General features: G+C 62.0%; 55 protein-coding genes and 1 pseudogene (1 of these 56 running past the window's edge). 24 read left to right on the top strand and 32 right to left on the bottom strand.

The window, feature by feature from the left end; translation table 11 throughout:
• The 4 genes in view from AC0QUY_RS07040 to AC0QUY_RS07025 are tightly spaced (at most 12 nt apart) and all read left to right on the top strand, a layout consistent with a single transcriptional unit that may run on beyond the window.
• A protein-coding gene (locus AC0QUY_RS07040) for a LemA family protein (RefSeq protein ID WP_161852030.1) crosses the window boundary here: on the top strand, window positions 1–104 show its 3' end. The gene continues 505 nt to the left of window position 1, outside the view; the window shows 104 of its 609 coding nt (coding positions 506–609); its start codon lies off the left edge, out of view; its stop codon occupies window positions 102–104.
• 9 nt (window positions 105–113) lie between these two features.
• Window positions 114–1,013 (top strand): TPM domain-containing protein, encoded by a 900-nt coding sequence (locus AC0QUY_RS07035; RefSeq protein ID WP_475386291.1) that lies wholly within the window; start codon window positions 114–116, stop codon window positions 1,011–1,013.
• Window positions 1,014–1,015: 2 nt separating this feature from the next.
• A complete protein-coding gene (locus AC0QUY_RS07030; protein WP_475386290.1) occupies window positions 1,016–1,513 on the top strand; it encodes a TPM domain-containing protein in 498 nt (165 codons plus the stop codon).
• A gap of 12 nt (window positions 1,514–1,525) precedes the next feature.
• The gene (locus AC0QUY_RS07025; RefSeq protein ID WP_475386289.1) at window positions 1,526–2,143 is read left to right on the top strand and encodes a GyrI-like domain-containing protein; all 618 of its coding nucleotides are present in this window, start codon (window positions 1,526–1,528) and stop codon (window positions 2,141–2,143) included.
• Between the two features lie 327 nt (window positions 2,144–2,470).
• Here AC0QUY_RS07025 and AC0QUY_RS07020 read toward each other — a convergent pair whose 3' ends face one another.
• A complete protein-coding gene (locus AC0QUY_RS07020) occupies window positions 2,471–2,767 on the bottom strand; it encodes a glutathione binding-like protein (RefSeq protein ID WP_475386288.1) in 297 nt (98 codons plus the stop codon).
• Between the two features lie 23 nt (window positions 2,768–2,790).
• Here AC0QUY_RS07020 and AC0QUY_RS07015 point away from each other — a divergent pair.
• Window positions 2,791–2,955, top strand: a pseudogene (locus AC0QUY_RS07015) (IS481 family transposase); the annotation flags it as partial.
• A gap of 76 nt (window positions 2,956–3,031) precedes the next feature.
• Here the strand turns inward: AC0QUY_RS07015 and AC0QUY_RS07010 are convergent.
• Window positions 3,032–3,841 carry an MBL fold metallo-hydrolase gene (locus tag AC0QUY_RS07010; RefSeq protein ID WP_475386287.1) on the bottom strand — a complete coding sequence of 270 codons (810 nt, stop codon included), beginning with the start codon at window positions 3,839–3,841 and terminating at the stop codon, window positions 3,032–3,034.
• Window positions 3,838–4,212, bottom strand: coding sequence for a Crp/Fnr family transcriptional regulator (locus AC0QUY_RS07005; RefSeq protein WP_475386286.1), 375 nt, complete (start codon window positions 4,210–4,212; stop codon window positions 3,838–3,840). The genes AC0QUY_RS07010 and AC0QUY_RS07005 overlap by 4 nt, the downstream gene beginning before the upstream one ends.
• A 238-nt stretch (window positions 4,213–4,450) precedes the next feature.
• Here AC0QUY_RS07005 and AC0QUY_RS07000 point away from each other — a divergent pair, with 238 nt between their 5' ends.
• Together AC0QUY_RS07000 and AC0QUY_RS06995 are read left to right on the top strand one after the other, a co-directional pair.
• Window positions 4,451–5,464 carry a hypothetical protein gene (locus AC0QUY_RS07000; protein ID WP_475386285.1) on the top strand — a complete coding sequence of 338 codons (1,014 nt, stop codon included), beginning with the start codon at window positions 4,451–4,453 and terminating at the stop codon, window positions 5,462–5,464.
• Window positions 5,465–5,554: 90 nt separating this feature from the next.
• On the top strand, window positions 5,555–7,045 hold the full coding sequence (locus AC0QUY_RS06995) for a hypothetical protein (protein WP_475386284.1): 1,491 nt from the start codon (window positions 5,555–5,557) through the stop codon (window positions 7,043–7,045).
• A 24-nt stretch (window positions 7,046–7,069) separates the two neighbouring features.
• Here AC0QUY_RS06995 and AC0QUY_RS06990 read toward each other — a convergent pair whose 3' ends face one another.
• The 3 genes from AC0QUY_RS06990 to putA all read right to left on the bottom strand — a co-directional run bounded on the left by AC0QUY_RS06990 (window position 7,070) and on the right by putA (window position 12,056).
• Window positions 7,070–7,717, bottom strand: a complete 648-nt coding sequence (locus tag AC0QUY_RS06990) for a glutathione S-transferase family protein (protein ID WP_161852038.1) — start codon at window positions 7,715–7,717, stop codon at window positions 7,070–7,072.
• 11 nt (window positions 7,718–7,728) lie between these two features.
• The gene (locus AC0QUY_RS06985) at window positions 7,729–8,934 is read right to left on the bottom strand and encodes a CaiB/BaiF CoA transferase family protein (protein WP_475386283.1); all 1,206 of its coding nucleotides are present in this window, start codon (window positions 8,932–8,934) and stop codon (window positions 7,729–7,731) included.
• A 110-nt stretch (window positions 8,935–9,044) separates the two neighbouring features.
• Window positions 9,045–12,056, bottom strand: a complete 3,012-nt coding sequence (gene putA / locus AC0QUY_RS06980; RefSeq protein ID WP_475386282.1) for a bifunctional proline dehydrogenase/L-glutamate gamma-semialdehyde dehydrogenase PutA — start codon at window positions 12,054–12,056, stop codon at window positions 9,045–9,047.
• Between the two features lie 112 nt (window positions 12,057–12,168).
• Here putA and AC0QUY_RS06975 point away from each other — a divergent pair, with 112 nt between their 5' ends.
• Together AC0QUY_RS06975 and AC0QUY_RS06970 are read left to right on the top strand one after the other, a co-directional pair.
• A complete protein-coding gene (locus AC0QUY_RS06975; RefSeq protein ID WP_202639258.1) occupies window positions 12,169–12,633 on the top strand; it encodes an Lrp/AsnC ligand binding domain-containing protein in 465 nt (154 codons plus the stop codon).
• A 162-nt stretch (window positions 12,634–12,795) separates the two neighbouring features.
• Entirely contained in the window at window positions 12,796–13,455 is a 660-nt protein-coding gene (locus tag AC0QUY_RS06970) for a hypothetical protein (protein WP_475386281.1), read from the top strand.
• A gap of 146 nt (window positions 13,456–13,601) precedes the next feature.
• Here the strand turns inward: AC0QUY_RS06970 and AC0QUY_RS06965 are convergent, their stop codons facing one another.
• The 3 genes from AC0QUY_RS06965 to AC0QUY_RS06955 form a co-directional block, all read right to left on the bottom strand.
• Window positions 13,602–13,802 (bottom strand): cold-shock protein, encoded by a 201-nt coding sequence (locus tag AC0QUY_RS06965; protein ID WP_028351035.1) that lies wholly within the window; start codon window positions 13,800–13,802, stop codon window positions 13,602–13,604.
• Window positions 13,803–14,058: 256 nt separating this feature from the next.
• Window positions 14,059–14,310, bottom strand: coding sequence for a hypothetical protein (locus AC0QUY_RS06960; RefSeq protein ID WP_475386280.1), 252 nt, complete (start codon window positions 14,308–14,310; stop codon window positions 14,059–14,061).
• A 201-nt stretch (window positions 14,311–14,511) separates the two neighbouring features.
• Window positions 14,512–16,245 (bottom strand): adenylate/guanylate cyclase domain-containing protein, encoded by a 1,734-nt coding sequence (locus tag AC0QUY_RS06955; protein ID WP_475386279.1) that lies wholly within the window; start codon window positions 16,243–16,245, stop codon window positions 14,512–14,514.
• 348 nt (window positions 16,246–16,593) lie between these two features.
• On the opposite strand from AC0QUY_RS06955, the gene AC0QUY_RS06950 reads away from it, so the two are divergent.
• The gene (locus AC0QUY_RS06950; protein ID WP_475386452.1) at window positions 16,594–18,117 is read left to right on the top strand and encodes a glycosyltransferase family 39 protein; all 1,524 of its coding nucleotides are present in this window, start codon (window positions 16,594–16,596) and stop codon (window positions 18,115–18,117) included.
• A gap of 989 nt (window positions 18,118–19,106) precedes the next feature.
• Here AC0QUY_RS06950 and AC0QUY_RS06945 read toward each other — a convergent pair.
• Entirely contained in the window at window positions 19,107–19,448 is a 342-nt protein-coding gene (locus AC0QUY_RS06945; RefSeq protein ID WP_475386278.1) for a hypothetical protein, read from the bottom strand.
• A 128-nt stretch (window positions 19,449–19,576) separates the two neighbouring features.
• Between AC0QUY_RS06945 and AC0QUY_RS06940 the strand changes: the two genes are divergently transcribed.
• Entirely contained in the window at window positions 19,577–19,768 is a 192-nt protein-coding gene (locus AC0QUY_RS06940) for a hypothetical protein (RefSeq protein ID WP_161852043.1), read from the top strand.
• Between the two features lie 283 nt (window positions 19,769–20,051).
• Here AC0QUY_RS06940 and AC0QUY_RS06935 read toward each other — a convergent pair whose 3' ends face one another.
• From AC0QUY_RS06935 to AC0QUY_RS06925, 3 genes are all read right to left on the bottom strand, one after another.
• Window positions 20,052–20,651 (bottom strand): cysteine dioxygenase family protein, encoded by a 600-nt coding sequence (locus AC0QUY_RS06935; protein ID WP_475386277.1) that lies wholly within the window; start codon window positions 20,649–20,651, stop codon window positions 20,052–20,054.
• Between the two features lie 1,329 nt (window positions 20,652–21,980).
• Entirely contained in the window at window positions 21,981–22,436 is a 456-nt protein-coding gene (locus AC0QUY_RS06930; RefSeq protein WP_475386276.1) for a cache domain-containing protein, read from the bottom strand.
• 379 nt (window positions 22,437–22,815) lie between these two features.
• The gene (locus AC0QUY_RS06925; RefSeq protein WP_475386275.1) at window positions 22,816–23,391 is read right to left on the bottom strand and encodes a phasin family protein; all 576 of its coding nucleotides are present in this window, start codon (window positions 23,389–23,391) and stop codon (window positions 22,816–22,818) included.
• Window positions 23,392–24,137: 746 nt separating this feature from the next.
• Here AC0QUY_RS06925 and AC0QUY_RS06920 point away from each other — a divergent pair.
• Entirely contained in the window at window positions 24,138–24,374 is a 237-nt protein-coding gene (locus AC0QUY_RS06920; protein WP_475386274.1) for a hypothetical protein, read from the top strand.
• A 126-nt stretch (window positions 24,375–24,500) separates the two neighbouring features.
• Here AC0QUY_RS06920 and AC0QUY_RS06915 read toward each other — a convergent pair whose 3' ends face one another.
• Both AC0QUY_RS06915 and AC0QUY_RS06910 read right to left on the bottom strand, forming a co-directional pair.
• A complete protein-coding gene (locus tag AC0QUY_RS06915) occupies window positions 24,501–25,532 on the bottom strand; it encodes a YcjF family protein (protein ID WP_161852049.1) in 1,032 nt (343 codons plus the stop codon).
• Window positions 25,529–26,992 (bottom strand): YcjX family GTP-binding protein, encoded by a 1,464-nt coding sequence (locus AC0QUY_RS06910; RefSeq protein ID WP_475386273.1) that lies wholly within the window; start codon window positions 26,990–26,992, stop codon window positions 25,529–25,531. The genes AC0QUY_RS06915 and AC0QUY_RS06910 overlap by 4 nt, the downstream gene beginning before the upstream one ends.
• Window positions 26,993–27,301: 309 nt before the next feature.
• Here AC0QUY_RS06910 and trhA point away from each other — a divergent pair, with 309 nt between their 5' ends.
• A complete protein-coding gene (trhA, locus tag AC0QUY_RS06905) occupies window positions 27,302–28,000 on the top strand; it encodes a PAQR family membrane homeostasis protein TrhA (protein ID WP_161852051.1) in 699 nt (232 codons plus the stop codon).
• A gap of 27 nt (window positions 28,001–28,027) precedes the next feature.
• Entirely contained in the window at window positions 28,028–28,822 is a 795-nt protein-coding gene (locus AC0QUY_RS06900) for an SDR family oxidoreductase (RefSeq protein ID WP_475386272.1), read from the top strand.
• Window positions 28,823–28,869: 47 nt separating this feature from the next.
• Here AC0QUY_RS06900 and AC0QUY_RS06895 read toward each other — a convergent pair whose 3' ends face one another.
• Window positions 28,870–29,295 carry a hypothetical protein gene (locus AC0QUY_RS06895; protein ID WP_475386271.1) on the bottom strand — a complete coding sequence of 142 codons (426 nt, stop codon included), beginning with the start codon at window positions 29,293–29,295 and terminating at the stop codon, window positions 28,870–28,872.
• Between the two features lie 119 nt (window positions 29,296–29,414).
• Here AC0QUY_RS06895 and AC0QUY_RS06890 point away from each other — a divergent pair, with 119 nt between their 5' ends.
• Window positions 29,415–30,026, top strand: coding sequence for a hypothetical protein (locus tag AC0QUY_RS06890; RefSeq protein WP_475386270.1), 612 nt, complete (start codon window positions 29,415–29,417; stop codon window positions 30,024–30,026).
• Here AC0QUY_RS06890 and mdlC read toward each other — a convergent pair.
• The 4 genes from mdlC to AC0QUY_RS06870 all read right to left on the bottom strand — a co-directional run bounded on the left by mdlC (window position 30,023) and on the right by AC0QUY_RS06870 (window position 34,933).
• The gene (gene mdlC / locus AC0QUY_RS06885) at window positions 30,023–31,651 is read right to left on the bottom strand and encodes a benzoylformate decarboxylase (protein WP_161852054.1); all 1,629 of its coding nucleotides are present in this window, start codon (window positions 31,649–31,651) and stop codon (window positions 30,023–30,025) included. The genes AC0QUY_RS06890 and mdlC overlap by 4 nt on opposite strands.
• Before the next feature lie 118 nt (window positions 31,652–31,769).
• On the bottom strand, window positions 31,770–32,633 hold the full coding sequence (locus tag AC0QUY_RS06880; protein ID WP_475386269.1) for an HTD2 family dehydratase: 864 nt from the start codon (window positions 32,631–32,633) through the stop codon (window positions 31,770–31,772).
• Window positions 32,630–33,757, bottom strand: a complete 1,128-nt coding sequence (locus AC0QUY_RS06875; RefSeq protein ID WP_475386268.1) for a CaiB/BaiF CoA transferase family protein — start codon at window positions 33,755–33,757, stop codon at window positions 32,630–32,632. Before AC0QUY_RS06875 ends, AC0QUY_RS06880 begins: the two co-directional genes overlap by 4 nt.
• Window positions 33,758–33,766: 9 nt before the next feature.
• Window positions 33,767–34,933, bottom strand: a complete 1,167-nt coding sequence (locus AC0QUY_RS06870; RefSeq protein ID WP_161852057.1) for an acyl-CoA dehydrogenase family protein — start codon at window positions 34,931–34,933, stop codon at window positions 33,767–33,769.
• 127 nt (window positions 34,934–35,060) lie between these two features.
• Here AC0QUY_RS06870 and AC0QUY_RS06865 point away from each other — a divergent pair, with 127 nt between their 5' ends.
• A complete protein-coding gene (locus AC0QUY_RS06865; RefSeq protein WP_475386267.1) occupies window positions 35,061–35,984 on the top strand; it encodes a LysR family transcriptional regulator in 924 nt (307 codons plus the stop codon).
• A gap of 608 nt (window positions 35,985–36,592) precedes the next feature.
• Here the strand turns inward: AC0QUY_RS06865 and AC0QUY_RS06860 are convergent.
• A complete protein-coding gene (locus tag AC0QUY_RS06860; protein ID WP_161852059.1) occupies window positions 36,593–36,802 on the bottom strand; it encodes a cold-shock protein in 210 nt (69 codons plus the stop codon).
• A 438-nt stretch (window positions 36,803–37,240) separates the two neighbouring features.
• On the opposite strand from AC0QUY_RS06860, the gene rpsU reads away from it, so the two are divergent.
• The 3 genes from rpsU to AC0QUY_RS06845 all read left to right on the top strand — a co-directional run bounded on the left by rpsU (window position 37,241) and on the right by AC0QUY_RS06845 (window position 38,243).
• Window positions 37,241–37,507, top strand: a complete 267-nt coding sequence (gene rpsU, locus AC0QUY_RS06855; RefSeq protein WP_475386451.1) for a 30S ribosomal protein S21 — start codon at window positions 37,241–37,243, stop codon at window positions 37,505–37,507.
• 102 nt (window positions 37,508–37,609) lie between these two features.
• Window positions 37,610–37,828, top strand: a complete 219-nt coding sequence (locus AC0QUY_RS06850) for a DUF6894 family protein (protein ID WP_475386266.1) — start codon at window positions 37,610–37,612, stop codon at window positions 37,826–37,828.
• Window positions 37,829–37,877: 49 nt separating this feature from the next.
• Window positions 37,878–38,243, top strand: a complete 366-nt coding sequence (locus AC0QUY_RS06845) for a hypothetical protein (protein WP_475386265.1) — start codon at window positions 37,878–37,880, stop codon at window positions 38,241–38,243.
• A gap of 174 nt (window positions 38,244–38,417) precedes the next feature.
• Here the strand turns inward: AC0QUY_RS06845 and AC0QUY_RS06840 are convergent, their stop codons facing one another.
• The 4 genes from AC0QUY_RS06840 to AC0QUY_RS06825 all read right to left on the bottom strand — a co-directional run bounded on the left by AC0QUY_RS06840 (window position 38,418) and on the right by AC0QUY_RS06825 (window position 41,430).
• The gene (locus AC0QUY_RS06840; RefSeq protein ID WP_161852062.1) at window positions 38,418–38,621 is read right to left on the bottom strand and encodes a hypothetical protein; all 204 of its coding nucleotides are present in this window, start codon (window positions 38,619–38,621) and stop codon (window positions 38,418–38,420) included.
• 734 nt (window positions 38,622–39,355) lie between these two features.
• Window positions 39,356–40,072 carry a dihydrofolate reductase family protein gene (locus AC0QUY_RS06835; RefSeq protein ID WP_475386264.1) on the bottom strand — a complete coding sequence of 239 codons (717 nt, stop codon included), beginning with the start codon at window positions 40,070–40,072 and terminating at the stop codon, window positions 39,356–39,358.
• 22 nt (window positions 40,073–40,094) lie between these two features.
• Entirely contained in the window at window positions 40,095–40,985 is an 891-nt protein-coding gene (locus AC0QUY_RS06830) for a LysR family transcriptional regulator (RefSeq protein WP_475386263.1), read from the bottom strand.
• A gap of 91 nt (window positions 40,986–41,076) precedes the next feature.
• Window positions 41,077–41,430, bottom strand: a complete 354-nt coding sequence (locus AC0QUY_RS06825) for a cyclophilin-like fold protein (RefSeq protein WP_161852065.1) — start codon at window positions 41,428–41,430, stop codon at window positions 41,077–41,079.
• 602 nt (window positions 41,431–42,032) lie between these two features.
• On the opposite strand from AC0QUY_RS06825, the gene AC0QUY_RS06820 reads away from it, so the two are divergent.
• From AC0QUY_RS06820 to AC0QUY_RS06805, 4 genes are all read left to right on the top strand, one after another.
• Complete coding sequence (locus tag AC0QUY_RS06820) at window positions 42,033–42,275, top strand: hypothetical protein (RefSeq protein WP_161852066.1); 243 nt, start codon at window positions 42,033–42,035, stop codon at window positions 42,273–42,275.
• A 162-nt stretch (window positions 42,276–42,437) separates the two neighbouring features.
• Entirely contained in the window at window positions 42,438–43,658 is a 1,221-nt protein-coding gene (locus tag AC0QUY_RS06815) for a vanadium-dependent haloperoxidase (RefSeq protein WP_475386262.1), read from the top strand.
• 4 nt (window positions 43,659–43,662) lie between these two features.
• Window positions 43,663–44,688: a hypothetical protein gene (locus AC0QUY_RS06810; RefSeq protein WP_475386261.1), complete on the top strand. Its 1,026-nt coding sequence runs from the start codon at window positions 43,663–43,665 to the stop codon at window positions 44,686–44,688.
• A gap of 153 nt (window positions 44,689–44,841) precedes the next feature.
• Window positions 44,842–45,552 carry an alpha/beta fold hydrolase gene (locus tag AC0QUY_RS06805; protein WP_475386260.1) on the top strand — a complete coding sequence of 237 codons (711 nt, stop codon included), beginning with the start codon at window positions 44,842–44,844 and terminating at the stop codon, window positions 45,550–45,552.
• A gap of 54 nt (window positions 45,553–45,606) precedes the next feature.
• Here the strand turns inward: AC0QUY_RS06805 and AC0QUY_RS06800 are convergent, their stop codons facing one another.
• The 7 genes from AC0QUY_RS06800 to AC0QUY_RS06770 form a co-directional block, all read right to left on the bottom strand.
• Window positions 45,607–47,085, bottom strand: coding sequence for an FAD-dependent monooxygenase (locus tag AC0QUY_RS06800; RefSeq protein ID WP_475386259.1), 1,479 nt, complete (start codon window positions 47,083–47,085; stop codon window positions 45,607–45,609).
• Between the two features lie 327 nt (window positions 47,086–47,412).
• Window positions 47,413–48,612 carry an adenylate/guanylate cyclase domain-containing protein gene (locus tag AC0QUY_RS06795; protein ID WP_475386450.1) on the bottom strand — a complete coding sequence of 400 codons (1,200 nt, stop codon included), beginning with the start codon at window positions 48,610–48,612 and terminating at the stop codon, window positions 47,413–47,415.
• Between the two features lie 227 nt (window positions 48,613–48,839).
• A complete protein-coding gene (locus tag AC0QUY_RS06790) occupies window positions 48,840–49,985 on the bottom strand; it encodes an NAD(P)/FAD-dependent oxidoreductase (protein WP_475386258.1) in 1,146 nt (381 codons plus the stop codon).
• A gap of 178 nt (window positions 49,986–50,163) precedes the next feature.
• Window positions 50,164–51,093, bottom strand: a complete 930-nt coding sequence (locus tag AC0QUY_RS06785; protein ID WP_475386449.1) for a helix-turn-helix domain-containing protein — start codon at window positions 51,091–51,093, stop codon at window positions 50,164–50,166.
• 294 nt (window positions 51,094–51,387) lie between these two features.
• On the bottom strand, window positions 51,388–51,831 hold the full coding sequence (locus tag AC0QUY_RS06780; protein WP_161852072.1) for a PaaI family thioesterase: 444 nt from the start codon (window positions 51,829–51,831) through the stop codon (window positions 51,388–51,390).
• Window positions 51,828–53,102 (bottom strand): cytochrome P450, encoded by a 1,275-nt coding sequence (locus AC0QUY_RS06775; RefSeq protein ID WP_475386257.1) that lies wholly within the window; start codon window positions 53,100–53,102, stop codon window positions 51,828–51,830. Before AC0QUY_RS06775 ends, AC0QUY_RS06780 begins: the two co-directional genes overlap by 4 nt.
• Window positions 53,103–53,133: 31 nt before the next feature.
• Window positions 53,134–54,405, bottom strand: coding sequence for a cytochrome P450 (locus AC0QUY_RS06770; protein ID WP_475386256.1), 1,272 nt, complete (start codon window positions 54,403–54,405; stop codon window positions 53,134–53,136).
• A gap of 223 nt (window positions 54,406–54,628) precedes the next feature.
• On the opposite strand from AC0QUY_RS06770, the gene AC0QUY_RS06765 reads away from it, so the two are divergent.
• A partial coding sequence (locus AC0QUY_RS06765) for an acyl-CoA dehydrogenase family protein (RefSeq protein ID WP_475386255.1) occupies window positions 54,629–54,917 on the top strand: 289 nt, incomplete at its 3' end.

The raw sequence follows: 54,917 nt of genomic DNA, 5'->3' as shown, positions 1-54,917 counted from the left end.
CATTCGGCTACAAGGAGAAGCCGAATTTCACGGTCGAGAACGAGAAGGCGATCTCGACGGCGCCAAAGGTGGACTTCAACCCGACGCCGGCGCCCGCCAAGTAGCGGACGAAAATGAACGCCGCAAGGGCTTCTCTTCTTGCACTGCTGCTGTGCTGGGCCGCTTCCGCGCTGGCCCTCGTCGCGGTGCCGCCGCTGAGCGGTCGTGTCGTCGATCAGACCGGCACGCTTTCGGCCGGCGATATCGCCGCGCTGACGCAGACATTGCGGGATCTGGAGACGCGAAAGGGCAGCCAGATCGCGGTGCTGATCGTGCCGACGACGGACGGCGAGGCCATCGAGCAATTTTCGCTGCGCGTCGCGGAAGCCTGGAAGATCGGTCGCAAAAAGGTCGATGACGGCGCGCTGCTCGTCATCGCCAAGAACGATCGCCATCTGCGCATCGAAGTCGGCTACGGCCTCGAAGGCGCGCTGACCGATGCCACCACGAAGCGCATCATCGATGAAGACATCACGCCGAAATTCAAGGCCGGCGATTTCGCTGGTGGCGTTTCGGCGGGCGTCACCCGGATCGTCCGGATCGCCGACGGCGAGAAGTTGCCGGAGCCGGAGCCGCCGCATTGGCAGGGTCCAGGCCTGTCCAACTATATCGACCCGTTCAATCCCTTTATCCTCGTCTTCGCCTTCATTGTCGGCGGAGTGCTGAGGGCGTTGCTTGGCCGGTTCATCGGCGCGGCGGCAACCGGCGGCATCGTCGGGATCTTCGGCTGGTTCCTTGCCGGATCGCTTGCGGCTGCGATCCTCGTCGGTTTTATCGCTTTCGTCGTGACCTTCCTCGTCCAGAATATGGGCTCCATGGGGCCAAGCGTGGGACGCCGCGGCAGGGACAATGGATGGGTCATCGGCGGCAGCGGCGGCTCGTGGTCCGGCGGTAGCAGCTCCGGCGACAGCGACGGTGGATTTCGCGGTGGCGGCGGCAGCTTTGGCGGCGGCGGTGCATCGGGGAGCTGGTAGCCATGAGCATCGGACGTATCACCAGGCATCTTCTCCAGCATCACTGGCGCCGCCGACGTGATTTCCCGCCGGCCCTCTTGGCGAGGATCGAGCAGGCGATCAATGCGGGCGAGGCCACCCATTCCGGGCAGATTCGTTTTGTGGTCGAAGGCGCGCTCGACGGTGCGCCGCTGTTTCGCAACCAGTCCGCGCGGGAGCGGGCGCTGGACGTCTTTTCGCATTTGCGGATCTGGGACACCGCGCATAATAACGGCGTGCTGATCTATCTCCTGCTCGCCGACCGCGACGTCGAGATCGTCGCCGATCGCGGTATCGACGCCAAGGTCGGCGCGGAAGGCTGGGAGAAGATCTGCAGCGAGATGGAAACCGCCTTCAGGGCGGCAGACTTTGAGCGCGGTGTGATCAAGGGCATCGAGGCGGTGTCGCGCGAACTGGCCAGGCATTTTCCAAGGGTTGGCGGGGGAACGAATGAGCTACCCGATGCGCCGGTGGTGATTTAGCCAAAGACGAACATGGACAAGATCGATTTCAAGAAGAAGCTCTCAACGCTCTACAGCGCACCAAAAGGCAGTTTTGCTCTCCTCGACGTGCCGGTCATGAAATTCGTCAAGATCGACGGCAAAGGCGACCCCAATCGCGATCCGGCCTACAAGCGCGCCGTCGAGTGGCTGTATTCGGCGAGCTACGCGATGAAATTTGCCACCAGGGCCAAATCGGGAAAAGACTACGTCGTTCCGCCGCTCGAAGGCCTTTGGTGGGCTGACAATCCAGACGATTTTGTCGAACGCCGGAAGCATCTGTGGCAATGGACGATGATGATCATGGTGCCCGACTTCGTTGAGCGATCCCTATACGAGGCGGCCCTGGCAAAATCGCGGGACAAGCTCGGGGAGCCTCCGGTCTCGCTGCGCCTTGAGCCATTGGACGAAGGGCGATGCCTGCAGACGCTGCATATCGGCAGCTATGACGACGAAGGCCCGACGCTCGCCAGGCTCCACAACGAGATCATGCCTGCGAAGGGGATGACGTTTGCAGGGCCACATCACGAGATCTATCTGAGCGATCCACGCAGGACGTCACCGGAAAAGCTCAAGACGATTCTGCGGCAGCCGGTCAGAAGCGTTGGCTGAAGGCCACGCGAACTGGCGGCGCATTTTCTAAGGGCGGAGGGACGAACGAATGGCCGGTTGCGCCGGGGGTGCTGTAGTGCGCTACCACTGCCCTAAACCAAGGGATAGTCGGCTCCATCCGTCTGCACAGTGCCAGCCTACCTCAAGACGGTTTGGCCATACCTGCATGCAATGGAATCAGCCGACACCGGGTGTTACCAATCGCGGTAGATGTAGCAAGTGGAATGCAAAGCAACGGAACCGGACCCGTGAGCCGGCAGTTGCAAGATGAGGTCGGCGGCGTAACGCCCGCCGGCCTTTTTCTTGTGCGGTGATCGAACTGCTACCTTACGACTTCGCCGAAGGCCGCTCGCCCACCCGCGCCATCCACGCCACGATGTTGGCATTCGCCGTATCGAGCGGCTGGCCGACCTGGCCGGCGAAATCGAGCCAGCCATAGAGCAGGATATCCGCCAGCGTGAAGCGCTTGCCGCAGAGATAGCCGCGACCGTCGGCCATCTGGCCGTTGAGCCATTGCAGGCGATTGGCGGCGATCACCTTGAGGCCGGGCGAGGCTTCGGGCGCGCAGGGAATTCGCTTCTCGAAAAACTTCAGGCCTTCGCCAAAACGGAAGCCGTTGCCCATATGCTCGCAGATGTTGAGATCGACGCGCCGTCTCCACCACCAAGGCCTACGTCAGCTTCAAAGGCAGATTGTGGAAGGTCCCCCAGGCCTTTCGTGGCGAGCGGCTTGCGATCCGTCCACTCGATACTGACGGCAGGTTCGGAATATTCTTCGCCGCGCATCAGGTCGCGGCAATCGATTTGGGCTGATCCAAAAGTGTCAACCATGTCCCCGAACAGGTGTAAGCTATGTCGCCGGGCTGAACACTGCGCTCGCAATGACGGGTCAGTCGTCGAGCTTGTTGAGGTCGCGCACCGACTGCATGATCGGCTCGAAATTCGCCCGCGCATCGAGCGCATCGAACAATTGCGCGGTGTCCGACAGCAATCCGTGCGAACGCTGGATCGCAATCCGCACGTCGTCCTGCGGCGTATCGGACAGCCGGCCGTGGCCCGACAGCAGGATCTTTGAGTTCAGGCCCTTCAGCCGCTCCAGCGACTGGATGTAGTCGGCGATGCTGCCGGAGCCGAACACGCCGCCCATCACACCGCCGGGCATCAGCGTATCGGAGGCGAACAGCAGGCCCTTGTCCTGGTCGAACAGCGTGATGCAGGCCGAGGTGTGGCCTGGCGTGTACATCACGTTGAGGCGGAAATTGCCGAGGTCGATCAGATTGCCTTCTTCCAGCCAGAGATCGATGTTGATCGGCACGTTCGGCTCGTTGAACATCTTGCGCAGCATCGAGAAGTCATCGCGCAGCATGATCTTGTTGGCGGCCAGCCGATGCGCGGCGATGAACGCGCGGCCGTGGAACTGATAGGCCGCGCCGATATGGTCGAGATGCTCGTGGCTCAGCACCACCATGTCGATGTCGTCGGGCTTCACCCCAAGATGGTCGAGGCACGTCAGCAGGCGCGGAAAATTCGAGGATAGCCCGACATCGATCATGATGGTGCGCGAGCTGCCGCGCACCAGATAGGCGTTCGCCGCGCGGTTCTTGAAGCGGACCTGGTAGACGTCCTCGGCCGCCTCGATCAGCGTGCAGACGTCGCTGTCGAGCAGAGTCTTGAACGGGCTCGGCTTGCGGTCGCTCATGAACCGGCCGCGGTTCTGAAGGCGACCGAATTGGAGGCCCGCAAGCGCTTGCTGAGCGCATCCATGATCATCAGCGCAAAGGCCGGCTGCTGGCTGATCAGGTAAACGAAGCGGGCGTGATTGATCCGCATCACGCGGGTGTTGGGGGCGGCGGCAATGGCGGTTGCCGATCGGGACGAGCCGTCGATGACAGCCATCTCGCCGAAAAACTCGCCCTTGCCGAGGGTGACGATCACGGTCTTGCTGGCGCCGTTCATCTTGGCGATCTCGACCTTGCCGTCGAGCACGACGAAGAGTTCCCGCCCGGTCGAGCCTTCCTCAAAAATGACGTCATCTACATCAAACTCGTTGATGCATTTTTCGATGGTCATGGCGGCCACCTGCCTTTCTGGCTGGTCGGTCGCTCCATGTTAGTCGGGAAACAGACCGGCGCAAACGGAACACAGATGCCGCAGGGCAGCATGAAGAGCCCGGGGCGGGGACGGCCGGCAGGCGACGGCCCAGAGCCGAGCCGGATGAGTTCCTAAAATTTCGGTAAGGCCGATGCCGGTAACGATTTGGCAAGCAATAAAAGTTACCAAATGGTCAATCAATTCTGGAGAATCCAACGTGAGCGATCAGCAACCCCAGCCCACCAGCGATGAAACCGGAAATATCGGCGTCGGGCCGACAGCGCCCGACATGCCGACCCCGGGCGAGCCGGTAGCGGCTGAGGTCGAGGCGGCAAAACTCGCGCCCGAGCAGGAGAACTCGCCCAAGCCCGACGCCCCCAAGGTGGAGGCCGTCAAAATGGAAGTGCCAAAGGTCGAGGCGCCAAAGGCCGAAGCTCCCAAAATCGACGCTCCCAAGATCGACGCCGTGAAACCGGAGGCGCCGCGCTTCCCCGGCAACGTGACGATCATGTCGCCTGGCGATCGCGTCGGCTCCGAGGCGAAGGCTGCGCCGGCGGAAGCTTCGTCCGGTAAGCACAGGTTCGGCGCGATGGCCGCCGTGGTGGCGCTGGCGACCGTGGCGGGCGCGCTCGGTGGCGCGCTGGCAACCGCGGGGATCGGAAAGCTGATGGCCCAGGAAACGGCCGCGGCCCCAGTGAAGGACAGCGCGCTGGAAGCCTCGGTGGCGCGGATCGATGCCGAGATCGTCGCGCTGAAGGCGAGCCTCGAACATACCGCCAAGGCCGGCGTGACCCAGTTCAACAAGGCCAGCGACCGCCTTGACAAGGTTGAGAAGGCGCAGGCCGAGCCTGCCGCAAAACTCGCAAAGCTCAGCGAATCCGTCGACAAGCTCCGCGCTGCCCAGGCATCCGCAGCGACGGCTGCCGCTGCGCCGGCTCCCGCAAAGGATGTGACGGGCACGGTACCGCAACAGGTTGTTGCCGCCGCGCCTGCTTCGGCAGCCGCGCCCACACCCGCTCCGCCCAAGTCTGAAGTTGCCCGGCTGCCGACCGTCGAAGGCTGGGTGTTGCGGGACGTCGCCAACGGCAGCGCCCTGATCGAGAGCCGCCGCGGCATGTACGAGGTCTATGCCGGCGATCCCGTGCCGGGCCTTGGCCGGGTCGATGCCATTCGCAAGCAGGACGGCCGCTGGGTGGTTGTGACCAGCAAGGGCCTGATCGTCGCGCGCTGACGGCTCGATATCTAAACAGGATGGCGCTTCACGGTGACGTGAAGCGCCTTTTTTCTTGAATAGGCCTCTTTGCGCGGTGTTAGTTGGGACATGAGCCGCGCGCCACGATTTCTTGCCATCGTCCTGTTTCTGCTGTGCGGCGCTTCGTCGGCATATGCGGCACAGGATGCACCCCTGGAACGCGGCGCCGCTATCACCGATCCAGTAACGCTGCGCCAACTCGATGGCGGAAAATTCCGTCTCGATCGCATGCTGCTGCCGGAGCGGTCGGCGGATACGCCGCTCGCCAATAGCGAGCTGTTCGCTTTACCATCGATGGCGCCGGTCCGGCAGGCGATCGATGGCGAGTTCGATCGCTATATCGCGCGGCATCGTGCGAACCTGGCGAAGGAAACGATCGGCGTCGGAGAGGGCTTCGATTTCCAACTGTTCGACCGCGCGCTGCTCTATGCGATAGAGACGCGGTTCGTGCTGGCCGGCATCGTCAACCGCATGGACCGCACTTACGCCACGGAGGCAAGTTGCGGCGAGATCCGCCTGATCTACCGCCTGACGCGGATGAACAAAGCGGCCGGCGACAATGCGTCGCCGCCGCGACTGCCGATGACGCTGAACGTCGTGCTGAAGGCGAAGGGCGAGGGTGAGGCGATCACTTGTTCTGAAATTGCCGGTCGCTGGCTAGCCGCGCCGTTCGCTGGGACGGACCTGATCCGTCATGAAAATATCGATCGCATCGAGACCAATCTGCAGATCGCGCACGCGCCGAAGTCAGCCGTGCGCGATTTCCGTACCGACTATCTGTTGAAGGTGTTTCGCTACGATCGGAACGCGCGCGTGTTCGCGGAAGCGCCGATGGAAAACCAGATCGACCGCGCGCGCCTTCTGGCGGACGATGGCCTCAAGCGCGAGTTCAAGGCGTGGTTGCTCGATCCTGTCAACCTCGCCGCGTTCGACCGCGGCACCGTGCTGATCCCGGAAAAATTCCTCGCAAACGGCGCGATTGCGCCAACGCCGGTCGGGTTCGATCCGTCGGATCTGGAGCCAGAGTTTGGTCTGGTGCAAGGCGAGGGCGCCGTGTTCAGCGAGGCCGACGTCGTGGCTGCGCTAAGGAAGGTCGCGGAAGGTGGCGGAAAGCTGCAGAACATACGCTCGCTTGCCGGGTTCGAGCGACGGCTCAACGATGTGACCTGTTCCGGCTGCCACCAGACGCGCGGCATCGGCGGCTTTCATTTCCCCGGCGTCGACTGGATGGCGGACAAAACGTCGAACTCGACCGTGGTGCCGGGATCGCCGCATTTCTTCGGCGACCAGATCCGCCGCCGCGATATTCTTGCAAGCCTGCGCGACGGCAAACCGCCGGATTACTCCCGCGGCTTTGCCAGCCGTCCGCAGTTGCGCGGCAGCACCGAACTCGCCGGCACCAACCATTACGACGGCTGGGGCGCGCATTGCTATGTGCAGGCCAGGCAAGCCGCCAACAATGACGCGAGTTTCCGCGACTGGACCTGCGCCGAGGGGCTGAGCTGTCAGGCCGCCGGCAAGATCTCGCGTATCGGCATGTGCTTCGTTAAAGGCCGCTAGCGCTACACGGGCTCACTTGATCGGTCACTTGGCGTAGTGCGTGAGGCGCTTGCCGGGCAACAGGTCATAGGCCGATTTCCAGCCCGGCAATTGCGCCATCCGCCCGAGCCAGGCATTGATCGCGGGATGGCTCACAGCCCAATCATATCCGGTCTCGTCGGCGGGATAATGTAGATAGGCCATCATCGAAATGTCGGCTACCGTCGGCCGCTCGCCGATCGCAAATGCATTCTTCTGCAGATGCTGCTCGAGGATCGACAGGAAGTCATCAATCCGCCTGCGGAAATGCTTCAGCACATGCTCATCCGGCGACGGCGTGAAGGTCCGAAAATAGCGGTAGGTTGCCATGTAGCCGGTGAGCTTGTGGTTGTCCCAGAACAGCCAGCGCAGCAACTCGAACTGCTCCTGCTCGGTCTCGCCGCCGAACCGGCCGAATTGCTTGGCCAGCTTGAGCAGAATCGGCGCGGTCTGGGTGAGGCGCTCGCCGTCCTCTTCCAGCACCGGGATTTCGCCCATCGCGTTGACGTCACGCCGCCATTCCGGTGTGCGCGTGACGCCGCCGCCGAAATCGGTCCATACGGGCTCGAACTTCTGCCCGCACAATGTGAGCATCAGCGCGAGCTTGTAGCTGTTTCCCGACTCCGGGAAGTAATGCAGACGATAGCTGGGCATGGCTTGCTGCCTCACGCCACTGCGCCGGCCGCGCGCAGCTTGCCGATGGCCGCTTCGTCATAGCCCGCGGCGCGCAGGATTTCGTCGCTGTGCTCGCCGATGCCGGGTGGCTTGCGCGGCTGAACCTTCTTGCTGCCATCCACCCAGATCGGGCTGGAGATCGTCAGCATGGTGTCGTTCTCGAACGGCACCAGCACTTCGTTCTCGATCATCTGCTTGTCGTTCGGGATGTCGTCGAGAATGCCGACCACGCCGAATACCAGGCCGTTGCCGTCGAGGATCTTGCGCCATTCCGCAAGGTCCTTCGTTGCGAACGTCTCGTCGAAGATCTTGATCAGTTCGAGCGAGCGCGCATGGCGATCCTTCTTGGTCTCGAAGCGCGCATCGGTGATAAGATCCTCGCGGCCGAGACAGCGTGCCAGCGTCGGCCATTGCCGGTCCTCGTTGAGCAAAGAGAGGATCAGCCAGCGTCCGTCCTTGCATTGGTAGTGATTGGTGACTGCGTTGAGCGCGCGCTCGCGCGGGCGACGCTCGCCGAACTTCGCGCCGACCAGCTTGGCCTGCGCCAGCACCGAAGCCGCCCATATGCCGTTGGCCATCAGGTTGGAACTGACATGCGAGCCCTTGCCAGTGCGCTCGCGCTTGTAGAGCGCGGTGACGATCGCGCCGTAAAATGCCATGGCGCAGGGATGATCGCCCATGCCCGCTATCGAACGCGCTGGCGTGGTGTGTTCATCCGCGCGCACCAGGTCCATCAACCCCGAGCGCGCCCAATAGGCGTTGGAGTCGAAGCCGGGCTTGTTGGCTTCCTCACCCTTTTCGCCATAGCCGGTGAACGACGCGTAGATCAGGCGCTCATTGTGGGGCGCCAGATGCTCATGGGTGATACCGAGCCGCTCGCGCACCTGCGGCGGATAGTTGGTAATGAAGACGTCGACCTGGGCGGCGAGGCGATGCAGCACGGCCTGGCCCTCGGGCTTGGAGAGATCGAGCGCGAGGCTGCGCTTGTTGCGGGCTTCCAGCATCCACGCGAAATTATGCTCGCTATGCGGATAGCCGGGCAAATTCGGCAGGTTGCGATAGGGATCGCCGGCGCCGGGCGGCTCGATCTTGATCACGTCGGCGCCGAAATCCGACAGCACGGTAGCGGCCGCAGGCGCTGCGATGAAGCTCGCGCAGTCCAGAACCTTCAGGCCTTCGAAAATACCCTTATCCATCGTAGCGCCGCTCCGTGTGGCTTGCTTGATTTTTTTTCGTGGGTCGGAATTACCGCCAGCGAAAGCTAGCATTCGGACGCCATTTGACCCATCTCGGGTGGGCGATGCAACTACTCGCCGCCAGACATCAGCGCTGCATTTCCGCCGGCTGCGGCGGTATTGATGGTCACCGTCTGTTCGGTCGCAAAACGCGCCAGGTAATGCGGCCCGCCGGCCTTGGGCCCGGTGCCTGAAAGCCCGTGGCCGCCGAACGGTTGCACGCCGACGACGGCGCCGATCATGTTGCGGTTGACGTAGATGTTGCCGACCTGAAGCCTTTCAATTGTGTCTTCCACGGTATCGTCGATCCGGGAATGAATGCCGAGGGTGAGCCCATAGCCCGAGCGCTCGACCGCTTGCAGCACATGGTCGAACCGGTCGGCACGATAGCGCACCACGTGCAGCACCGGACCGAACACCTCTTCCGTGAGCCGGCCGGCATCGGACAATTCGAAAATATGCGGCGCGACGTAATTGCCTTGTGGTGCGCTACCCGCGAAGTGCACATGGGCTTCCTTCTTCATGCGTGCGATATGCGCATCCAGCCGCTGCTTGGCCTCGACATCGATCACTGGCCCGATATGCGTGGCGGGATCAGCGGGATCGCCGATGACGAGCTCGCGCGCCGCGCCTGCGATCATCTCGATCATGCGGTCGGCGACGTCATCCTGCAGGAACAACAGCCGCAGCGCCGAACAGCGCTGGCCGGCGGAGCGGAACGCCGAGGTCACGACGTCGTCCGCGACCTGTTCGGGCAGCGCGGTGGCGTCGACGATCATCGCATTGATACCGCCGGTCTCGGCGATCAGCGGCACGATCGGCCCGTCCTTGGCAGCGAGTGCGCGGTTGATCGTGCGCGCTACTTCAGTCGAACCCGTGAAGACGACACCGGCGATGTCGGGATGCGCCACCAGCGCGCTCCCGATCCGGCCATCGCCTGCCACCAGATGCAGCGCTGTGGCGGGCACGCCGGCTTCATGCAGCAGCCGTATCGCGGCACCCGCAATCAGCGGCGTCTGCTCGGCCGGCTTCGCAACGACCGCGTTGCCCGCCATCAGTGCCGCGGTGAGCTGGCCCAGGAAGATCGCCAGCGGAAAATTCCACGGTGAAATCGCGACGAAGACGCCGCGGCCGCGCAGGCAGAGAGTGTTGCTCTCGCCCGTCGGTCCCGGCATCGCCTTGCCTTCGCCGAACAGCTCACGCCCCTGCGCGGCATAGTAGCGGCAGAAGTCCACGGCCTCGCGCACTTCCGAAACCGAATCGTCCAATGTCTTGCCGCCCTCCCGTTGCAGCAGCGCGATGAAATGCGCTGTGCGCCGTTCCAGGAGATCGGCGGCCTTTTCCAAGATGGCGGCACGTGTCTCGGCTGCCGTTCTGGCCCAATGCTTGAAGCCGCCTCGCGCTGCCAGTATCGCCGCATTGGCTTCGGCCTCAGTTGCGTCTGCGACGCTTCCTGGTGTCGGCAATGGTACGGTGGCAATGGCCGAAACCAATTGCTCGAGCGCCGCGCGTTCACCGAATTCGATTCCGCGAGAGTTTTTCCGGTTGGCTCCGTAGAGATCGCGCGGCAGCGGAATGTTCGGATGTGTTGCATTGTCTGCACGACCGATGATATCGGCCGGACGCCGCAGCAATTGCGACACCGGCACCGCCGCGTCGGCGGCGAGCGCGACAAAGGACGAGTTGGCGCCATTCTCCAATAGCCGCCGCACCAGATAGGCAAGGAGGTCGCGATGACTGCCGACTGGCGCGTAGGTGCGATGGGCGATGTCGGAGCGGTCGTCGCCGAGCTTTGCATAGAGCGCCTCGCCCATGCCGTGCAGGCGCTGGAATTCGAACCCGCTTCGGTCCGTTGCCAGTTCGAGGATGGTCGCGACGGTGAGCGCATTATGGGTGGCGAATTGCGGAAAAATCCGTGGCCGCAGCGCCAGCAATTGTTTTGCGCAAGCGAGGTAGTTCAGATCCGTCATCGCCTTGCGGGTGAACACGGGGTAGCCGTCGAGTCCCCGTTCCTGCGCGCGCTTGATCTCGGTGTCCCAATAGGCGCCCTTGACCAGCCGCACCATCATTTTGCGGTCGAGGCTGCGTGCGAGGCGATCGACGTAATCGATCACTGCGCCGGCGCGCTTCTGATAGGCCTGGATCGCCAGCCCGAACCCGTCCCAGCCTGCCAGCGAGGGATCGGCGAACGCTGCCGATATCACGTCGAGCGACACTTCCAGCCGGTCCGCTTCTTCGGCATCGACGGTGAAGTTGAGGTTATGGGATTTGGCTTGCCTTGCGAGATTGATCAGCCGCGGCACCAGTTCGTTCATCACCCGGGCGCGGCTCACCGCCTCGAAGCGTGGATGCAATGCCGAGAGCTTGACCGAAATGCCGGGACGGTCGGGCAGGGGACGATCACCGGCCGTACGGCCGATCGCCTCGATTGCAATTGAATAGGAATTGAAATAGCGCGCGGCGTCATCGGCGGTGCGCGCGCCTTCGCCGAGCATATCGAAGGAGTAGCGTTGGTGGCGCGACGAATACGGCTGAGCGCGCGACAGCGCCGCGTCGATGGTCTCGCCGAGCACGAAATGATTGCCCATCAGCCGCATCGCCTGACGAGTCGCCGCCCGCACGGCCGGCGCGCCCAGCCGCTTGGTCAGTCGGCCGATGGTCCCCTGCGGGGTCTCGCCGGGCTGGATCACGCGGGCAGACATTCCGAGCGCCCAGGCCGAAGCATTGACCAGGAACGCGCTCGACCTCGTCTCGTGATGGACGAAGTCACCCTGGGCGAGCTTGTCCTCGATGAACTGGTCGGCGGTGCGTGCGTCGGGCACGCGCAACAGCGCTTCCGCCAGCACCATCAGCGCCAGCCCCTCCTTGGTAGACAGCGCGAACTCGCGCAGCATGTCCTCGACCCCGCCGAGCGGATCGTCATTGGCCCTGATCGCTTCGATCAGCCCTGTCGCCACGCGGTCGATGTTTTCCTCCTGCGCTGCGCCCAGCCGCGCGGCGCCGAGGAGCCCGGTGGCCATGGCACGATCGTCAGGCGCGTAGGGTGCGCTGAAGGACGGCAGGTCTGGCGGATCGGTTGACATGCAGTTCTCTTGGCTATTTGTGCAAGCTTACCGCCACTTCAGCCGTAGTTCGATAGACAAATTCGCAATTTTGCCTTAGATAGTCTGGACGATATTACATCTGGCCGGATAAATGATTGATATTGACAAGATAGACCGCAGAATCCTCTCAATTCTTCAGGCGGATGGCCGTATCGCCAACGTCGAGCTGGCCGAGCGGATCGGGCTCTCGCCGACGTCGATCGGCGAGCGGCTCAAACGGCTGCAGCGCGACGGCTTTGTCGAAGGCTACGGCGCCCGGCTCAATCCGCATCGACTGGGGTTGGGCTTGCTCGTGTTCGTCGAGGTGATGCTCGACAAGACCACGCCCGATGTCTTCGAGCGGTTTGCCAAGGCCGTGCAGACCGCGCCCGAAGTGCTGGAGTGCCACATGGTGGCGGGCGGCTTCGACTATCTGGTCAAGGCCCGGGTCGCCGACATGACGGCCTACCGCCGGTTCCTCGGCGAAAGTCTCCTGGCGCTGCCGGGCGTGCGCGAGACGCGGACTTACGCCGTGATGGAAGAGGTCAAGCGCGACGCCCCGCTGCCGGTCGGTTAGCGCCGTCGCTCCGAACCCCCCGGCGCGGAACAACTGGCGCACGGACAACACAGCAAGCGGAATTTCCGCGGCGCAGTCCCCAGATCGCAGCCTTGCTTGTTGGCAGTGCGCGGGAGCCGCGCTAATCGTCACGAACGCCGTCGCTTGGGAACTGCGGGAATGATGAGAGACGCCGCTCTGCCGATACGGGAAAGCCTCACGCGGAACGGCCTTGCGGCCGCGCTTGTCGCTTTTGTCGCTGCGCTGTTTGCAGCGCCGCCGGCGCGAGCGATCGAGATGAGTGCCGAGGTCGCCAACCTCTATAGCTCGGTTTCGATCTATCCGCCTTCCGCCACCTCCATGACCGTCTGCTACGGCTTCGTCTGCCGCCGCCGCGAGATTCTTGATTTCACGGCCGGCGACCGCAGCGCGCTGACCCAGATTATGGCGGCGGGCCGCGCCTCAGCCGCGGCCGAGCGCGCCGCGATTCAGAAGGCGGTGGTGTGGTTCGATCGCCGCATGGGGCCGATCCTCGGCACCAACAAGCGCGTGGCGAAAGCGGACTTTCGCTACTTCGACGACAAGCACAATTACGATTGCTGGGACACAACGCGCAACACCACCAGCCTGCTCCTGGTGCTGCGGGAGTGGGGCCTGCTGAAGCATCACGCGATCGGCGATCCGCGCTATCGCGGCAATACGCTGGTATTGCAGACGCCGCACAACACCGCGGTGCTGGTCGATCGCGTCACCAAGGTCGAATGGGTCGTCGACCTCTGGCCGCGCGGCTATCTGCAGCCACCGGACGTGATGACGGTCCAGAAGTGGGTTACGGAAGATTGAGCGGCCGGATTTGGCGCAACGACTTGCCATCGCGCGTGCAGAAGCGGTGCCCGCTCCGCCGAACGCTCACAGTTTTCGAGAAATTTTTTAAGCCCAACTCCCGGATCTAACTCCGAGAGCGTGCCGTTGCCGGTTGCGCCTGCGCGCTAAACCTTGAGGTTCTCGGCCGAAGTCTTGCCGCGGTTGGCGATCTCTTCGTACTCGACGGTCTGCCCTTCATTGAGGGTCGAAAGCCCGGCTTTCTCAACTGCCGAAATATGAACGAACACGTCCTTGCCGCCGCTCGAGGGCTGGATAAATCCGTAGCCCTTTGTCGGATTGAACCACTTCACCGTACCCTTAGCCATTCACGTCGTCTCCGCGGAATCAAAAAAATATACGAGCCGCCGGTCCCCGCACTAACCGGCATGCCCGCAGCATCAGGATACGCGGGTTAGGGCGGGCTGGGTAGCGCAAACGGATCGGCCGATTCGGCGAAAAAGCCCCCATTCGCCGCCGATTTCCGCCGTTTTGCCGATTTCCGCGCTCATTTGGGCCGATCGATGCGAAAACCCCGGCCGCGCGAGCGGCCGGGGCTTTGCGGACTGAACAGCTGCGGCCGGATCAGTAGCAGACGTTCACCGTGCGCCAGCGGAAGCCGAACGGCGTCATCACCCGGCGGGTCACGTAGCAGCCTCCATAGCCATAGCCGCCACCGATCAGGCCGATGCTGATGCCATGACCATGGCCGTGGCCAAAGTGATGGTGGTGATGGTGATGCGGCCAGAACCCGCCCGCCGAAGCGGTGTTGGGAGCCAGCGCGACGGCGCCGAGCGACGCGGCGGCAACAAGGGCGAGAGTCATTTTGCGAAGCATGGTCGTTCTCTTTCAAATGTGCGCGTTCGACGTTTCGTCTTGGCGCGGGTTTAAGTTTCAGTCTTACCCATCGCCAATCTGTCGTGTGCTTGAGAGAGCGGGTTCGAGGTTTCAGCGCCGCGCTCGCCGACAATTTTCTGAACGATTATTCAGGTGTGAAAAACATCACACACGCTTCGAACCTCTATAATTGAAGCGTTTTCACGCTACCGCGCTTTGCTGCTCGTTAACCAGCGCCGACAAGGTTCGCGCATCTTCCACGGTGCGTACGATCATCGGTTCGTTGCGTCCGCGAATCTCGACGTCATGCCGCGGCAGCGCATCGGCATCGAGTCCAGCCGTTGCGCGAACTTCATCGGAGATGACGGCTTCGCATGCAAGGCTCTTGGTCATGTCCTGCAGCCGCGCCGCGACATTGACGGGATCGCCGAGCGCGGTGAACACCATGTGATCGCGATAGCCGATGTCGCCGACGATCACCTCGCCGCCATTGATGCCGATGCCGAAGCGGATCGGCTCGCGCAGATCATGCTCGAGAAACTTGTTCAGGGCGTCGACATTGGCGGCGATCATCGCCGCCGCCTTCAGGGCCTGACGGCAGGCGTTCTGCCGGCTGGTCGAAAGCCCGAACAGCGCCAGCATGCCGTCGCCGACGAACTGGTTCGGCCTGCCCCCGCTCTCGATCACCGCCTGCGATACCGCGCCGAGGAAGCGGTTGACGATGAAGACGGTGTCGAACGGCAGGCGCTTTTCCGCCAGCTTAGTCGAGCCGCGCATGTCCACGAACAGGCTGACGAGATAGCGCTCCTGGCCGATCCGCGTCGGGTTCGAATCATGGTGGTCGGCGGATATCGTGTGCGGCAGGAACAGCTGGAAAAACGAGAGGTCGGCCGGCGGCCGCAACTGGCAGGCGAGACGGATCGATGGATCCGACGTGCCGACCCGGCCGAGCACGAAAGCCTCGCGCTGCGAAGGCTCCGGCAGCGCGCTGCAGTCGCCGATGATGCGGATGCGGCAGGTCGAGCAGCGGGCCCGGCCGCCGCAGACGCTGGCATGCGGCACGTTGTTGCGCAGGCTCGCCTCGAGCACGCTCAGGCCCTTCGGCACACGCACGGTGCGGCCGTTGCCGTAGGAGAGGTTGATCATGCCGCGGCGGCGTTCGTTGACGGCGCGGACGCCGCGCGCCACCAGCGCAATGCCGATCAGGCCGAAATAGCCGAACAGGAAATAGTCGGTGATGCGATCGAGCTTCTGCGCCTCCGCGCGCGTGCCGATCTGGCGCTCCGACTGGGTTTCCGCCCGCCACTCGGTGCTGTCATTGTCGATCACCATGCGCCCGCTCTGATAGAAGCCGAGCATGGAGAGCGTCGGGATCAGCACCGCCGCGGCGAGCAGGAACGGCGCGGCGCGCTTGTAGAACGCCCGCATCCGGAGCCAGAGATAGAGCCCGATGCAACCATGGACCCAGGCGATGGTCATCACTGCGAGCATCATCGGGATCCGCCATGGCGCCCAGATCCAGTACAGGAACAGTATCTGCGGATAGAGTTTCTCGTGCCCGTAGAGCGTCTGGCCGAGCCGGATGCCTATGATGTGTGCGATGATCATCATCGGGATGCTGAGGCCGAGCGCCAGTTGCAGCGGCTCGATCGCCTTCCAGCGAAATTGCCGGCGTTCATACAGCGCCCAGATGCCGAGCGCGGTGTGCACCAGGCATGCCGCGTAGAACAGGATCGTGACCGGCAGGAATTGCCAGAATGCCATGTGGAGCTGGACGCCGCTCGCCAGCGCCTCCAGCGAGATATTACCGAGCGCGTGGTTGAGGAAATGGCTGACCAGATAGGCGAACAGGATCACGCCGGTGGCGAGACGGACCTGCCGCAGGCTGATGCCGCGGACGAAGGTCGTGATCTGGTCTCGGGAGAGGGCGGCCATGCGATCCACAGGGTCAATATTGGGCGATATTAGTGCGCCATTTGGACGATGAATACCATCCATCGTCGTCCCTGCGAACGCAGGGACCCATACTGGGCGGCCTCTTAGTGTCACCGTGGCTCATGCCGTTTTCCCCGCCGCCGTCTGGTGGCTATAGGTCCCTGCTTTCGCAGGGACGACGACCAACTTTTTTCCCGTTGCGGCAGGTTGACACTCCAGGGGTGGTCGAGGAGAAAGCGCGCCGTGACCATAGCCCCACCCGATAAGCCCGGAGCCAGTTCCGCCGCGCCGCCGTGGTTTGCAAAGTCCTGGCTTGCCGTGGCGTTGCTGATCGCCGCGTTGACGGCGATGCGGCTGATCTATGCCGGCGTGCTCGATCTGCGGACCGACGAAGCCTATTACTGGAGCTGGTCGAAGGAGAGCGTGCTCTCCTTCCTCGATCATCCGCCCGCCATCGCCTGGCTGATCCGGTTCGGCACTGCGATCTTCGGCGACACCACAACAGGTGTGCGGTTCAGCGGCATCGTCGCGATGCTGGTCACGCAGCTCCTGCTCGCCGACATCGTCCGCCGCGTGACGCATGATATGCGCGCCGTCATCTTCGCGGTGCTGATGCCGGAAGCGGCGCTGTATTACGGACTGTTGATGGCGAAGGTCGCGCCCGACACCGCGATGATCCCGTTTGCGGTCGCCATGCTGTGGTCGCTGGTGCGGCTGCATGAGAGTGGCAACCCGCGCTGGTGGCTTGCGGCGGGGCTGTTCGCAGGGCTTGCGCTGCTCTCGAAATTCACCGCGATCATGCTGCTGCCGGCGGTAGCAGCCTTTGTGCTGGTGCCGGACTGGCGGCGGCGCTGGCTGCTCAGCTCGTATCCGTGGCGGGCGGCGCTGATCGCGGTGATCGTGTTTTCGCCGGTCCTGATCTGGAATGCGCAGCACGATTGGGCATCGTTCCGCTTCCAGTTCGTGCGCGCGGTGGCGGACCGTCAATTCTCGTTGCGCACCGTCGGCGAATTCATCGGCATGCAGTTCGGTCTCGTCGGCTTCGTGCTGCTGCCGGTGGTGCTGTTCGGCGTGACGCTGACGGCCTGGCGCGGCTATCGCACCCGCGAGCCGGTGGCGATCCTGCTCTCGACCGCCGTGCTGGTGCCGTTCCTCTATTTCCTCTGGAAGTCGCTGACGCTGCGCGTCGGCGACACCTGGCCGATGTTCCTGTGGCCCGCCGGCTTTGCCGCCACCGCCATCAACCTCGTCATGATGTCGAAGGAGGGCGTCTCGGAACGCATGATCAAATCGACGTTCTGGTGGGCGAGGGTGGCGGTCATCTCGGGCATCGGCTTCGTAGTCGGCGTGTTCTTCTATTACTTGGCGGCGCCCTGGAACTTGATCGGCCGGACCGATCCGGTCGGCGCCGAAGCGGGCTATGAACAGGTCGTGGTGCGCGCGCGCGAGCAGTTGCGGGCGACCGGCGCGACCTGGATCGCGACGTCGGACTATCGCACCTACGCGATGCTGCGCTGGCATTTCAACGGGCAGGTGCCGGTCATTCAGATCAACGAACGCGGCAGGTTTCAAGGCTTTCGCGATCCCGGCATGGACCTGATCAAGGATCATCCTGGTCTCTATGTCGGCCGCGAGCCGGACCATCGCCTGCCGCTGTGGAATCTGACGACGGCGAAGCGGCAGCCGCTGGAGCGCGTCGAGCGCATCTGGCGCGGGACCGTGATGGATACCTATGCGCTGGAGAAGATCACCGGTTGGACGCCGGAGCTGGCGCCGCCACCGGATTCGCCGCTGTTCCGCTGGCGCGTGCTGGCGGGGGTCGTCGGAGGCGATGGGATCGCTTCGAAGCCTCTGCGCTCGCAAATGATGTGACCCCCGTAGGATGGGTGGAGCGAAGCGATACCCATCATTGCCTCAATGCCGGTGCGCGTGGCGATGGGTTTCGCTTTCGCTCTACCCATCCTACGATGACAGTGGCTTCTCCGCGGCAATGACGGTTATAGTTTCGCGATCCCGCGACATGAATTGCCTGAGGTTTGCTATCAACTATCCGCCCTCTGATTCAGAGGGCGCAGGGAAGACCGGGTGCTTGCTGCACCCGAGGTCTCGTGTGCCATTGCGCATAGCAAAAAACGCACACGAGCATACAGGTACAGCGGAAACACTCCGGCCTTCCCTGCGCAATGGCTTTACGGCTTACTTCGTGCTCTCCCCGGAGAACGGCTCTTTTGCCTCCGTCATCGGCGGGACACTTCCCGCCAACTTAACGCCAGCACCGCGGCGTCCGAACCACACGACTTCGCCATACGCCTCACGTCACGTACGTCGTCGTGACATCAGCGTCCATCGCATCTCACCGCACGTTCGTGACGATCGCGAAGCGCCCCTCATCTTGCCGTGAGACGGACGGAGTTATGCGACTGATTTGCCCGGAATGTTAAGCGGAATATTTTTTGATTCCGGGCTTGACACGATTTCGGAAAATCAGAAGTGATTTGCCGCCGCGTTTTCTTGCAGCAGTTGGGTGTTGAAATTGCGCTTGGGCGCGACGTCCTACCTATTGGAGCCTTGTTGCGGTTGCGCGGCCGTCGGCCAGCCGGTCATACTCCGCCGCAAATGCGCAGCATGCGCTGTTTCTCTTTTTCGTCGTCCCGGAAAAGCTCTGCCTTGGTGGACCGTTGCTCTGCGACGCGTGCTCAAGAAGCGCCGTCGAAGAATTTTACGCCCTCGATGATGCTTACGCTTCGCCCTCCGGAAGCGGACATTGATCCGCGAGCTTCCGTTAAGGGCCAAGACTGGAAGTCGCGGCCGCAGAGCGGTTGCCCGGTCTCTAGGAACGTCAACAAGGTCGGCGCGTTGGATTAGAGCCGCTGATGCGGAAAATCAGCGATGCACTCCCGGCCCGCGAGGCCATCGTCAAACTCGCTGAGGGCGGAGTTACTGCTGTTCGGTGCCAGCTGACGACGCAAGGACTGCGAGGCATCATGGCCAACGTCTTGGAGCCCTGGCACCGTTGCAAAGAGCAATATGGAGGGGACATGAGAAATATAGTGAACGAAGCCGGCGAGATCGTCGCCAAGGCAACACGTGACGGCACGTTGGTCGGCGGACACCACCGCATCGCGGTGGAGGTTAGCCTCGGTCAAAAGCTGTTCTGGGAAGACACCGGCGGGCCTGTCAATCCTGGGGGCTTCTTCAGGCATCCGGTAAGTTCTTTGCGACATACAGCTTGATGCGCTCGTCGAGCGTTACCTTGAGACCTGTGAGGTTATAATGGCCAAGGTCCCCGAACACTCCGGCACCGCGGCGCATTCCAGCAATGAGCAAGCCCATGAAAGTTAAAGATCTGATAGATGAGCTACAGAAGCTCGATCCGGAGATGCCGGTCGTCGCTTCCAGCCCTGACGGCTTCGATCTCTATGAGCCGACACTTGACTGCGAATGGATCACGATAGATCAGTCCGGTAGTCCGCAGCGCGCCATGTCAGGTGAGGCCGGCGCAGTGCAAGCCCTCCGCCTATAGCTCGGCGGCTAACGACCACAATGCCGCGGTGACGGTCCGATAAGGAGCGCTCGCGACTTCAAAGGCGACCGTACAAGCACAGCCATCTGGTCGCGCTGCGCCCGACGAAGATTTCCGCAATCGATCCGCCGTCAACATGGTGGGCGGGAGAGCGCGGCTAACACAGTCGGCACTTCGCTCAAAAACGGAAAATCCGGACTGACCTACGGCGCGTTACCCCTGTGACCGGACATCGACCGCCTGACTGGGTAGGTCCGTTTCGTGCCGGAAGCGGAACTCCAACTTATTCGATCTTGATTCGTTTGGTGAGGACCTGCGCCCGCGCGTACTCGTCGTCGGCGACCCTAATCACGTAGGGCTTCTCAAGTTTGTGCTCTACGTCGAACTCGGAGCGGCCCGTGTAGTTGATGTGCCGGCCGTACGTGTGCAGCGACATCGAAATGTCATTTCCAACGTTCCGGACGCTGTGTATGTGTTCAGGATAACAGCGGGCAGTGTCACCAACGGTCATCACTTGTTCACCGCCGCGCTTCAGGTCCGCATAGCCGGGCTTACCACCGTCATCGAGCCGGTCGTAGTTGATCTCTTGTTCTTGGCCTTCAATACCGACCACCACAGCCCAAGTTTTATGGTTGTGCGGGATAGTGCCGCGGTTAGGCAGCCACGATACCAAGAAAACGGCTAGGTCGTGATTGGGCTCTTCATGGAGCATGTGAACGCCGAAGCCTTGCTCGGCATCGCATTCGCGATATTCGGGGCGGCGCAATTCCGGCGATTGTGCAAATTTCTTGGCGAGGGGTGCGACTAGGTCCGTGATCTCGACTGGATCAAAATGCTGAGCAGTAATCTCCCGCAGGTCGCGCACGTACTGGTCGAGGTTCATTGCATCTACCTCCAAGGTTTAAAGGCGTTGCAATTTTGGGCGAAGTCTACGACGTTCGCGGCGAAACTCAATGTCCACTTTGGGTCCCATTTACAGACCTTTGACGCGCCCACCGTCCAAGTCCATTTTACCCCTGTGACCGGACATCGACCGCCTGAGCGTCTTCTTACATAGATGCTTCTATCTGCTTACGGTTATCTCGTTTGTAGCATTCTTGGCAGCTATTGGTACGAACTTAGTCACACGCTTCAGCTCGCAAAGGGACCTCAAAGTCCGCAACCAGAGCTAGGAAAAACCATTCCCTATGACGTAGGGCATCGAAGAGTTTACATCTCGCGCGAAGACGACGTGCGCAATCATGAGCTGGAAGCTACAGGATGTGGGCAGCGTTGGCCGCCGCAGGAGAGTAGCGGCTTTGGGCTGCCTTGCGGCCCACTGCATATTATGCTCGCCATCGATCTTTACCCCATACGCACGGGTAGGCGAATCGGTCCTCAAACATGTGAACTCGTTTACAGTCACTTGCGCTCTTTCGGTACATAAGGTGGCTGCGGAGGGCACACGCTATGACCCAACCTGCAAAGCGCATACCCAAATGGCTGACGATTGACGTGCTGGTAATCGTTATATCGCTGGCGATTATCGGGATCGGCATCGGGATCGGGATTGCTCCCTAGCCACGAACATGAACCGGATCGGTTCTGACAGCTACCGGTACTACCGAAGTTGGTACATCCAGATTGCTGGCTTTCCGAACGGCTCAGTTTTCATAACATCGCAAACCACAGGAGCTCTCTTGTGTGCGCGCTCCGGCGAGAAAACCGCGTTGGCTCAATCCAGCCCCCTGTACCGCAGCCAAGGGCATGTATCTCGTCGGGGCGCGCAAGCAAGAATTGCCTGGTGCAACGCTCCTCGGGACGCTGTGGATGTGATCTGGAAGCGGAACGGCGGTGAACATGCGTGGTCGTTTGTACGGATGAGTCGAGAGTTTGGTATATCAAGCACCAAAGGCCGCTCCCCGGGTTGCATCGGCTGCGAACAGACCGCTGCCAAACGCGACGGGCGGCGAAAGAACGCCTCGACGGGCACGGGGCTTTCCGATGTGGACATTTCTTACGATCAATCCTCGCGCGGGCAGAAATTCGCGACGGTACCCGAGGAAATTTCGGGCCAAGGCGCAGGGAAAAACCCACAGCCACAGTCTGCCACCGCCTGGTGAACTCTGATCTCAGAGCTGCTCCGAAAGCGGACATCGGCAGCGGGCATGTCGGCGCTGGGCCAAAAGGGGCATCATGATCCCGCGAAACGAAAGGCGTCGCCAACTACAATCTATTTGTAATATCCGACGACGCATATATAGCCAGCCACCTTCGTTGCGAGCCCTACTTTCTCAACCGGTCTCTTATCTTCGCCGGGGCGCGGGTACATGTATGTGACCTCTGTGATCTTATCTTCGACGGCGGAGGCAAATTCCGCCCCGTAGGGTTTGCCCGTGACATCCTTGATGTCTCTCTGCACAAGGCCAATGCGCGCAGGGTCGGGATGGGCGATGTTCTTGCCGTCAGGGCCTGCACAAGTTGGATAAAGGTCACGGTCGCGAAAGCCTCCTTCACCCTTGTTGATTTGGCTGACGGTTCTTGCCGGGTCGGCTTTCATGGAGACGACGACCTTCTCAAGCATAGCTTTCGCCTCGGCGGGCGTGCCGAAACCGGCATTCTGAGCGTATGTCGCCGTCGATGCGATTGCGGCCGCTGCCATTACACTGATCGCCAGGTGAAGACGCATGATTTCCTCCCGCTACCATTGTGCTCACCGCCCAGCTGCATGGTTCGGAGAAGCCTTAGCTCTTGCATTGGCTGCTCGGAGAATGACGAAATTGCCAATCATCCGACCACGTCATCGGCTCTTGCATGCAGAAGGCTTCACTCAACGCTAGCTCGAATTGGATTCCCAGGGAGTGAACCACTTCACAATCGCTCTGAAATGGAACTCCGCCAGACAACGTGAACCTAACGTCCTTCCCAGGTCTGCTCTGGGTCCAACGGCAGACGCTGAATTCTGCTCTCTCCGGGAGCCCGCGCTGGCCCAGCCGAAAGCAAGCGCACCCTGGCGAAGCGCGTGATCCGATGCAGCCATCCGTTTGCCACAGCGGTACGGGTTGAAGTCATCGTCCCGGCAGAGCTGTGAGCTCTCGGGACGCGTCGATCCCCAAGAAGGGATATCCAGCCACTTCTTTCGAATACTTCCCGTACATATCGATCCACCTGCGTGTAAATTCTGCAATGACGCCGAAAGCTTCGAATGGTGACCTGATGGTCCCAAGCCTCTGGCTGAATTCAAAAGCAAATTCTATGTTGGCTTGTGTCATTTCCAGAAGCTTCGCTTGATAAGCCTGCACGCTTTCCGTCCCTAACGAAAAATCAAACCCTTTCTTTGGATTGTTATCCCTCATCATCTGATGACTGCCGCCATCGTGTAGGGCAGCCGCTTTTAAGGCAGCCACCCGATTCTCAACTACGGGATCCTTTTTCTCAACTGCGGGATCCTTTTGTTTTGGTTCCTCATGTATCTTAAGGGGCGTTTCAGTAGAGCCTGCGGCGACAGAGCGCAGGGGGACGACAGAGCGCAGAGAGTTGTCCTTCGGGCTTCTAACAACGGCCTGCTTGTTCCGTTGGGCCCGGGCGGCCACTTTCGGGCTTCGGGTGTGCTTCGACGCTGCGGCTGATTTACGCTTGCTCATCTGACGCTCCAAATGGAATGGGTCGACCACAACGGTCATTTCTGAAAGACAACAGGCCTTGCGATGTAGCGTTCCAAACGCGGGATGATGGCACGTTCATGATGTCGATGGCGATTTCAGGTAGCAACGCCCACCAACGAACGTTGAGACTGTTGAATACCTCAGCGCCCTTCGTCGAGATGTGCGGTCTGCTGGGCTTAAGGTGGTGCAGCTTGCAGCCATCGAGGAGAAGCGGCCCAAGGAGTGGCTTGCTACGCCAGGGAAATAGCCAAACTGCGTAACCGATTGCATCATGGACGTCGCCGACCGCGGCCCCAACGTCGCCCGCGAGCAAATACCTTGCAGCGCAGCTACGGAACAGTATTACACCGGATAAATTCGCGGAACGAAACGGCTCGTCCTTCTTTCTGACCTTGAGAGGTGCCCATGACTTCTCATGCCATAGAAGGCGCATGTGCGTTCGCTTGGCGGAACTACTTGCTCCGACACAGCAGTATCAGCGAGAACGATAGCAGGCGTTCCGCCCTCCATCGCTACGTCACCAATCTTCGTGCCACCGGCGAGTATGATTTCGGTCTCCTGCAAATCGCGGCAGTCGCGTACTTGAAAAAACTGGACGAATTGCATGACGACCGAGGTGCGAGACTCGCGGCAGATCAAGCTTTGGCCGAGTGTTTAAAGTCAGGACGTGCGCAAGCCGACACTTAGTTTTTGGACCATACACGGGGGCAGAAGGAGCGAACAGCATGGCAGTCGATACCACTAATTCAACCCGTTCCGCGCGCGAGCCACAGGGACAGCAAATCGGCATGAATTCCTTGAAGCCAATCGTGCACTTTCAGGTCTCAATGCTGAGGATGTGGGCCGAGAGCATCGAGAGGTTCGCGGGCAATTACGAAGAGGCGTTGCAGGAAACCGCGACCCCCGTCGAGGAACAGACAGACAGGCAACGCGCCGCGTCAGCGCGCGGACTGCCTCATTGATCTTAACGCGATCGCGCCGGTCCTCAGCGCCAACTGATTGGCTCGCGTATCTCGGCCGGGATGGTCAGCAGACTACTTAGCGGCTTAGCGCGAGACCAGCACCATGCTCCCTAGCGGAATCGGACCTCACGCCTCGTCGTCGCGCTTGCTCAGGAGATCCTTCGCAAGATCGGAGAGCGCAGGCCGCGGCAGCGCGGTGAACGGCAATGGGCGGGTGACGTCGATGGCGGCCAACCCTAGCCTTGCGGTGAGCAGGCCGTTGAGCACGCCTTCGCCGAGCCGCTGCGAGAGTTTGGCGGCGATGCCGTGGCCGAGCATCTGCTGCACCAGGCTGTCGCCAACCGCCAGGCCGCCGGTGATGGCGAGATGGCCGATGACGTGGCGGAGCAGGCTGAGCATGCCAAGCGTACCGGGACGGCCGCCATAGAGCCGCGCCAGTTGCCGAATCAGGCGCATCGCGGCGACGAATACGAACAGCACGTCGATCAGGGCGCGCGGGCTCACGGCCGTGACCACCGACACGCGCTGTGCCGCGGTCGAGACCAGCCGCCGCGCTTCTTCATCGAGCGGCGCCATCAATTCGCGCTCGGCCAGCTTGATCATGTCGGCGCCATCGATGATGTCGTCGGCATGGCTTGTCAGCGTGGCGCGGGCGCGCGCCAGTCGCGGATTCTGATGCGCGAGCTTGAGCAGGTCGTTGACAACAGCGCGGCTCTCGGCGCGGTCGTCGCTGCGCAGCACCTCCGTGGCGCGCAGATGCAGCTTCTCGATCGCCGCCAGCCGCGCCAGCCCGAACGCTTCGCGGCCGATGACGACGGCCAGCGCCAGCCCCGCCGCCACCGCAAATGCCAGCGCGACGTAGCCAAGAGTCTGGCTGCGCGCGAACAGGTCCTCGATCAGGTTGACGATGCCGAGACCCGTGCCGAGCAACACCAGGCCGCCGACCGCCGACCAGAACAGCGTGCCCCAGCGAAAGCCGCGGCGCACCGGGATACGGGGCGCATCGATCGGCACGGGCAGCAGCGCGGGATCCGCCTCGGGCGTGATCTGCACTGTGCCGCGGGCGGGGCGGCCGGCCTCGTCCGGATCGATCACGACGACGCCGGGATCGCCGAGCTTGAACGTCGCCGGCCGCCGAGGGGGCGTCTTCTCGCTCATTGCAGTCGGTCTCCGATCAGGAACTGGAGGGCGCGGTCGAGGCGGATGTGAGGCAGCGCGGGCTCTTCCTTGGCGTTGCGTTCCAGCAGCGGCGGCCGGAAGCGCAGGAAGCGGAAATCGGCGTTGTCGTGCAGCGTGCTGGAAAGGCCGCGAAAGCCGCCGTTGAATAGCTCTTCGGGATCGGCGGGCAAGTCGCCCGGAAAGGTCGCAACTTCCGTCTCGCCGTCAAACGTATCGCCATTGGCGGTCTCGCCAGGCGCGGGCGTGCCGAGGATCGACGGCAGCTTCTCCCGGCCGCGCGCGACCATTGCCTCGCGCGTGGCGCGCACCGCGGCGAGCGCAACGACATCAATGGCGGCGCCGGCATATTCGGCGCGATCGGCCGCCTTGGCGACGGCGCGCCGCAAGACGGCTTCCAATCGGTCATGGCTGGAATGGTGCAGATGATCGGCCTTGGTGGCGGCAAACAGGATGCGATCGATCCGGGGGCGAAACAGGCTGCTCAGGATCGTGCTGCGGCCGATGCGGAAGCAATCGAGAATGCCGGCCAGCGCCGCTTCGAGATCGTGCAGCGCTTCGGGGCCGGCATTGAAAGCGGCGAGCGCATCGACCAGCACGATCTGCCGGTCGAGCCGCGCGAAATGATCGCGGAAGAACGGGCGCACCACCACGTCCTTGTAGGCTTCATAGCGTCGCCGCATCATCGCCCACAGCGAGCCGTCGGGCGCGGTGCCGTCGATGGCCACATCGAGCGGCGCGAAGGTCAACGCCGGCGAGCCTGCGAGGTTGCCCGGCATCAGGAAACGGCCGGGCGGCAGCAGGCTCATGGCGAAACGTTCGTCGCGGCAGGCGCGCAAATAATCGGTGAAGAGCTTTGCGGCGGCGAGCGTCGCCTGTTCGTTTTCGCGGCCTTCCGCGTCCAGCGTCTTCAGGTGCTCATGCCAGGGCGCGGCGAGTTTTACGCGCGGGCCCTCGCGCGACAGCGCGAGGCTCTCGGCCGACCACTGCTCAAAACTCCTGTTGAGCAGCGGCAGGTCGAGCAGCCATTCGCCGGGATAATCGACGATGTCGATGGTGAGCGTGCGGTCCGCGCCGTTCTGCCGCTGGTAGTCGATGACCAGGCGCAATTCGGAAATGTCGACGGTCGAGTTCGGCCAGCGCCGTTCCTCGATCAGGGTGCGGACGTGGCTTTCATAGGCGAAGCGCGGCACCGCGTCGTCCGGCTGCGGCTCGAGCCGGGCGCGGGCGATCCGGCCCGTCGCATACGGCTCGAATACCGGAAACCTGCCGCCGCGGGTCAGGCCGTGGATCAGCGCCGTGATGAACACGGTCTTGCCGGCGCGCGAAAGGCCGGTGACGCCGAGCCGCACGGTGGGATGGAAAAAGCTGTCGCCGTAATCCAGCAGCGCCCGTGCCGACAGGCGCGCTTCCTCGACGATCTCTGAAAAACTGGGAGGCATGCGGGTGGAGGACTCGGTGCAAAATGCGCTTGGTGGGCGATGTTCAGGAAAGTGGCGACTGAAGAGGTAAAATCAAGCTCTCGTGATCGCCTGACGACCGGATCCCGAGGGATCGCGGAGCGTCTTCTGGCAGCACGAAAATGCCACGTCGATGGGGTAGGCGATGGTCCGCCGGAACTTGTCATCGGGGCGCGCGTTCGTGTGACCGCCGACGGATGATGGCGGCGTTCGGGCCCGTCGGCTTGAACGCTTCGTTGATCTCGGAAGACCCATGTCCTATCGCTCCCTCACCAGCTTTGACGGGCCTGCATGACCATCTTCAGACTGAAACAATTCGCCTCGACATCCCTCCATGCTGCGGCCGATGCCATGCACTGGAACTACGACCGTGCCGAGCTGATCGCCGATGGCGTCGTGCATATCCTCGGCATCTCGCTCGGGCTTGTCGCCGCCACCGCGTTGATCGTGCTGACCGCGATCTATGCCAGCGCATTCGAGGTTGCCGTGGTATCCATCTACGTCGCGGGCCTGCTGGCGATGCTGACCTTGTCCGCGGTCTACAATCTCTGGCCGGTGTCGCGCGCCAAATGGGTGCTGCGCCGTTTCGACCATTCGGCGATCTATCTCTTGATCGCCGCCACCTATACGCCGTTCATCGTGCAGCTCCGGGAAAGCTATCTCGCGATCGCGCTGCTTACCGGGGTGTGGTGCGCCGCGATCGCCGGCGTGGTGCTGAAGCTGGCGCTGCCGGGGCGCTACGATCGCCTGGCGGTCGGGCTCTATCTCGCGCTCGGCTGGAGCGGCGTTACGCTATACGACGCCGTGGTGAAGGCGGTGCCGCCGCTGGCGCTGGGCTTCGTGGTGGCGGGTGGCGTGCTCTATAGCCTTGGCGTGATCTTCCATGCCTGGCAGCGCCTGCGTTTCCAAAACGCGATCTGGCATGGCTTCGTCTTGCTCGGCGCCGCCTGCCATTATACGGCTATTCTCGATATGATGATCCTGACCTAGGATCATAACAAACGGGAGAGAGCGCTCATGCAGGTGACAGGCAAGGTCGTGGTCGTCACCGGCGGCGGCAATGGCATCGGCCGGGCGATGTGCGAAGCCTTTCACCGCGAAGGCGCGGCCAAGGTGGTGGTCGTCGATATCGATCCTGCCGCCGCGCGGGCCGTCGCCACGCCGATCGGCGGAGCCGCCTTCAAATGCGATGTCGGAAAGGAGAAGGACATCCTTCACGTCATCGAGGAGACCGAGCATCAATTCGGCCCGATTGCGCTGTTCTGCTCCAATGCCGGCATCGGTGGCGGCTTCGATCCGCTGTCGGTCAATGCCGGCGGAACCTCCGACGAACCCTGGTCGCGAAGCTGGGCTGTCCATGTCATGGCCCATGTCTATGCGGCGCGGCATCTGATCCCGCGCATGAAGGCGCGCGGCGGCGGCTATTTCCTCAACACGATCTCGGCGGCGGGATTGCTGTCGCAGGTCGGCAGCCCGGCCTATTCGACCACCAAGCATGCGGCCGTGGGCTTCGCCGAAAACCTTGCGATCTCGCACAAGGCCGACAACATCAAGGTTTCGATCCTGTGCCCGCAGGGCGTCGACACCAACATGCTGCGCTCGATCCCGAAAGGCCCGCAATCCGGCGACGGCGATCTCGCGCCGGAACAGGTGGCGCAGGACGTGCTGAAGGGGCTGGAAGCGGAAACCTTCGTAATCCTGCCGCACCCGCAGGTGCTCGGCTACATGCGCAAAAAGACCGAGAATTACGACCGCTGGATCGCGGGCATGGCGAAGATCCAGGCGAAAATGCGGGAGAGCTACGGGAAATAACTTGGCGAGAAGGGCGGCCTTATCGGCCGCCTTTCCCGATTACGTCGCTACTGGCACCTGTGCATCAGGCCGTCGTCGAGACGGACCATGGTGCCGGGCTGGCAGATTATTCCGTTTCGCGCCGCGTAGTCCTGGCTCCATACGCCGGGGCCGCCGTAATAGGCGGGGCCGCCATATACGCTCGGACCGCCGTAATAGGCGTAGGGGCCACCGCCGCCGTAGTAGGCGGCGGTCGCTCCGGCTGCGACAGCACCAGCCGCGACGGCGCCGGCGCCCACCGCGGCGGCACCGGCCGCGGTCCGCCGCGCCTGCCGCCGGGTAACGCCCGGGGTGTATGGATCAGCCATCTGTGCCTGCGCGCGCTCGATAGACAGCAAAGCGCCGTTTTGTTCGGTCCAGCCAACAGAGAGCATGGTTGCGCATGCGAAGACGGAGACCGCGAGGGCAGCTTTTCCGAGACTTGTCTTACTCATGACATTCACTCCACGGTTGCCCCATGCCGAATTTTCGTGCGAGCGTAGAGTGCCGTCAAGTAAACGCCGCGTGCGAACTGACAGGCGAAATGTTGAGCCTTTGAATCAAATGGGGGCCCATGAGCTGGCGTGTCTGGCCATTCGGAAAAGCTCCGGCGACGCTGCCGGATGCTCCGCATGCGCTGCTGGCTGATATCGAGAAGCAGGGCAAGCGGTATCTCGACGAGGTCGATAACGGGAAATGGGTCTATCCCGCCTGCAAGCGGACCGCGTCGGATGCTGGAGCCGACAAGGGGGAGGTCTGCAACCATACGCGGCTGGAGGCCATGCGCTATCTGCTGACGGTCCCCAGGGGTGAATTCAGGCTGCTCGCCGAGCCGGATTCACAAGCGGCGATACTGGAGGCCTATCTGCGTCAGTTGCCGCACGATGAAACGGTGATCGAATTCACCGGCAATACGATGAGCGATCTGGCGATCGCCGTCGTCGCCGGATTCAACTGGCTCACTCATTGTGCCAGTCTGGCCGGCGCCGACCGCCGAAAATTTTCAGGCACGCTCAATCGCTTCCGCAAGGTCGCGGTGTCGGCGCAGAAATGGTGGGAGATGGAGGGCGCGAAAGCGCGCTACGCGCAGATGCTGCAGGCGCAGCAGGAACCGCCCCTGTTCTTGAATCTGGTCTGGGCGGACTATGGGCGGCTTGCGGGCGAAATCGCCGCGGCGCGGGCCTAGCCCTTCTGCGCGTAGAGCAGCGGCACGGCCGAATCCACCAGCACCTCGATCAGGCTGACGCCGTCATATGCGAGCCCGGTCTTCAGCGCGCCCGCGAGTTCGGATGATTTTGTCACCCGCGCGGCGTGGCAGCCCATGCCTTCGGCGAGCTTGACGAAATCGATGCCGGGCAGCTCCAGCCCCGGCACATTGCGCACCTGCATCACCTGGCTGAACGAACGCATCGCGCCGTAGCCGGCGTTGTTGATCACGACGACCGTCAGCGGCAAATTGCGGCGCGCGGCGGTCCATAGCGCCTGGATCGAATACATCGCCGAGCCGTCGCCGATCAGGCAGACGGTGCGCACGCCCGGCCGCCCCAGCGCCATGCCGACCGCGGCGGGCAGGCTGTAGCCGAGGCCGCCGCTCGCCATGGTGTAAAAACTGTCCTGGCCGCGCATCGGCATGAATTTTTGCATCGCCGGGCGATGCGAGGGCGCTTCCTCCACCAGCACCGCATTGTCGGGCATGGCTTGCGAAAGCGAGTGCAACAGGAATTCGACCGGCAGCGGATCGGCGGCCGTCGGCGCCGGCGGCAGCACGCGGCCCGCAGCAATCGCACGCGTCGTCTCGGGCAGCAGGTCGAGCAGCATCGCGAGCGCCGGCTTCATGGTGGCGACGATGCTGGTGCCCGATGGCGTGACGGCGGCGGCGTCCGCGTCGTCGGTGATCTGGTAGATCGTGGTGCCGCCGTCGAAGATCGCGGCGTGGCCCTCGACATGGAAGGTGAAGACCGGCGCGCCGATCACGACCACGAGGTCGTGGCCACGCAGCGTGTCCGATAGCTGTCCGGGCGATGCGTGCAGGAAGCCGGCGAATTGCGGATGCCGTTCCGGGAACGAGCAGCGCGCCGAAAACGGGCTGGCCCAGACGGCGGCCTTGGTCTTCTCAGCGACCCGCACCATCAGCTCGACCGCTTCGGCGCGGTCGACGGCCGGGCCGACGACGAGGGCCGGGCGCTTGCTGGCGATGAGCGCATTTGCCAGCGCCTTCATGCTTTCCGGATCAGGGCCGAGCTCGCGGCTGACGTGGCGGGCCTCGACCGGTTGCGCCGGTCGCGTCCAATCGTCGATCGGGATCGAGACGAAGGTCGGCCCGCAGGGCGGCTGCATCGCCACATAATAGGCGCGCGCGATCGCGGCCGGCACGTCTTCCGCGCGCGCCGGCTCGACACTGTATTTGACGTAAGGCCGCGGAAATTCGGAAGCGCGCTCGGCATAGAGAAAGGCCTGCAGCGGCAGGATCGAGCGCGCCTGCTGGCCGGCGGTGATGACGAGCGGCGTCTGGTTGCGGTGGGCGGTGTAGATATTGCCGAGTGCATTGCCGACGCCGGCGCCGGAATGCAGATTGACAAAGCCGGCGTTGCGGGTCGCCTGCGCATAACCATCGGCCATGCCGACGCAGGAGGCCTCCTGCAGGCCGAGCACGTAGTCGATGTCGTCGGGCCAGTCGCTGAGGAACGGCAGTTCGGTCGAGCCGGGATTGCCGAACACGCGCTTGATGCCGAACGCGCGGAGCAGGCCGAAGGTGGCGTCCTTGACGGTGAGCGAGGCGGCGGCGGATTTCGCTGGTTTGCGGGACGACATGAGATGAATCCCCAGAGCTGGCTCCGTCATTCCGGGATGGTGCGTTAGCACCAGACCCGGAATCTCGAGATTCCGGGTCCGATGCTTCGCATCGTCCCGGAATGACTACCTCAAACTACTACCAAACAGCCGTGCCCTTCATCGTCGGCTGTCCCTCGGCATTGGCGATCCACAGCTCCATGCCGGCGTTGGTCTCGTTGGCGTTGATCGAGAATTCGCTGCCTTCGAACAGCGGCTGCACGCCGCGATAGCTGAACTTCTTCGGCGCCGAGTCGCCGTGAAGTTTTGCGGCGAATTCGACGATCAGCGCGGCCTGCAAGGGACCGTGGAAGATCAGGCCCGGATAGCCCTCGACCTTGGTGACGTAGTCGCGGTCGTAATGGATGCGGTGGCCGTTGAAGGTCAGCGCCGAATAGCGAAACAGCAGCACGGGATCGCTGACATGGCTTTCGCGATGCCTGGCGACCGGCGGCGGAGGAGGGGCCTTCGGCGGTGAAGCAGGCCCTGGGCCGCCGATGTCGCGATAGACGATGTCCTGCCGCTCGCGGATGGCAACCCCGCGCGCCGTCGTTACCGTGTGTTCGACGGAGACGAAGCATAGCGTGCCGGTCGAGCCGGTTTTCACCGTCACATCAGCGATCCGCGAGGTCCGCGTCGCTTCATCGCCGACGCGTAAGGGCGCGAGGAATTCGATCTCGCCGCCGGCCCACATCCGGCGCGGCAGCGGCACCGGCGGCAGGAAGCCGCCGCGCGTTGGATGCCCGTCAGGGCCGAGCTGCGACATCGGAAACACCGGCTGCGCCAGGCACCAATGCGTGGTCCACGGCGCGGCGTCGCCCGCCTTGGGCTCGCCGATGTCCTGAAACAGGGTTGAGCGCAGGCCCTTCACGAGTTGCGCAGTGACGATGTCGGACGCTTCCGTGCTGCGGCCGATCCATTGGCGCAGATGGTCGAGATCGAGTTTTGTTGCGGCTTCGGTCATGACTTCAGGCTTTTGATACGGGCTGCGGGAAGTTCAACGTGGTCGCCGATGGCGGGCACGGGGCCATAGTGCCGTTCTTCACCGACGAAGATCGCAGCGGGTGCGGCATAACTCACCTTGCCCTTGGGGGTATCGACCTCGATGCGGCGCAGATGCGGGTGCACGGCGAGGTCGGCCATGGTGTTCACTTCCGCAAACGCGATGTCGGCGTCGTCGAGGCGCTTGAGCAACTCAACGCGCGTCATCGAAGCAAAGGCGTCGGCTACCGTCTTGTCGGTGAGCTGCCGGTTGCGCACGCGCTCGACCATGTTGGCAAAGCGCGGATCGTTGGGCAGGTCGGGCTGATCCAGCACCTCGGCGCAAAGCTTCTTCCATTCGCGCTCGCTCTGGATCGAGATCAAGATGCCCTTGCCGTCCCTGGAATTGAACACGCCATAGGGCGCGATCGAGGGGTGGGCCAGCGCCATCCGCTTCGGCGGATTGCCGGCCTCCGAATTGATCAGCGGCACCGCCATCCAGTCGGCCATCACGTCGAACATCGAGATCCTGATATCGGCGCCCCGACCTGTGCGTCCCCGCGCGATCAGTGCTTCCAGGATCGCCGCATGCGCGGTGGCGCCGGTGGCGATATCGACGACGGAGATGCCGACGCGGGACGGGCCTTCGGGACCGCCGGTGATCGAGGCAAGCCCGCTCTCGGCCTGGATCAGGAGATCGTAAGCCTTGCGTTCGGCATAGGGGCCTTCGTCGCCATAGCCCGAGATGGTGCAGCAGATCAGCGCCGGGTAATCCTTCTTCAGCCGTTCCAGCGAGAAGCCGAGCTTGTCCATCGAGCCGGGCTTGAGGTTCTGCAGCAGCACGTCAGCGCTCGCGATCAGCTGTTCGAGCGCGGCGCGGCCGTCCCTGGTGGCGAGGTCGATCACTTGCGAATTCTTGCCGCGGTTGAGCCAGACGAAATAGCTGCTCTGGCCTTTTGCCGCAGCGTCATAGCCGCGTGCGAAATCGCCCTCGGGGCGTTCGACCTTGACGACATGTGCGCCGGCATCCGCCAATCGTGAACTACAGAATGGCGCTGCGACCGCCTGTTCGACGGAGACGACGATCAATCCTTCCAATGGCAGCATCTGACGTTCTCAGTAAGAGCGGGGCAGGCCAAGCACATGCTCGGCGACGTAGGACAGGATCAGATTGGTCGAAATCGGCGCAACTTGATACAGCCGGGTTTCGCGGAACTTGCGCTCGACGTCGTATTCCTCGGCAAAGCCGAAACCGCCATGGGTCTGCACGCAGGCGTTGGCCGCTTCCCAGGAGGCATCCGCCGCCAGCATCTTCGCCATGTTGGCTTCCGCGCCGCAATCGAGGCCAGCCTCATATTTACGGGTGGCTTCCTTCACCATCAGCTCGGCAGCGCGCATCGCGGCGTAGGCCTTTGCGATCGGGAACTGAATGCCCTGGTTCTGGCCGATCGGGCGGCCGAACACGGCGCGCTCCTTGGCATAGCCGGTGGCTTTGGCGATGAACCATTTGGCGTCGCCGATGCATTCTGCTGCAATGAGAATACGCTCGGCGTTCATGCCTGACAGGATGTAACGAAAGCCCTTGCCCTCGTCGCCGATCAGGTTCTCGGCCGGCACGCGCATGTCCGTGAAGAACACTTCGGTCGTGGCGTGGTTCATCATGGTGCGGATCGGGCGGATCTCCAGACCCTTGCCCTTGACCTCGCGCATGTCGACGATGAAGACGGAAAGCCCATCGGTGCGTTTCTTCGCCTGCTCCTTCGGCGTGGTGCGCGCGAGCAGGATCATCAGGTCGGAATGTTCGGCGCGGCTGGTCCAGATCTTCTGGCCATTGACGACGTAGTGGTCGCCATCACGCTTGGCGACGGTCTTCAGCGAAGAGGTGTCGGTACCGCTGGTCGGCTCGGTGACGCCGAACGCCTGCAGCCGCAATTTGCCGCTGGCGATGCCGGGCAGGTATTTCGCCTTCTGGGCGTCGTTGCCGTGCCGCAGCACGGTGCCCATCGTGTACATCTGGGCGTGGCAGCCGCCGCCGTTGCATCCGGCGCGCTGGATCTCTTCCAGGATCGCCGCCGCGGCCGAGAGTTTCAGCCCGGAGCCGCCATACTCCTCGGGGATCAGGACCGAGAGGTAGCCGGCTTCGGTCAGCGCATCGACGAACTCCTTCGGATACGCCATCTGGCGGTCGAGCTTGCGCCAGTATTCGCCGGGAAACTGGGCGCAGAGCTTGGCGACGGCGTCGCGGATGTCGTGGAATTCGTCCTGTTGTTCTTGTGCGGTCATTGGTTTTTCTGGCGATGGATGGTGGGTGATGTCAATTGCTTGGGGAGCGGGCCGTTGTGAAACGATCGTCGGTCTCCTATGCTGAATTGTTATAGCGTATGAATCTGCCTTCGAAGATTGGCAAGAGATGGATATCAGGCAGCTCAGGACCTTCAGTTGCGTGGCCGAGCTCGGCAGCCTCAGCAAGGCCTCCGATACGCTGCGGGTGGCACAGCCGGCGCTGAGCCGACAGATCAAGTTGCTTGAACATGAATTGCGGGCCGAGCTGTTCACGCGGAACGGCCGTGGCATGGTGCTGACCGACGCCGGCCGGCTTCTGCTCGCGCGAACCTCCGGCATCGTCCGGCAGATCGACCAGGTGCGCGACGAGATCCAGTCCGCCGGCGGCCCGCCCTCGGGCCGCGTGGTGCTTGGCCTCGTGCCGACCGTGAGCTGCGTGATTTCGGCGCGGCTCGCCCGGCGCACCGTCGACACCTATCCGGGCATTTCGCTCTGCATCGTCGAAAGCTACAGCGGCCATCTGACGGAATGGCTGCATCGCGGCGAAATGGATCTGGCGCTGATCTACGGGCCGTCGAGCGATCTGCATCTTGCCGTGCAAAGCCTCGGCCGCGATCCCATCGTCGCTGTCGGGCCGCGTGGCAGCGGCCTTTCGAAAAAGAAGCAGGTCGATATCGGCTGGCTGCTGAAACAGCGCCTCGTGCTGCCCAGTCATTCGCACGGCCTCCGGGCGCTGATCGAGCAGGCGGCGGCGAAGAAGAAGCTGAAGCTCGACGTCAAGCTGGAAGCGGACTCGTTCCGAGTGCTGACCAGCCTCGTCGAGGAAGGCCTGGGATACACGCTGTTGCCACCTTCTTCGGTGCGCAATGAGGTCGCCAACGGCCGGCTGGAAACCGCGGCGATATCAAAACCGTCGCCGATGCGCGAACTGACCCTTGCGTCTCCCATCGATCATCCCGGCTCGACTGCGATTGCGCTAGTCACCGAATTGCTTCGCGACGAGCTGATCGCCTGCCGCGAAGAGGGCCTCTGGGACATCAGGCTCGCCTGAGCCGATGTCGGGCCGCAGCGATTGGCTTAGAGCAAAACGGCCAGGGGCGGCATTCTCATCTGGTTACTTCTGTCATGCCGCAATTGTATAGGGGGCGGTGCCGGCTTGCCGGACGATGGTGCTGGCCTTTAACCGAGGACTTCGCGTCCAAGGCCCGCAAGCTTCTCGATGATATTCAAGGGAGCGCATGCTCGTTTAGCGGCATGTCTGGTAATGTCCCCAGCGGATAGCGGAGAAGGCACTCACGCGACGGGACGACGGCGCGGTCTTGAGGTCGGTTGCCTCTTCCTGCTTTTCACCGCCAATGCGCCGTGTTGATCAGGTAGGGCTTCGCGCCTTGCGTCTGCAGCTTCCCTCAAAGCTCGCAAGCGCGCCATGTTTTCGCGAACGGCAACAGCCCGCCGCTCGACATCCGCCATGGCCTGCTTTCCTTGTTCGGATGCAATCCTTTGACGGTGCGTTCTTGCGATGCTTTCAGGGGAAGGTTCGCCAGGTTTCCTGCCAGCCATGCGCTTGCCTTCCACTCCAATGACAATAACCCGCTCAACCCCTAGAGTTGAGCGGGCATGACGCCTTTCCAGTACATCCGTGGAAAGGCGCGGCCGGCTTTAGGCCAGCGAAAGATTTTCCGCGCTTACCTTACCCCGCATCGGGTCGGTCTTGATCTCGAATGTGACCTTCTGGCCCTCGGCCAACCCGGCAAGTCCGGCGCGCTCGACCGCGCTGATGTGCACGAAGACATCAGTGCCGCCGTCGTTCGGCTGGATGAACCCGAAGCCTTTTTGGCCGTTGAACCATTTCACAGTACCTGTCGTCATTTCTCTCTCCAAAGCGCGAGCATGTCGCGCAACCATCATGCGAACCAATTCAACGTCGTCGATGTCTTTGGAAAAGGAGCCCGCGGGCGCGATCAACAAGGCACGGCGGCTAATCGAATAGTGGCAATGTATACAACTATTGCGATTTTTCAAGGGGCGGGAACAACTTATTTGCGAGGCATCTAAGCAGGTTAATCTCGCTTTCTCGAGCTTCGACGGATTGGATTGCGGATGGCGAGTTCCGGTTGACACTCTCGGCCCGGAGTGGTCACGTTCTATTACCAAAGCGCTCGTCGCACTGGGATAGCCCCGGTGCTTCGGATCGGTGAAGCAATCGCCGACGCGGTCATCCTCACATCGCCGTTCATCGAAGTTCCTGTGCAATTGGCTGGCAACAGGACCGGTCCTGCTTACCAGCCCAAACGCGAGGATCGACTCATGCAAGTAATCGTCCGCGACAACAATATCGAGCAAGCCCTGCGCGTGCTGAAGAAGAAGATGCAGCGCGAGGGAGTATTCAGGGAAATGCGCAGGCGCCGATGTTACGAGAAGCCGTCAGAGGAGGCTGCAAGAAAGAAATCCGACGCTGTACGCCGGATGCGTAAGCTTGCGCGAAAGCAGGCGATCCGGGATGGTTTGATCGCGGCTCCGCCGGCGAAAAAGAAGGAAATCAAGCAGCCAGTTCCATCTACGATAAAGTCATGACAGGAACATTAGAAGGCTCGATCGCTTGTCTGCTATCGCACGCGCGACACGCAGGAGCGCCAAGATAATTGCCTGCCGGCTCCCAATAGAAGGAGAGCCCTCATGATCCGCTACTACTTTGACATAAGGGAGGGCGACACTCTCTACGCGGATGAAGAGGGGTTGGAGCTGGACGATCAAACGGCGGCTGAGGTCGAGGCCGCGAATGTTGGCGAGGGATCTCTCTCCGCAGGGCGAGCGGAATCACATGGCTATCGAAGTTCACACCAGCGCCGGAACAATTTTCCAGGCAGCATTCATCTTCGAGAGCGCTCAGCCTAAGGAACAGCATTAGTACAAGTCCGTTGTCTTGCTCTTGGATCACTACATCATGTCGATACCAACTAAAGCAAGGAAGCGGGAGCGAACCGCAACAGGACGCGATCCGATGATGGGATTTCGCGCCGCCCCCGTCCTGCGAGCATCCATTGTGAGATGGGCCGAGAACCAACCCGATAAGCCTACTCTTTCAGAGGCAACGCGCCGTCTGGTTGAACTTGGCCTGGACGTAAAGGTAAAAAGCCGGTTATCGGGCAAAGATCAGAAATTGCGGGCTCGGGAATTGGCTGCCAATGCAATCGATCGCGTCGCTGATTCAAAAGCATCTGCGGAGGATCAGGCAGACCGTAAGCGCCGGCTAATTAAGGGGCCGCAAGAGTTCCGTGAGGCCCGCGTTGATCGTGCTAAGAAGAAGTGATTGCAATGGACGAAAGAATTCCAGCAGCCATGGCCAGTACGCTGCTTCTATCCGGGCAAATGCAATTACGATTTGGGCCGGTAGTATTTCGATGCGTGATTGACTGAGCGGGCAGACGTAGAGCTCGAGTCGTTACCATCCTGTGTCGAGATGGTGGCTTCCCTTGCCTTTGCCCTATGTGAACAAGCGGTCGGTCGCTTTATCGAGCCGTTTGTCCGAACCGCTCGCGTCGTTGAGATGACCAACCAACTCTCCGGATACTCGGTAGATGTTAATCCCTTTGAGGTCATATAGCTTCGTGCCATGACGGTCGAAAATTTCTCGACCTACTACGGCGCCGACGCGAATACCCTTGCTGTTGAATATATTGCCTGTCATGAGTGCCTCCTTGCTTGAGGTCGAGCCGCGAGAATTCTGCGCTCTTCGTTGCCGTGTCAGAGTAGCTTTTGCGGGAGCGGCTTCAGTTCACCGCGCGCACTTTTGCCGGGCACAAGGCACCCCAGCCGCTCATCGAACTGGCTTCGTCGAGCCTATGCCGGGATCAGCGATCGTCTCCCAATTGTTGCCACAAGCGGAACACCGCCATTCGTTGACAGCCCCCGTGGACAAGCAGGTTGATCTGACCGGAGCAGTGACAACGTGTCCGCAGGTACAGGTATTCGTCCCTCGTGATGGAGAGCGGCGCGGCTCGTCGCTGACCATCCTGGAGGCCCACCGACGCTCGAACCTTCGCTGAAAATGCAATGGATAGATAATCGAACTCACGGGCTCCCTCCTGTAGGCGGCGGGAGCACGGTACGGTCTCTCAGTCACTGAAGCCGTTTTTACGATCAGTGATACTGCCAATATAGGGCTTGAGCCATCCTATAGCTAGTCGAAGCTCTCAGGACTCGCGTCCGCGATGGAGCGGGGGTAGATGATGATCCCTCAAACTGGGCGCCGATTTGGGCACTGCCCTGCACATAGCGGTCACTAATCCCGACAGCAGTAGTTCCCCACTTGGCGCGGCAAGCTGCGCGACTTTATCGCGGCTATTGAAAGCCGCGCCGTCACCAACGAGCAGTGCTGGATTTGAAGAAAGCCGCGCCGCCTCCTTCGAGCCAGGTGGCGCTTCAACCGAGTGCGCGCTCCACGGCGTGACGCAGCCAGACCATTCCGCCCTCTAGCGTCTCGCAGTGGGTGAGGCGTAGCGATTGCCCGGCGCCCGGACGGTCACCGTCGTGGCCGTCATAATCGACGATGCTTTGCGCCCCCGCGACACCATCGACCGCCGGATGAAACAACGTGCTGAATTCGTCGATCAGCTGGCGCTTCAGGAATGCTCCGTTGATCCTGCCGCCACCTTCGAGAAGCAGCTTCTTGACGCCGAACAGCGAAGCGATCTCTTCGATGGCGCGCGCCAGATCGTCGCCCCGTGGGCCGGCGAACACGTAAGACACGCCGTCCTCGCGCAGCTCCGCGAGATATGCATCGGAGACCTGCTCTCCCAAAACCGCGACGACATGGTCGCCGCCGATATTGTCCTTGCCGTAGTGAACGCGGCCCGATGGGTCGATGCCGATCGCAAGTTTGCGCCCGTTACGCGGGCCAACATGCGCTTCGCGCGCAATCCCGGGCGCGTCTTTGACAGGCCGCTCTGTTCCCTTGGACAACTCGCTCATCGTCCGTCTCCCGACAATCCATCCATCGGCGTCGAACTGGTCGTGGACGCGTTCATAGTGACTGCGCAAGATGTCCGCCGAGTTGCCCGAGGCGGGCGAGGTGAAGCGGCTCGGATGAAGCCGTCCGTCAATGGAAGTGCTCATATGGCAGATGATGTAGGGTCGCATTAGGTTTCTCTTCTTGAAGCGATCAACGCCGGTGCCTTAACGCCTTGACCAAGGCGGTGAATGCTGGCGACTGGCGTCGGCTCGGGTAGTAGAGATGATAGCCGTCCCAATGCGGCGAGAATTTCTGCAGGACACGCACCAGCCGCCCTTTCGAGACATAGGGGAGAATGATCTCTTCCGGTATGTAAGCAAGGCCAAAACCGTCCAGCGTCGCATCGAGCGCGTTGAAGGTGTTGCTGAAGGCGAGCTGGCCATCGACGCGAATCTTCAACTGCCGGCCATTTTCCTCGAATTCCCACGCATACATGCTGCCAGACGACGGCAGGCGGAAGTTGATGCACTCGTGCTGGACAAGCTCCCTCGGATGCTTCGGCTTCGGATGGTCCTTGAAGTATTCAGGGGAGCCCACAACAGCGAGACAAAAATCCGGACCGATCCGCGCCGAGATCATGTCCTTGGCCAGATGCTCGCCCATGCGCACGCCCGCATCGAAACGTTCGGTCACGATGTCGGTCAGTCCGTTATCGAGGGTGAGCTCGACCTTGACGTCGGGATACTTGGCAAGAAACATCTTCAGCTTCGGCCAGATCACAAAACTGATCGCGTAATCCGCGGCTGCAATCCGGATCGTACCCGCGGGCTTGTCGCGCAACTCCCCCAACGCCTCGACTTGCGCTTCGATCTCGTCGAAATGCGTGCCGATGCCGTTGAGCAATCTTTGCCCAGCCTCCGTGGGAGCGACAGCGCGCGTTGTGCGGGTCAGGAGAGCAATTCCGAGACGTGCTTCGAGCTGGCGGATCGTGTGGCTGAGCGCAGACTGCGAGACGCCAAGTGTGGCCGCCGCCCTGGTGAAGCTGCCTTCGCGGGCCACCGCTCGGAAAGCCAAAAGGTCAAGGACGTTGTCGCGCAGCACTCATGAGTCCTTCTCACAATTACTCCATGAGTATAGGTCCCACTGCGGCAATGTCGATGCTACCGCTTTAGAGAAAACATTGTCCCGACGACTAGCGGGCGCGATCAATCGTGACACTGACGGATCCGGGCCGGTCGAAAATCGAAACGTCGCCGCTCACGTGTCCAAGGATGATGATCCCCGGTTGCGGCACTTGCCCGTCGCGGTAGTAGATGACGAAGTGGTTGGACGTCCAAAGCCCGAGCGTACCCTTCGAGAAGCCTGTCTGCCGCGGGACTTCCGCCAACGCTGCAGGAAGATTGCCGGTCTTTTCCTGACGCAGGTGATCGCGCATCTGGATCGTGACGGGCAACATCCGGACAAGCGATCTGGCGGACTCATTGTCCGAAAGTTCAGCTTTCACTTCGCCCCATTCAGATGAAATGACGATCCGCTCCTGCGCCATGACCGGTCTCCCCAGCACGATAAGAACTGCAATTGCTACCAGTGTCCTGATGAGCATCACGGTCTCCTGAAAGACATACGTATGTTCAATGAAGAAGGACTGGAGTTTGTCCGTCCAGTACCATCAAGTATGAGGCGCATAGCACAAAAGATTAGCCGGCAAGAAACGGATGCCGTCATGAGCCGCATTCATGAATGCCGCTGCGAAGACGGGACTCATGCTGCCCTGTCATCGTCGGAACGATTGCTGTTGGCGCTCAGTATCAATGAGACGGCCCTAGCCGATGTTCGCGGCTGCCCGCGCCTTGTCGACGCCGCCGACGATCGCAAGTTTCACCGCCCATGCCACACGTTCCGTGGCCCAGTTGCTGTCGTGCAGCCTGCGGTGATCCATCGGGTCGGCGAAGTGCCGACTTGACCGACCGATGTCCGAGTTCGAGCGCGAAGTCGAGAACATTTTCTCGCACGCAGTTCTGAGCAATTTTGAATTGGGACAGCTTCAGTGTCTGATCCAGCGCAATCTACTCTTGTAGCGTTGCTGTTGAACTTTCGCGCGGTTCCCGTGACCCACCCTAAGGGGGCTTCCGGATCACGGAGGTTCTGATGACGAGACATCGAACGATTACCGGGTTCGTGGCTGTCGCTCTGCTCGCGGTCGCCGCAACCGCCGCCACCATGCGGTCGCACGTGCATTGGACCGACGGCAATGTCGTATCCGCCGGCACGACTGCAAAAGGACCCACGGCTGACGCCAACGAGTTCCCGGCTGCGAGTTTTGACGACCGCTGGTCCGCGATGTCAGCTCCGACGACGGATACGGCCGAGCGCAAGCTCGACGATCGCTAAGTGCTGTCGCAGTCGGACGACTTGGCGAAACTGCAATGGACTCTTGGTCGTTGGGGCGACGCTTCGCGTGATGGGCGCGATCGCGCGCATGGCAACATGATTGGTACATTCACACCGCATTGGCAGTCGTTTCGAAAATCCAGCTTTTCGAAGGAGGCAAGGATGAACGTGCTGAAATCTGCAATCGTCGGCCTGGCCCTAATTTCAGCTCATGCACCGGTCCGAGCGGACGTCATCGGTGACTGGAACAACACCGCAATGGACGTGATGAAGGCGGTCAACGTGGGCGGTAATCCGTGGACGCGCAGCATGGCGCTGGTGAACGTGTCCATGTCTGACGCGGTCAACTCGGTGCAGCAGCGATATTCACGTTACATACCAGAACTCCCAATTGACCCGAACGCCTCGGCCGAGGCTGCGGCCGCGGCGGCTGCCCGCGAAATTCTCATGCGCCAGTATCCCGGCCAGAAGGAGCGGATTGATGCAGCCTTCGCGGAGACGATGAAAACCATTCCGGACAATCCGGCACGGGCTGCAGGTATTGATTTGGGCAAGAACGTTGCGGACGCCGTTTTCACGGAACGGCAGAGCGACGCGACAAACATGCCCGACACATACCGTCCGCTCACCACGCCAGGCGTATGGGTACCGACCACGCCGCCGCTGTTCCCGCAATATGCGACGGCCAAGCCATGGGGCCTGGACAGCGCTAGTCAGTTCCGCCCGGCTCCGCCCCCGGCCCTCAACAGTGCGCTTTACGCGCGCGATTACAACGAAACCAAGGAAATGGGCGGCGTGAAAAGCACCAAGCGGACCGACGCGCAGTCCGACGCCGTGCGCTTCTGGACACAGGCCAACCTTGGGCCCGCATGGTATCAGGCGGCCAGGCAGGCTTCCGCTCGTCATAACCTGCCAGTGGCAGAAAGCGCGCGCGTGTTCGCACTGATGTCGATGGCTCTAGCCAATTGCTTCATCGTCGATTGGGACGCCAAGTTCCAATACCATTTCTGGCGGCCGATCACCGCGATCCGCAACGGCGACCAGGACGGCAACGATGCGACTGAACGCGAGGCAGGCTGGCTGCCTCTGAACACCACGCCGATGCATCCGGAATATCCGTCGCAGGCGGGGATCAACGCGGGTGCGGCGCGAGGCGTTCTGGAAGCTGTTTTCGGCAGCGGGACGGAAGACTTCGTCGCGACTGATACGTCCGACGCGCGCCTTTCACGCAAATTCACCAGCTTTGCGCAGATGGCTCAGGAGCACAAAGAGGTGCGCGTCTGGGGCGGCATTCATTTCCGCAATTCGCTGGAGGTCGGAGACGCGATGGGGCGCAAGGTCGCCGACCATCTCGTGGCAAATTACATGAAGCCGGCGAGGTAGGCCCATGTTCGGCGCCATCACAAGGCGCCTGATGACCGGCGGCGCGCTGCTGCTCACCGCCTTCCTCGCCGCGGATGCCGCCGGCATCGACGACGATCTGCCCGACCTTAACGACCAGGTCGCGCGGATGGCCGCCGAGGTCGCACTCGAATTGCAGCAAGTCTGTCCGCCCGCTTCACCTTCGGACCAGGCAGCCTTCGACCGATGCCGGCGCAGCCTGTTCGGCGACTCCGCGTTGCGGCGCAACCTCGCGCCGCGACTGCTATGGGGCCGCCGGAATCAGGATGCCGGAGCAGCGCTCGAGAACACCAATCTCACGCAGTTTGCACCCGATGTGATTGCCGGCCTGTATCTCTCGCTGTTCATGTACAGCGGCGAGTACAGCACCGAGTATGTCGAGCGCGAGCGATTGTACCTGATCCGTCTGCGAGCAGGGTTCCGCAACCTGCTATCGCCCGGGCAGTTTCCCTATCCCTTCTGGCACCAAGAGGAAAAGTGGAGTGTTTATCAGGCCGCGAATTCGGTTCTGCTCTGGGTCAATCCAAAGACCGCTAAGATCGTCATCGGGCAATTTACCGAGCGGGGTAGCGGCGACCCCGTTGTCGCCACGCAACCGATATGGCCCAAATTCGATGGCAAATGGATGTGGATGGACAAGGAGGGTCGCATCCAGCCGCGCGTGACGCTGTTCGACGGCTTGTTCCGGCACGACAATCCCTATCTGGCAGAGCTCGACACCACCTACAGGACGCTGGCGCTGCGGATGCGCGACGCGCAATGCGATAATTGTCACGTGCCGAACAACCCGATGCCGATGCGCCGGCTGCTGCTGTTGCACACACCCGCCCACGCGGCAGGCGAGATTGCCCGGTTGTTGAAGACGGTGCGCGCGGACAGGATGCCGCTCGACGATGCCGGCAATGAACAGCCACTCGATCCCGCGCTCAAACGTGCGCTGCTCGAAAGCGGCGCGGCTTTCGAAGAACTGGTGAAGGCCGCAAAAGATTGGGAAGCGGCACGCCGGGATTGAATGGCACTCGACTGATCCGGTCGCAGTGCGCAGCCAAACTCGAATTGAAGCGAGCTTGATGAAGTCACATGGTTGGCTGCTGTATCGAACTTGTGCCCGCGCAATCCTCGGCGGTATCATCGCGCCAAGAATAATTCGGTTTGCGGAATTCGTATGAGTCTCAATTTCGTTCTTGTGCCCGGTCCATTGGTCCGGGCGTCGAGCTGGCAGCCTACGGCAGAAGCGTTGCGGAAATCAGGACACAGCGTCCAGATACCGGACGTCCTCGACGATCAACCATCGCCGCCGGCCTGGCGTGACTGGACGTCGCACCTGCTCCGGCGCATCGCATCGTATCATGAGCCGATCCTGGTCGGTCACAGCTCCGCAAGCGCGCTGGTCGCTGATCTCGCGCACAGGCTGCCCTGCCGCGGCGTTGTCATCGTTGACGGCGAGGTGCCACCGTCGCGAGGCCCTGCCGCGCCGGTCCGGCCTGCGCTTTTCGATTTCATCAGAAGCCTCGCAGCCGATGACGGCACGCTTCCGATCTGGTCGCGATGGTTCACCGGCGACGTCAGACGCGCATCCCTCGTCGGCCTGGACCTGCTGGCGAGAGACCCAATCGTCTTCGCAGAATTCGAGCGCGGACTACCAACGCTGTCGGTCGAGTGGTTCGACGATACGATCGAGCTTGCCGGCTGGGATCACGTTCCAGCCGGGTTCATTCAATGTTCGCCCATCTACGATCACGCAATGCTGGAAGCGCAACGGCGCGGATGGCCGGTCATAAGACTGGAAGGAACGCATCTTCATCCGACGCTGGCGCCGGCCGAGACCATGCACGCTATCCTGTCCATGTCACGCCAACTCGCTAACCGCGGCTGATGAATTGCCTTGGAGTGTTCAACGGCGGCAGCTTGCCCATGAGCGGTCGCGCCGCTACGCCGCGACAGGCGGTCCGAACCACATGGTCAGCGCGTCAGCCAGCCCCAACTGAGCCTGGTCTCCAACCCAGGCCACATGTCCGTCGGGCCGGACCAGCACGGCGCTGGGAGCCGTGACCGCGCCAAGCACCGGAAGCTCCCACGTGCCGGCATATTGCGCGTCGATCTGCCGTACCCGGTCCGCCCACGGCGTGATGTCGAGGGCGCCGGGCTCACCGAGGTTGAGCAGCACCGGCCGGGCATCGTGCAGCAGGGTGAAGGTCCGGAGCCGGCCGTTTGCGGTGATCAGGTCGAGGTCGGGCATGCGGCGGCCGAGCAGGGGATGTCCTTCGCCGAGATCGTAGTGGATGTCGAGGCCGGAGATCATCGCGGCGATCCGTTTGCGCGGTTCGTCCATGCCGAGGAGGTCGGACATGGTGTCCTGCAGGGCCTTGACGCGGTCGTCGGGGCGACGCATCAGCGCGACTTGCGCCATCGTGTTGCGCAGCACGCGCGCCGCGACCGGGTGGCGCTCGGCGTGATAGCTATCCAGCAGGCTTTCCGGCGACGTCTGCTTGACCACTTGGGCCAGCTTCCATCCGAGATTCACCGCATCCTGCACGCCGATGTTGAGGCCCTGTCCTCCCGCGGGGTAGTGCACATGCGCGGCGTCGCCGGCGAGCAGCACGCGTCCCTTGCGATAGGACGCCGCCTGCCGGGTCATATCGGTAAAGCGGGAGATCGAAGCCGGACTGTGGATCCCATAGTCGGTTCCGTAGACGGCGATGAGCGCCTCGCTCAGATCGCTCAAGGTAGGTTCGCTGGTGGAGCCAAGGTGTTGCTCCGTCACCATGACCCGCACCGGCCCCCCATCCTCCATCCTGCTCAAGCCATGGATGCCGCTGGCGTCGTGGCGGATGCCCCATTCCGGCTCTCGGGCGACCTCAACCTCAGCGATCAAATGGCTGGTAGTCGGATCCCAGCCGGGGAAATCGATGCCGGCTGATTTACGGATAAGGCTGCGGCCGCCGTCGCATCCGACGAGATAGTTCGCCCGCAAGGACTTCCCGTCGGAAAGTGCGACGTCGACGCCGGTGTCGTCCTGCGCAAAACCAGTCACCTCGCGTCCGCGATAGACCGGCACCGAAAGCTCGTCGACCCAGCCGGCGAGGATGCGCTCGATGTGGTTCTGCCATAGCGCGAGCCCGTAATTGTGCCGGGTGGGAAAGTCGCTGATGTCCAGACGGATCAAGGCGAAGCCGGCGACTTGGGCCACCTGTCCCTGCGACAGGAACCGATCGGCGATGCCGCGCTGATCGAGCACCTCGATGGTGCGGGCGTGCAGCCCGCCGGCGCGCGAGCCGGCGAGCTCCTGGTCAGGGCGTCGCTCGACAATGGCAACATCGACGCCCGCCAGCGCCAGCTCGCCGGCCAGCATCAGCCCGGTCGGACCTCCGCCGGTGATCACCACCGCATGATCGATCAATGCACTCATGTCGTGACCCCGTAGGTTGTGGCTTCGGCTGGCGGTTGTACGGGATGAGTGGGGTCTTGAAGCAAGCCCGTTGCGCGCCACATATTGAAGTGGGAGAGGAGCCGCGTTTACGGCGCCTTTTGTCATGGCCGGGCTTGTCCCGGCCATCCACGTCTTTCTTGATTGATTGAAGCAAAGACGTGGATGCCCGGGACAAGCCCGGGCATGACGTGATGGAAACAGCGCCTGATTTTGTTGGCTGGATTTTGAGTTAGACTCCGAGCCGCCCCAAGCCACTTTTGACCCAAAGCTCAGACCGAAAACCAGTCACCGGTGCCAGCTCGGCGTTCAGCCGTGATACGCAAACAGCTCGATCGGCTCGCTGAAGCCGCGCACCGGATGTTCGCCGACGCGTTCGAGATCGAAATCGCTTTTGACCAGCTCGGCGAACGCCTTGGACAGCAGCACCGTCCGGCCCAATTGCTTGGTGAGCGCCTCCAGCCGCGAAGCCATGTTGACCGCGGGTCCGATGACCGTGAAGTCGAGCCGCGTGCGCGACCCGATATTGCCGTACATGACGTCTCCGACGTGGATGCCGATGCCGTAGTTCAGCGGCGCACGACCGGTCTTTCCGTTCTGTTCGTTCAGGGCAATCATGGCCTGACGGGCATCAGTCACGGCGCGCAGCAGATTGGCGCAGGCTGACGGCTGGCTGAGCGGAAAGATGGCGAGCAGGCCGTCGCCGATGAATTTCAGGATTTCGCCGCCATGCCGCGCAATCGGCTCCGACATCGCGTCGAAATAGCCGTTGAGAAGATCGATGACGTCATCGCGCGGCCAATTGTCGGAGATCCGCGTGAACTCGCGCAGATCGCAGATCATGATGGCGGCGCGCACCGTCGTGCCGCTGCCGCGACGGGTGGCGCCGGCCAGGATGAGCTCGCCGGCATGCGATCCGACATAGGTTTCGAGCAGTGTTCGCGCCAACCGGTTCTTCATGCGGATTTCGCTGACCAGCGCCAGAACCGGCAACAGCTTCCGTAGGCCGGCGATGTGCGCGTCGTCAAAACCGCCGGGCCGGTCGGTCGCGAAGGTCACGATGTGCCGCTTGCCGAGCGTATGGTACAGCGGCCAGGCCACATAGTCGGTGAGGCCTTTCGCCCGCATCTCGTCATAGAGGGCATGCTGGCGGCCCAGCGCGGGATCGCGTTCGAGATTCTCGCGCACCTCGGTGGTGCCGTCATGGATTTCGTTGGCGGGACTGCCGATGTATTCGGATCGCTCCCTGACATCGTAGTCGACCCTTTCAATCTCCGCCTCGCGCATCCCGTCCGCCCAGGTGATCCGGGCGCCAAGCCATTGCGGATGGTAGATCAGCAGATGAAGCGTCGCCCGCTTGAGGGGAATGCCCGCGCGCTGAAGCCGCACGCACAGCTCGGCGAAGATATTGTCGATGAAGCGCTGATCGCGCGTCTCGTTTGTCAGCCAGTGCACGACTGCGTTGTCGGAATCGGCGGGAACGGGATCGATGTTGCGGGGCGCGTCCATATCTTCGTCCTCGGCAGTGAGCTCAGTCGACGGTACGGGATATGTCGTGTTGCCATCCAACCGTGTCAACGGAGTCGCCTCAATCCGGTGGGCGTCGGCTTGCGAGGGGTCGCATGGCGTCGTCCCGACGTGCGGCGATACCATCTCGCTTGCAGAATCTGGTGAGCATATGGACAAGCATCGGGCAGCTAGAGGCCCAGCCCGCGCCGTACCCCCACACAACTGAATCAGGGTGCGAGCTCTGCTCTGACCTCACCGAGCAGCGCCATGCCGCCTAATCGACCCAGTTCGTCCGAACACTTCGCGCTCTTCCCGTAGCAGCCGAATGCAACGGTGACGCGCTCCGAAAGCGGCCCGATGCAAGGAAGGCCTGTTTTGCCAAATGTGGTCATGCAAGGCACGACGCGGCGTTCTTCAAAATCCAGACCGGGAATACGAGCAAGGATCTGCTTTTCAAGCCCATCAGCCACGGAAATCGAGCCGCCCGATCGGAACCAGGCCTTGATATCCGCCTCGCTTTCGAGCGGAAGATCAACCGGATCACCGCCGAGCTTTAACCAGGTTTGGCCGTCCGGATAGGGGATTGGCGGCAGAATATAGGGATTCTCGCCCTTGGGCCCGATACAGCGCATCGACGGCATTCCGGCCAAGCGTTGAACCTCCGCCGCGCCAAGCCGAAACAGCGCCACGGTACGCCCATAGACAGTAAAACCCATTGATTGACCGAGCAGTGATTGGGTATGCCCGCCTGCTGCAACGAGAACGCGCTCGACCTCGACATCGCCCGATCTCGTCCGGATCGTCACACCAGAACCGCTTTCCGAAATCCCCAGAGCAGGTTCGTCGATGATCCGAACTCCGGCGCGCTCCGCCGCGATCGTCTGCGCCCGGACCAAGCGGCGCGGGCTGATGTATCCGGCATTCCGTGGCTCGAAATAGCCCTGCATTCCCGCCGTAAATCCCAGAAACGGAAATCGCTCCGCGAGCCCTGTCTCATCATACGCTTCACAAAAGATCCCGGCTTCAGCGGCGATTTTGCAAACCGAAGCGACGTCACTTCGTTCGCCAGGGCCAACGTGCAGCACCCCGACTTCCCGGTAGAACTCCTCACCGCTTTCCGCTGAAATCTCGTCGTAGCGCGAAATTGCAGCGCAGTTCATTTGGACCCAAAATGGCTCCGGATCGAACCTCCGCGTGATACGGCCCTCATCGTAGTGGCTTCCAAAGACGCCGTTATGGCGCGAAAAATCTGCCGGCTCATCGGGCCCGATCAGTGCAACATCATGGCCCATTCTGGACAAATGTCGCGCAGCCGCCGACCCGATCATACCACGTCCGATCACCGCAAGTTTCTTCGCTCTATTGGCGCTCACGATTAACTCCTAACGCCTTGCCCGCAAGCAGCATGCCTAGCGCGGCCGCAACTCGGCCGGAAGATCCATGGCGCGCATGGTGGCGGTACCGAAGGCGGACAGCGTCTGGGAACCTTCTTTGTCGAAAACAACTCGACGGTGGCAACCCCGATTGAGCCCGACATTTCAGCGTTCTAGCTTACGTTTCACTTTCCCGGGCGCCCTGTGCTTCGCGACGCCACACGCCTGGGCTGACGCCAACCAAGCTCGAGAATACCCGCGTAAAGTGGCTTTGATTGGCAAACCCGGCCGATATCGCTACCTCAGCAAGTGACAGACCATGGACGGTCATCAACTGCTTGGCCGCGCTGACGCGTTGGCGAAGGAGCCATTGATGTGGTGGCAGGCCGATAGACGTCCGAAATGCTCGAGCAAAATGGCTAACCGAGAGGTCCAGCTCAGCCGCGATTTCTTGCAACGTAAGTTTCCCGCTGAGATCGGACTCGAGCCTTTCGCAGGCCCGCTTCGCCTGCCACGGAGCAAGGCCGCCGCATAGCGGTTTGATGTTTCGCAGTCCGCCATACGCCTGCGCGACATGCGCTGTGAGCGCAAGCATCATGTGATCGACGAAAAGCTGGTTCGCTTCGGATGGACGTCGCAATCCCTGCAAGAGCGATGCGCCGATGTGATGTACAACCTGGTCGTGAAAGCCGGTGCCGAACTGATAGTCGAGTTGATCGACACGCCGCACACCGAACTGCTCTGCAATACCGTTGAGAGCCAAGGCCGGAACATAGAAATTGAGGGAGTGAAATGGCTTATCGATCACATAGCGCGGGTCGCACTTCATGTCGTATACATACGTCTGGCCTGCCCGGATATCGGGTTTGGCCACGCACTTGCCACGCTCCCAGTATTCGCAGTTGGGATAATCGCGAAATTTCAAGCTAAAGATGTAGGCGTCTTCGGGCAGAATGGCGCCGCAAAGGCCCGGAACGGGATTGTCATCGCGCGTTTCAGTGGCTGCGACCTCGACACCTCGCACCGACCGCGTGATCAGCGATGACGGTGTATTCTGAAGGTGCAGAAGCTCTTTCCACTTCTGACCGTGAAAACCGCTCTCTGCCATATGGATCAGCCCATCGGTAACGCGGACCGGGCGGGTCAGCATCGTTGCTGCGCGGTCACGCTATTATCGTAGATCAGCAACGGGTCGTCCAGCGCGGCTGATGACCGGATTTTACCCGCGATTCCAAAGCTATCGTGGAACGTCCTCGTCCGCTAAGTGTTCCATATCGGACGCCACCACTACCGCGGGGCCGCTCTTGGCTGTTTTCGGACCTCACGCAATGTCTGACTTGAGTGCGGGATGCGCACCGAGGCAGACGCCCACCGACCATCTAGGATTTATAGGTTTGCGCTTCTAGCGCGGCCGCAACTCGGCCGGCAGATCCATCGCGCGCATGGTGGCGGTACCGAAGGCGCAGAGCGTCTCGGCGCCTTCTTTCTTCGAAAACAGCTCGACGGTGGCGACGCCGATCGATCCCGACATCTTCAGCGTCTTGGCGCGGGCGATCAGCTCCGTGCCGTCGGCGGGGCTGAGGAAGTTGACCTTGAGCTCGACGGTGACGCCGATCTTGCCCTTGGGGAGAGCGGACGTGATGGCGATTCCTGCGGCATGATCGGCGAGCGAGGTGATGACGCCGCCGAAAAAATGCCCGAAGAACTGCAGCAGGTCGTCGCGGCGCGCCAGCGCGATCTCGGCATAGCCCTGCTTGATGGCAACGATGCGGATACCGGCGGCGCCGGGAAAGCCCTTGGCGTTGATCGCTTCCGCCAGTTCGGGCGGATTGAGCTCGGCACTCATCCGGGAATGCGTACCGGCAGTTGCTCGATGCCGCGCACGAAGGAGGAATAGACCCGCTTCGGCTCGCCGACCACCTCGATGCGATCGAAGCGCTTGAGCATTTCCTGCCACACGATCTTCAATTGCAACTCAGCAAGGCGCATGCCGACGCAGCGGTGGATGCCGAAGCCGAACGACAGATGGGTGCGCGGGCGGGCGCGGTCGATGATGAATTCGTCGGGCCGCTCGATGCCTTCCTCGTCGCGGTTGCCCGAGACGTACCACATCACGACGCGATCGCCCTTTTTGATCTTCTTGCCGCCGATCTCGGTGTCGAACAGCGCGGTGCGGCGCATATGGGCCAGCGGGGTCTGCCAGCGGATCACTTCCGGCACCATGGTGTCGATTAGGGCAGGGTTTTCGCGCAGCTTTTGGTACTGGTCCGGATGCTCGTTCAGCGCCAGCACCGAGCCGCTCATGGTGTTGCGCGTGGTGTCGTTGCCGCCGACGATCAGAAGGATGATGTTGCCCATCAGATTATCGGGGTCCATGTGCCGCGTGGCGTCGCTATGCGCCATCATCGACAGCAGGTCGTTCTTCGGCGGCGCGTTGACGCGCTCGTTCCAGAGCTTTGAGAAATAGGCGTAGCACTCGTCCATTTCCTGGCGCCGCTGCTCCGGCGAGTCCACGACGCCACTCTTGGGCAGCGCGGTCGAAACGTCGGACCAGCGCGTCAGCTTGCGCCGCTCTTCCCAGGGGAAATCGAACAGGGTAGCCAGCATCTGCGTGGTCAGCTCGATCGAGACGCGCTCGACGAAGTTGAAGGTTTCGTTGCGCGGCAGATCGTCCAGCACCTTTTGCGAGCGCTCGCGGATCAGTTTTGCCAATTCGTCCAGATGGGTCGGCGTGAACATCGGCGACACCGTCTTGCGCTGCGCCGAATGCCGCGGCTGGTCCATCGCGATGAAGCTCGGATAGTCATAGCCGGGCGGCACGTCGCGGATCGAGATGCCGCCGAGCGTGGAGTCGGAGGAGAAGATGCCGTGGTTGGTGTCGACATGCATGATGTCGTTATACTTGGTCACCGACCAGTAAGGCTCTATCGGCGAGTTCTCGCAATAGTGAACCGGCTCTTCCTTGCGCAGCCGCTCGAACCACGGCCACAGGGTGTCGTTCTGGAACAGTTTTGGCGCACCGGGATGAAAGTCCTTCAGCGGGGTCGAATAGGCCTCTTCGCGCGCGGCGCGCAGAAGCTCTTTCTTGTCGGCTTTGATTGAGGTCTGGACGTTCATGTTGGTAATAATCCCGGTAGAGTCCAAAGGGTTAGCCGGCGATGCGGACCGGCAGGGTCTCGTAGCCTTTGACGAAACTCGAATATACCCGCTTCGGTTCGGCTATCACCTCAATATTATCGTATCGCTTGAGGATTTCTTCCCAGATAATCCTTAGTTGTAGTTCCGCCAGCCGGATTCCGACGCAGCGGTGGATGCCGAAACCGAAGGAAAGGTGGGTGCGGGGCCGGGCGCGGTCGATGATGAAGTCGTAGGGGCGGTCGATCACATCCTCGTCCCGGTTGCCGGAGACGTACCACATCACGACCTTGTCGCCTTTTTTGATTTGGCGGCCACGGAATTCGATGTCTTCGAGTGCGGTGCGGCGCATATGCGCCAGCGGCGTCTGCCAGCGGATCACTTCGGGCACGAAACTGTCGATCAAATCAGGGTTGTCGCGCAGCTTGCGATACTGGTCCGGATTCTTGTTCAGCGCATAGATGCTGCCGGAGAGGGTGTTGCGGGTGGTGTCGTTGCCACCGACGATCAAAAGGATCAGATTGCCGAGGAAGTTCTTCGGGTCCATGTCGCGCGTAGCGTCGCTATGCGCCATCATCGATAACAGGTCGCTCTTCGGCGGCTGGTTGATGCGTTCCTTCCACAGTCTGGCGAAATAGGTCGCGCATTCCATCAACTCCGCCTGGCGTTCTTCCTCCGTGGCGACGAGGCCGCCGGGGCCGGGAAGCGTCGTGGCGACGTCCGACCAGCGCGTCAGCTTGCGGCGGTCTTCCCAGGGAAAGTCGAACAGCACGGCGAGCATTTGCGTGGTGAGCTCGATCGAGACCTGATCGACCCAATCGAAAACGTCACCACTCGGCAGATTGTCGAGGCATTCGGCGGAGCGCTTGCGGATGTTGATCGCGAGCTCGTCGAGATGGGTTGGCGTGAACATCGGCGCCACCGTCTTGCGCTGCGCGCTGTGGCGCGGCTGGTCCATGGCGATGAAGCTTTCGCGGCGCAGGTCCGGCGCGACATCGCGGATGGTGATGCCGCCAAGTGAAGCTGCCGACGAAAACACCGCGTGGTTGGTCTCGATGTCCATGATGTCGTTGTATTTGGTCACGGACCAATACGGCCCGAACATCGAGTCCTTGCAGTAGTGCACCGGCTCTTCCCGGCGCAGCCGGTCGAAATACGGCCAGAACGAATCCGTCTTGAACAACTCGGGATTGCTGACGTCGAAATCCGCCAGCGGCATGGACTGAGCCGCGTCACGCGCGGTCCGCAGATGGGAATCGCTGGCGAGATCGACGGTTCCGTGCATCGGTGGCTCTCCCTGAATTCTACCCACGCGAAGCATGCCGAGCGGGTGATGTTTTACCCTATTACATCTCGACCCGGTCCCCGGCGCAAGGGCGAGTTGGGTGCATTTGGCCGCATCGGCTAGCTGCCGACCTTGGCGGTCCCGATGCATTTCGCCGCGTGACAAGCGCAGGCCCGGAGCATAAGTCTGTTTGAAACAACGTTTAATTCGCCGGGAGGCGGCCATGATTTCCAATGTGCAACGGATGTTCAATTTCGACCTCGGCGAGACCGCGGATGCGATCCGCGAGACCGTGCATGCGTTTTCCCAGAACGAGATCGCGCCGCGCGCCGACGAGATCGACCGCAGCAATCAGTTTCCGCGCGACTTGTGGCCCAGGATCGGCGCGCTCGGCCTGCACGGCATCACGGTGGAAGAGGAATATGGCGGCGCCGGCCTCGGCTATCTCGAGCACTGCATCGCGGTGGAAGAGATGTCGCGGGCGTCAGCTTCCGTGGGTCTGTCCTACGGCG

The organism is Bradyrhizobium sp. WYCCWR15520 (assembly GCF_056174665.1).
This window is presented reverse-complemented; position numbering and strand designations above follow the sequence as displayed.

What these genes read in the sequence shown, in the direction of transcription:
- AC0QUY_RS07035 (WP_475386291.1), top strand. Translation starts at nt 114, where the DNA reads ATGAACGCCGCAAGGGCTTCTCTTCTTGCACTGCTGCTGTGCTGGGCC.
- AC0QUY_RS07030 (WP_475386290.1), top strand. Translation starts at nt 1,016, where the DNA reads ATGAGCATCGGACGTATCACCAGGCATCTTCTCCAGCATCACTGGCGC.
- AC0QUY_RS07025 (WP_475386289.1), top strand. Translation starts at nt 1,526, where the DNA reads ATGGACAAGATCGATTTCAAGAAGAAGCTCTCAACGCTCTACAGCGCA.
- AC0QUY_RS07020 (WP_475386288.1), bottom strand. Translation starts at nt 2,767, where the DNA reads ATGGGCAACGGCTTCCGTTTTGGCGAAGGCCTGAAGTTTTTCGAGAAG.
- AC0QUY_RS07010 (WP_475386287.1), bottom strand. Translation starts at nt 3,841, where the DNA reads ATGAGCGACCGCAAGCCGAGCCCGTTCAAGACTCTGCTCGACAGCGAC.
- AC0QUY_RS07005 (WP_475386286.1), bottom strand. Translation starts at nt 4,212, where the DNA reads ATGACCATCGAAAAATGCATCAACGAGTTTGATGTAGATGACGTCATT.
- AC0QUY_RS06995 (WP_475386284.1), top strand. Translation starts at nt 5,555, where the DNA reads ATGAGCCGCGCGCCACGATTTCTTGCCATCGTCCTGTTTCTGCTGTGC.
- AC0QUY_RS06990 (WP_161852038.1), bottom strand. Translation starts at nt 7,717, where the DNA reads ATGCCCAGCTATCGTCTGCATTACTTCCCGGAGTCGGGAAACAGCTAC.
- AC0QUY_RS06985 (WP_475386283.1), bottom strand. Translation starts at nt 8,934, where the DNA reads ATGGATAAGGGTATTTTCGAAGGCCTGAAGGTTCTGGACTGCGCGAGC.
- putA (WP_475386282.1), bottom strand. Translation starts at nt 12,056, where the DNA reads ATGTCAACCGATCCGCCAGACCTGCCGTCCTTCAGCGCACCCTACGCG.
- AC0QUY_RS06975 (WP_202639258.1), top strand. Translation starts at nt 12,169, where the DNA reads ATGATTGATATTGACAAGATAGACCGCAGAATCCTCTCAATTCTTCAG.
- AC0QUY_RS06970 (WP_475386281.1), top strand. Translation starts at nt 12,796, where the DNA reads ATGAGAGACGCCGCTCTGCCGATACGGGAAAGCCTCACGCGGAACGGC.
- AC0QUY_RS06965 (WP_028351035.1), bottom strand. Translation starts at nt 13,802, where the DNA reads ATGGCTAAGGGTACGGTGAAGTGGTTCAATCCGACAAAGGGCTACGGA.
- AC0QUY_RS06960 (WP_475386280.1), bottom strand. Translation starts at nt 14,310, where the DNA reads ATGCTTCGCAAAATGACTCTCGCCCTTGTTGCCGCCGCGTCGCTCGGC.
- AC0QUY_RS06955 (WP_475386279.1), bottom strand. Translation starts at nt 16,245, where the DNA reads ATGGCCGCCCTCTCCCGAGACCAGATCACGACCTTCGTCCGCGGCATC.
- AC0QUY_RS06950 (WP_475386452.1), top strand. Translation starts at nt 16,594, where the DNA reads ATGCGGCTGATCTATGCCGGCGTGCTCGATCTGCGGACCGACGAAGCC.
- AC0QUY_RS06945 (WP_475386278.1), bottom strand. Translation starts at nt 19,448, where the DNA reads ATGCCTGAAGAAGCCCCCAGGATTGACAGGCCCGCCGGTGTCTTCCCA.
- AC0QUY_RS06940 (WP_161852043.1), top strand. Translation starts at nt 19,577, where the DNA reads ATGAAAGTTAAAGATCTGATAGATGAGCTACAGAAGCTCGATCCGGAG.
- AC0QUY_RS06935 (WP_475386277.1), bottom strand. Translation starts at nt 20,651, where the DNA reads ATGAACCTCGACCAGTACGTGCGCGACCTGCGGGAGATTACTGCTCAG.
- AC0QUY_RS06930 (WP_475386276.1), bottom strand. Translation starts at nt 22,436, where the DNA reads ATGCGTCTTCACCTGGCGATCAGTGTAATGGCAGCGGCCGCAATCGCA.
- AC0QUY_RS06925 (WP_475386275.1), bottom strand. Translation starts at nt 23,391, where the DNA reads ATGAGCAAGCGTAAATCAGCCGCAGCGTCGAAGCACACCCGAAGCCCG.
- AC0QUY_RS06920 (WP_475386274.1), top strand. Translation starts at nt 24,138, where the DNA reads ATGGCAGTCGATACCACTAATTCAACCCGTTCCGCGCGCGAGCCACAG.
- AC0QUY_RS06915 (WP_161852049.1), bottom strand. Translation starts at nt 25,532, where the DNA reads ATGAGCGAGAAGACGCCCCCTCGGCGGCCGGCGACGTTCAAGCTCGGC.
- AC0QUY_RS06910 (WP_475386273.1), bottom strand. Translation starts at nt 26,992, where the DNA reads ATGCCTCCCAGTTTTTCAGAGATCGTCGAGGAAGCGCGCCTGTCGGCA.
- trhA (WP_161852051.1), top strand. Translation starts at nt 27,302, where the DNA reads ATGACCATCTTCAGACTGAAACAATTCGCCTCGACATCCCTCCATGCT.
- AC0QUY_RS06900 (WP_475386272.1), top strand. Translation starts at nt 28,028, where the DNA reads ATGCAGGTGACAGGCAAGGTCGTGGTCGTCACCGGCGGCGGCAATGGC.
- AC0QUY_RS06895 (WP_475386271.1), bottom strand. Translation starts at nt 29,295, where the DNA reads ATGAGTAAGACAAGTCTCGGAAAAGCTGCCCTCGCGGTCTCCGTCTTC.
- AC0QUY_RS06890 (WP_475386270.1), top strand. Translation starts at nt 29,415, where the DNA reads ATGAGCTGGCGTGTCTGGCCATTCGGAAAAGCTCCGGCGACGCTGCCG.
- mdlC (WP_161852054.1), bottom strand. Translation starts at nt 31,651, where the DNA reads ATGTCGTCCCGCAAACCAGCGAAATCCGCCGCCGCCTCGCTCACCGTC.
- AC0QUY_RS06880 (WP_475386269.1), bottom strand. Translation starts at nt 32,633, where the DNA reads ATGACCGAAGCCGCAACAAAACTCGATCTCGACCATCTGCGCCAATGG.
- AC0QUY_RS06875 (WP_475386268.1), bottom strand. Translation starts at nt 33,757, where the DNA reads ATGCTGCCATTGGAAGGATTGATCGTCGTCTCCGTCGAACAGGCGGTC.
- AC0QUY_RS06870 (WP_161852057.1), bottom strand. Translation starts at nt 34,933, where the DNA reads ATGACCGCACAAGAACAACAGGACGAATTCCACGACATCCGCGACGCC.
- AC0QUY_RS06865 (WP_475386267.1), top strand. Translation starts at nt 35,061, where the DNA reads ATGGATATCAGGCAGCTCAGGACCTTCAGTTGCGTGGCCGAGCTCGGC.
- AC0QUY_RS06860 (WP_161852059.1), bottom strand. Translation starts at nt 36,802, where the DNA reads ATGACGACAGGTACTGTGAAATGGTTCAACGGCCAAAAAGGCTTCGGG.
- rpsU (WP_475386451.1), top strand. Translation starts at nt 37,241, where the DNA reads ATGCAAGTAATCGTCCGCGACAACAATATCGAGCAAGCCCTGCGCGTG.
- AC0QUY_RS06850 (WP_475386266.1), top strand. Translation starts at nt 37,610, where the DNA reads ATGATCCGCTACTACTTTGACATAAGGGAGGGCGACACTCTCTACGCG.
- AC0QUY_RS06845 (WP_475386265.1), top strand. Translation starts at nt 37,878, where the DNA reads ATGTCGATACCAACTAAAGCAAGGAAGCGGGAGCGAACCGCAACAGGA.
- AC0QUY_RS06840 (WP_161852062.1), bottom strand. Translation starts at nt 38,621, where the DNA reads ATGACAGGCAATATATTCAACAGCAAGGGTATTCGCGTCGGCGCCGTA.
- AC0QUY_RS06835 (WP_475386264.1), bottom strand. Translation starts at nt 40,072, where the DNA reads ATGCGACCCTACATCATCTGCCATATGAGCACTTCCATTGACGGACGG.
- AC0QUY_RS06825 (WP_161852065.1), bottom strand. Translation starts at nt 41,430, where the DNA reads ATGGCGCAGGAGCGGATCGTCATTTCATCTGAATGGGGCGAAGTGAAA.
- AC0QUY_RS06820 (WP_161852066.1), top strand. Translation starts at nt 42,033, where the DNA reads ATGACGAGACATCGAACGATTACCGGGTTCGTGGCTGTCGCTCTGCTC.
- AC0QUY_RS06815 (WP_475386262.1), top strand. Translation starts at nt 42,438, where the DNA reads ATGAACGTGCTGAAATCTGCAATCGTCGGCCTGGCCCTAATTTCAGCT.
- AC0QUY_RS06810 (WP_475386261.1), top strand. Translation starts at nt 43,663, where the DNA reads ATGTTCGGCGCCATCACAAGGCGCCTGATGACCGGCGGCGCGCTGCTG.
- AC0QUY_RS06805 (WP_475386260.1), top strand. Translation starts at nt 44,842, where the DNA reads ATGAGTCTCAATTTCGTTCTTGTGCCCGGTCCATTGGTCCGGGCGTCG.
- AC0QUY_RS06800 (WP_475386259.1), bottom strand. Translation starts at nt 47,085, where the DNA reads ATGAGTGCATTGATCGATCATGCGGTGGTGATCACCGGCGGAGGTCCG.
- AC0QUY_RS06795 (WP_475386450.1), bottom strand. Translation starts at nt 48,612, where the DNA reads ATGGACGCGCCCCGCAACATCGATCCCGTTCCCGCCGATTCCGACAAC.
- AC0QUY_RS06785 (WP_475386449.1), bottom strand. Translation starts at nt 51,093, where the DNA reads ATGGCAGAGAGCGGTTTTCACGGTCAGAAGTGGAAAGAGCTTCTGCAC.
- AC0QUY_RS06780 (WP_161852072.1), bottom strand. Translation starts at nt 51,831, where the DNA reads ATGAGTGCCGAGCTCAATCCGCCCGAACTGGCGGAAGCGATCAACGCC.
- AC0QUY_RS06775 (WP_475386257.1), bottom strand. Translation starts at nt 53,102, where the DNA reads ATGAACGTCCAGACCTCAATCAAAGCCGACAAGAAAGAGCTTCTGCGC.
- AC0QUY_RS06770 (WP_475386256.1), bottom strand. Translation starts at nt 54,405, where the DNA reads ATGCACGGAACCGTCGATCTCGCCAGCGATTCCCATCTGCGGACCGCG.